Below are 57671 nucleotides of genomic sequence, written 5' to 3'. Positions count from 1 at the left end.
CCTCCGCCGACAACGATCGCCACCTGGACTCCCCGTGTCACGGCATCCGTTATCTCCCGCGCGATCCGTCGAATAATGGTGGTGTCCAACCCGACCGAGCCTCCACCGAAGGCCTCTCCCGATAGTTTGAGCAGAACTCGCCGCGGGGCGTTCCCCTTGTCATCCGTCATTACCGTTCTCCATCCTCCACCGGATCAGTGTTCCGGCGCACCGGCATTGCATAAATCATGTCAAGCGTATACAGCAACAACGACACTTCGGAGAGGATGGTGGCCTCCGCCTATGGCACGCCATGGATACCGAAGCACTGGGATGGCCGGTACCACGGCGGTGGCACAGACATAAAAACGCCGGTGGCGGTGGGTCTGGTCTCAGATCCCACCGCCACCGGCGCGCCGACACACGTCGGCGCAAACCACTACTCCTCCGATGACTTGCCTACCTCGACACGGGCGAAGGCTACGACCTTGCCTCCCGCCTCGGCGAACAAATCACCAACGCTTTTGGAGGGATCCTTGACATAGGCCTGGTCGAGAAGCACGTTCTCCTTGTAGAAGGCGTTGAGACGGCCCTCGACGATCTTCGGGGCGATTTTCTCGATGACCGCTTCGGGCTTGCCCTTGGCCGTGAGCTCCTCGGTCGTCTTATCCATAGCGACGCGACGCTCGGACTCAAGCACATCGGAGTCCACATCCTCGCGGGCGAGCCAGCGGGGCGACATGGCGGAGATCTGCAACGCCGCGTCATGGGCGACGGAAGCGCCACCCTCATCCGTGGCGATTATCGCGACGATGCTCGGGGGCATCTCAGCCGACTTACGATGCGCGTAGATCTCGACATGGGGTCCCTCGACCTTGACGACGTTACCGATCTTCACATGCTCGCCGAACAGCGACGCGGCCTCTTCGACCTCCTCGCGCACGGTGGAGCCGTTCATGGGCGCGTCAAGCACGGAGTCAACGTCATTTGCGGACGCCGCGACGGCCGCGTTCAACACGGAGTCCGCGAATTCGACGAACTTCGGCGTCTTGGCGACGAAATCGGTTTCGGAATTCAGCTCGACCGCATATCCGGTCTGACCATCCGCCGAGTCGATGACGACGGAGGCGATGGTCCCCTCCTGGGCTTTGCGGCCCTCACGCTTTCCCGCAGCCTGAATGCCTTTGGCACGGATGATCTCCTTGGCGCGGGCGACATCACCCTCAGCCTCGGTCAATGCGTTCTTGACATCAAGCATCCCGGCTCCGGTGTCCTCACGGACCTGCTTGATCAACGCCGCTGTGATTGCTGCCATTGGTTTCCTCCAATTAAGATAACGGTGCCCCACGCCCAGAGGGCGTGGGGAACGACTGTGTGGACTCAGGCTTCGGCCGTCGCTGGGGCAGCTTCGGAAGCCTTCGCCTCGTCGGCTTTCTCTGCGGGCTTCTCGGCCTCGGCGGATGCGGAGTCTCCGGCGAGGAGATCCTTCTCCCATGCGGCCATGGGCTGCTCGTTGGCGTCGGCGGCCTTCTCGGCTTTGCCCGAACGCTCCAGCAGACCATCTGCGACCGCGTCGGCCATCAGCGTGGTGAGAAGATCAATGCCGCGAATGGCATCGTCGTTGGCGGGAATCGGGTAATCCACGAGATCGGGATCGGTGTTGGTGTCGACCACTGCGACGACCGGAATGCCGAGCTTCTTGGCATCCTGAACGGCAAGGGCTTCCTTGTTGATGTCCACGATGAACAGGGCTGACGGCGTGCGGGTCATGTTGCGGATTCCGCCGAGCTGCTTCTCAAGCTTGTCCTTCTCGCGCTCAAGGAGGAGAAGCTCCTTCTTGGTGTATCCCGATCCGTGCACGTCGGAGAAGTCCATCTCCTCAAGCTCCTTCAGGCGCGAGACGCGCTTGGAGACGGTCTGGAAATTCGTGAGCATCCCGCCGAGCCAGCGCTCCGAGACGTAGGGCATGTTCACACGAGTGGCCTGGGTCTTGATGGAGTCCTGCGCCTGCTTCTTGGTTCCAACGAAGAGCACGGTGCCATTATGGGCGACGGTGGTCTTGATGAAGTCGTAGGCCTTGTCGATCATGTCGAGCGACTTGAACAGGTTGATGATGTGGATGCCGTTGCGTTGGGTGAGGATGTACTGCTTCATCTTCGGGTTCCAACGACGAGTTTGATGTCCGAAATGCAATCCGGACTTTAGCATGTCGCTCATGGTGATCTGAGCCATAATTGTGCCTTCCTTTGTCGGTTATTGCCTGGCCATGCGGATCTGAGTGCAACTCCTGCGAGCCGACCGACACAGTCCATCGTGTGCATGACGCGAATTGGTGCGTCAGGTTGACATATGGAATCTTCCGGTGGACATCCATCACGACACGACGGCCACCTAACGACGCACAAGGCGGAATTCTAGCATATTTTCCCGTTTCGGGAAACGGGGAACAGGATGTCTTGGCGGGTTTCTACGCGCTCCGGGAGAAGGAGCGCATCTGTCTCAGAGCGGCTTTGCGCTCATCCCTCTCCAAACGGTCGATATAAACATGTCCATCAAGATGGTCACACTCATGCTGGATCATCCGGCCCATCACACCGCGCCCTTCGAGAACAACGGTTTTGCCGTCCAGATCGGTCCCTCGGCACCGCGCGTAATCGGCGCGACGCGTGGCGTACCACAGTCCCGGCAGTGACAGGCATCCCTCGTCGCCGTACTGCTCCCCGCTTGTCTCCTCGATGACGGGATTAAGGATGTAGCCGACGGTTCCATCTATGTTGTAGGAGAACGCCCGGAGTCCGACGCCTATCTGATTCGCAGATAGCCCCGCCCTTCCCGGATCGTCGACGGTGTCGAGAAGATCGCGGACGAGGCGCCTGACCGCCGGGGTGACTGCGCCGATAGGATCGCATGGCGTTCGCAGCACGGGATCGGGCACCGTCCGGATATCGCGTATCGCCATTACCGAGCCGCCTCCTGGTCATCGGGAAGTCCGGGGTCCGTTCCCCCATCGGATTCGGTCTCATCCTGTTCGGAGACATCGTCGACACTCTTGCCGTCATGGGATGACTTCCACCGGTCGTTGACGCTCGCCTTCGCCTGATCGAGCGCCTGCATAACCTTCGGTGTCACCGTCTCCGAGGCCTGACGCACCGTCTCCGAGGCCTGACGCACCGTCTCGGTCGTTCTGTCGAGAATCTTGACGGTCGCGGGAAGTGGACGTGAGCCGCCTTTGGGGGTGTAGATCTCATTGTCTATCACCGACGCGAATCGCGATATGACCTTCGCGCGGACCACTTTCATACTGGGCGTCAACGTTCCGGAATCCTGTGTGAAATCCTCGTCCAGAATGGCGAACTTCCTCACCGATTCCGCGCGGGACACCCCATCATTGGCTTGATCGACGAACTCCTGCACATAGGACCGCACGGCATCGTTCCTTGCGATCGAAGACATGGGAGCTGTCGAGTCCAGTCCCTGCCCGGCCAGCCACGACCGGACCATATCCGGCTCCAACGCCACCAAAGCCGAGACGAAGGGTTTGCCGTCGCCGATCACCACCGAATGGGAAACGATGGGGCACGAATCGATGATCCCTTCCAATGGAGCGGGACTGACGTTCTTTCCGCCCGCGGTGATGATGATGTCCTTCTTGCGGCCCGTTATATAGATGAAGCCATCATCGTCGATCGACGCAAGATCGCCGCTGTGCAGCCATCCGTCCGCATCCAACGTCTGCTTCGTCATCTCAGGCTGGTTGTAGTACCCCAGGAAGATGTTGGGGCCCTTGATGAGCAGTTCGTCATCATCGGCGAGCTTCACCGCGATGCCGGGCCCCGGACGGCCCACGGAACCAACCCTGTTTGCCTTCTCGAAATTGACCACGCACGGGGCTGCGGTCTCCGTCATCCCATATCCCTGAATGAAGGTTATCCCGTCGAGGCCATTGAAGAAATGAGCCAGATCGGGGTTGATCGGAGCCCCTCCACATGCGAGGTACCGAAGATTGGGACCGAGCGCCGACCTCATGGACGTCCCCACCGTTTTCTCATAGAACACATGCGCGGCCTTCGCGGCCAACGAATGGTTCCCCTCGTCCTTGGACCATGCCACGAAATGGTCGAAGGCTCGCGCGAATATCCTCCCACGGATTCCAGCGCCCGCCTTCTGCGACGCGGCGTTGTACACCTTCTCGAACACTCGTGGAACGCCGAGAAGGTAGGTCGGTTTGAAGCTTCTCAGGTCGGAAAGCAGGCGCTTGGCGCTGGGAAGATAGCCGACCACGCCATGCGCTCCGATGGCCACATACTCGATGTATCTGGCGAAGCAGTGCGCAAGAGGCAGGAACAGGAGAAGACGTGTCGGCTGATACAGCATCTCGCCAAGAACGTCATAACCAGCGTAGACGATATGCGTGAAGTTCCTGTTGGAAAGGACCGCGCCTTTGGGCTTCCCTGTGGAGCCGGACGTGTACACGATGGTGGAGGGATCATCCGCCTTGACCTTCGAGATGGCCTCATCAAGGACGTCCTCACTCACCGATTCACCGAAGTCGACGACCGCATCCAACCCCTCGGCCTCGAAATTGAACACGGCGGTGAGGGATGGTGACTTCCTGCGGATGCGCTCCAGCGCCTGAGCGTGGTCGTAGTCGCCCGCGAAGGCGATGACGGGAGTCACGTCCTCGACAATCGTCGCCGCCTGCTGTTCGGAATCTGTTTCGTAGATCGGCACGGATATGGCGCCCACCGCCGCGCACGCGAAATCGACGACCCCCCAGTCGTAGCAGGTCGGCGAGTAGACCACGACTCGGCTGCCCTTGCCCGCGCCCAAGGCCAGAAGCCCACGGGCGACGGCCCTCACTCGGTTAAGCATGTCCGCGGCCGTGACCGTGACCCAGCGGCGAGAGGGAGCCAACTGTCTCTCGGCGATGATGTCGGACGGGTCGCGCGCGGCGCGATTGTCCAGCAGAGAGAAGATCGTATCCCTCTCGGTGGTCGGATGAATGACGTCAACGGCAAATTCGCGAAGCATAGTGACCACTATAGTGCGGGGTGCGCCTCACGCCTCGTCGGTCCTCACCCGAAATCGGCCAAGACGCACAACCATCGGCTTCCCGTAAGGCGAAACACCAGAGAAGACCAGTACGTGACACGGCCTATGCCCAATCTCACGCACATCTCGAATCGTTCGGGACTGACAAGCATCCCATTGACCATGAACGGCACCACCGGATATCTCCTCATATCAGCTTGCTCCTCATGGTCCTCACCCCCATGCTCATCCCTATGGATCTCCAACAGCATGGCCATCGTCTGAAGCCTGGACACGCACGAATGCGACGCGACGCGGAAAACGGAGGACGGCACACTCCTCCCACGCACGATGTCGGCGGCCATGCACGCCAGCTGGCACGATCTCACCGCGGCGGCGTGAAAGGCATCAGCACCCAGCTCGCTTCTGAAACACGTGGTTATGTGGTAGGGAACGAAGAGACCATCAATGGCCAAACGCACCCTCCCATCGATAATCTGCGGAGGTCTAAGCCCGCGTTGCGGAAAAACAATTCGATTGGATGCGTCAGAACCGATGTCCATGGAATCCCCTTCCTCACTGAAGTGCGTTATGCGTGCGAATCGTTCCCGAAAGGCAAACGCCCACGGGACGACATCAGCAACCACACCACATCCAGGAAAGGGGTGTCAACACGCATCCATAAGAGTGTGGATAAGTGGACCCCTGATGGGAAGACTCCGGAAGAAATCTCAGACACGACCCGGATACGGGGTGACAACCACACCGCACCGTTGGAATCCCTTGACGTCGACATAACCCGTCGAGGCCATGGCACGACGCAGAGCCCCCACGAAGTTCGTGGTGCCGTCTGCCCTATGACTGGGACCGAAAAGGATCTGCTTCAATGAACCGACGGTTCCCACATCCGAACGACCACCACGCGGCAGAGTGGGATGATGCGCCTCGGCCCCCCAATGCTGTCCGCGGCCGGGAGCCTCGTTGGCTCGGGCGAGAGGAGATCCCAGCATGACGGCGTCGGCGCCCAGAGCTAGCGCCTTGACGAAGCTTCCGGAGGTCCCCATACCTCCATCCGCGATGACCTGCACATAACGTCCACCGGACTCGTCCATGTAATCCCGCCGCGCCTCGGCGACATCGGCTATCGCCGTCGCCAGAGGAGCCTCAAGACCAATCGTCGCCCGCGTCGCCGACACTGCACCGCCACCGAAGCCGACAAGAACGCCAGCGGCCCCGGTACGCATGAGGTGCAACGCGGCGGTGTAGCTCGCGGCCCCACCGACGATGACGGGAACATCCAAATCGTAGATGAACCTCTTCAGGTTCAGCGGCTCGTGTCCTTGGGAGACATGCTCGGCCGAAACAGCGGTGCCCCGTATGACGAACAGATCCACGCCGGCCCCGACAACAGTGGCGTAGAACTCCTGAACCCTCTGGGGAGACAAGGCTCCCGCCACCGTCACACCCGCATCGCGTATCTCGCGCAGACGCCGTGTTATCAGCTCGGGCTTGATGGGCTCGGCATACAGCTCCTGCATGCGGCCCACCGCCTTGGATGCCTCGATTCCGGAAATCTCATCCAGCAAGGGCTGCGGGTCCTCATAACGCGTCCACAGACCTTCAAGATCGAGAACGCCCAAAGCCCCCAGACGTCCCATCTCAATCGCGGTCTGCGGACTTGTCACCGAATCCATGGGAGCGCCGATAATCGGCACATCGAACTCATACGCATCCACCTGCCACGATGTGGACACATCCTCCGGATCGCGCGTGCGCCGGGACGGGACGATGGCCACATCGTCCAACGAGTAGGCCAAACGGCCCTTCTTGCCCAAACCGATCTCGATCTCCTGAGTCATGAGACCTACGCTAGTTCCGGGGTGTGACCGCGGCGCGCCAGACCGGATCGTTGCCCCCTGTCCACGTCCGACCATACGCGGCTCCCATCTCTCATGCCCATGCGCTAGAACTGAAGACGGACAATCCACCCCATGTGCGACAGGAGATCACTATGGCCAAGACCAAGGTCACCGGAACGATCGTTGAGCTCGACGGCGACGAGATGACGCGCGTCATCTGGAAGGACATCAAGGATCGTTTGATACTCCCCTATCTGGATGTGAATCTCGACTACTACGATTTGGGAATCGAAAACAGGGACGCCACGGACGACCAGGTGACGATAGACGCGGCCCACGCCATCCAGCGTGAGCATGTGGGAGTGAAATGCGCCACCATCACCCCCGACGAGGCGCGTGTGCGCGAGTTCGGCCTCAAGAAGATGTGGAAATCGCCCAATGGGACGATTCGCAACATATTGGGCGGAACCATCTTCCGCGAGCCCATCGTCATCTCGAATGTTCCAAGGTTGGTCCCAGGATGGACCAAGCCCATCATCGTGGCCAGGCACGCTTTCGGCGACCAATACAAGGCCACCGACTTCACCATCGACCGCCCCGGACGCCTCACTGTGACGTTCACGCCGGCGGACGGAACACAGCCGCAGGAGCATGTCGTCTATGACTATCCCGGCGCCGGCGTCGCTCAGGTCCAATACAACCTCGACGAATCCATCACGGGCTTCGCCAGAGCCTGCTTCAACTATGCGCTGCTACGCCACTATCCGGTGTATCTGTCGACGAAGACCACCATCCTCCAGGCCTCCGACGGACGATTCAAGGACATATTCGCCGAGGTGTTCGAAACGGAATACAAATCCCGCTTCGCCCAGGAGGGGCTGACCTACGAGCACCGCCTCATCGACGACATGGTCGCCAGCTCGCTTAAGTGGCACGGCGGCTACATCTGGGCATGCAAGAACTATGACGGCGATGTCCAATCCGACAGCGTTGCTCAGGGGTTCGGCTCGCTGGGTCTCATGACTTCCGTACTCATGACGCCCGATGGGCAGACGGTGGAGGCCGAGGCGGCCCACGGAACGGTCACACGACACTATCGTCGCTGGCAGAAGGGCGAGAAGACATCAACCAATCCCATCGCCTCGATCTTCGCCTGGACCGGGGGCCTGCGCCACCGAGCGGAGCTCGACAACACCCCCGACGTGCGCGCCTTCGCCGACACCCTGGAGAAGGTGATCGTGTCGACCGTCGAATCGGGCCGCATGACGAAAGACCTCGCCACTCTTGTGGGCCCCGACCAAGCCTGGCTCGACACCGATGGATTCATGGACGCCCTCGCCGAGAATCTGGACCGCGCCATCACGCAATGACCATCCTCGCGCCGGGTCGGGCGCGCACGCCGTCCGCCGAACCGCTTCGCTCCCGCGTGCGCGTCTGACTCGCCTTGAGGTCTGGGGACACCTACAATCAGGACCGTGGCATGACCATGAGTACATCAGGAAAGGGTGGTCGTATTGCTGGGTTCCACGAGGAGATCTCCGCGGTCACCGCGAATCCGCTCTTTTCCGGGCTCGACGGTGGGTTCGCTCTGGGAGCGGAGCCACCGTGCGATGAGAAGGCTTATGACGTTCGTGTGCGTGGTGCTTTTCTCCTTGACCGCGGCCGGATGCGCGGATGTGGGCTCGAATGAATCCTCCTCCACCTCCGGAACGGGGATCACCGGACAAGCGGCGATTTTCACACCATCAGACCAGCTTGAGCTGAGCCAGAACGTTCCCTTGGGGACCTGGGCGAAATTCGTTCCCGAGATGAAAACCTCCCTCATCAACGCAGGCTTCTCGAAGACATCCATCAGCACGACGACGTCCGGCACTCTCGAAGATCAAAGTTCTGCGGTTCAGGATGCGGTCGTGTCGTCCGTCTCCTCATCGTCGAAGACGTCCGATGTCACGACCTTGGTGGTGGCTCCGGTTCCCGCAAGCGGGGAGAACGACGCGAAATTCGGTGACTTCGTCAGCCGCTCATATTCGCGGGAAGCCAATTCGACAAGCGCTTCGAGCACCTCATCGTCTAAGACAAACACTGCCCTCGCCAGATTGGCGGATGCTCTCGAGCTGGCACAGCAGTCCGGAATACGGGTGATCATCGTGGCCAACAAGATTCCCGGATTCACTCCGGATCTTTTTCTTCAGATGTCCTCGGCCGCAATGATCGGCGAGATACAGGCGAAGAACCTCGTCACCAAGCTTCAATTGGATTCGGCGTCCTCGGCGCGCCCCCGCGTTATCGAGGTTCTTCTGCCGGAGTCGAAATCCAACGGCTTCAACCGCCAGTTCTTCTCAGGGATATGGTCGGTTCTCAAGCCATACTTCGTGAACGGCAAGGCGGTGAGCGCATCAGGAACATTGACTTCATCGACGACCGTCGCTGACTGGAAGAGTGTCACTTTCGACGCTACGACCCCAACCGCCGCAGGAGACGAGATATATCAACGGCTCACCAAGAAACTGAGTGCGTCCACTTCCAGCAAGGTGACAACCCCGGAAATTGATGGGATCATCGCGTCGAATGACTTTGTGGTCTCCGGCGTGGTGAAGAAGCTGACGAAAATGGGTTACACGGGATCATCGGCGCAGATCAATCCATCTATCAGCGTCTCAGGAATAGTGGAGGGGATCATCGGCAAGCGGGATATCCAGCGGTCCGCCGTTCCTGACCCGTCCGCATCGTCCTCGAAGAAATCCACAACGACGAACGACTCCCAATGGCCGATCATCACCGGATACGGCGCCAACATCGCGACGCTTCCCGACATCGTGAACGGCCATCTGTGGATGACCACGATTGAGGACCGCGGCAATGCCGCGACCCTTCTCTCACGCGTGTGCGCGGCGTGGGCCAAGGGGAAAAAGGTCACAAGTGTGGCCGGTGTGAAAACCTCGACGTATTACACGACATCGGTCCCCACCATTGACGCCGGCCTTGTCGCGATTAGCGCGGACAATCTCAAAACGACGCTTATTGACAAGGGATACGCTTCTCTGTCCGATGCGGGACTCTAGAGGTCAATCGGGGCAGCCCAGAGAATGATTCCCTCCTTCCGAAGATTCCCCGATATGGCGGAGGTCGTTAGAAGTCATACGCACGGTCAGAGTCGTCACCGGAATCGGATGGTGCCCACAGCTCCCGGTTGCCTCACTAAACGGTCCGCGTTTCCTTGTGAAGTGGCAACATACCGCGAACTTGTGACCGTGAAGTGGTCGTCAGAGCGGCGGCGGTGACATGCCATGACGCCGCAGTGTCCTTCGGCCACCCCCACCCAAGGGAACGGCCGAAGGACACGGTCGACGAACTCAGTATTTCTTCCGGGGCACGTAGATGATCTTGTCGATGATGTCGCGGTAATGCTCCGTGATCACCTGACGCTTGGCCTTGAGACTGGGCGTGAGCATCCCGTTGTCCTGTGTGAAGCGTTCGGGTATGATCTCGAACTTCCTTATCGACTCCGCGCGGGACACGAGTTCATTGGCCTTCGACACGGCTCTCTCGACCTCTGTGCGGATAATGGGATTCTTCGAGGCCTCCTCAAGCGTCTTCACCTTGGGAACGCCGTGCACCGTCAACCACTGGTTGGTGTCGTTCAAATCCAAGGTAATCAAGGCCGCGATGAACGGGCGGCGGTCGCCGATGACCACACACTGATCGACCACCGGTGACGTCATCACGGAAGCCTCCATCTGCCCTGGCGAGACGTTCTTGCCCCCCGCGGTGATGATCAGATCTTTCTTTCGTCCCGTTATGCGTACGAAGCCGTCGTCGTCAATGGAGCCCAGATCGCCCGTATGAAGCCATCCGTCGACGATCTGCGTCGCTGTGGTCTCAGGATGGTTGTGGTATCCGACGCACACTGCGCGGCTCTTGATGCACAACTCCGAGTCGTCGTCCACACCTATCGTCACGCCCTCCAAAGGAAGACCGATGGTTCCGATGCGGTATCCCGTTGTCGGATTGACGCTGGACGGCGCGCATGTCTCGGTCATGCCATAGCCCTCCAGAAGAGGAAGCCCGACGCCGTTGAAGAAATGCGCTATCGAGGCATCCATGGGAGCCCCTCCGGATACCGCATATTCCACGGATCCCCCGAAAACGTCCATAATCGAGGAGTACACGATCTTCTTGTAGAATCCACGCCGCAGGCGCAAGGCGAGGGGAATGGGATGTCCTGACTGTTGCGCCTTCGACCATTCCCTGGCAACCTGCGCCGAATTGGCAAAGATTCTACCCGTGACTCCCGATCCCGCCTTCTGCGAGGCGGCATTGTATATCTTCTCGAATATCCGGGGAACAGCAAGGATGAACGTGGGCTTGAACTCGTGAAAATCCGACAGGATCGTCGACAGATTGCAGGACAGCCCCAGCGTGATATTGCCCGCGAAACTGAAGAACTGCATGTATCTGGCGAATACATGCGCCAACGGGAGGAAGAGAAGAAGACGACGGTCAGGCTTCATCGCGATGTCGGGCATCGACTCGATGCCCGAGTAGACGATGAAGACGAAATTCGAGTGCGAGAGCTCGATCCCCTTGGGAGTCCCCGTGGATCCCGACGTGTACACGATGGTCGCCAAATCATCACCGCGGACGGCTTCCTCACGGTCCCAGAAGACCTTGTCATCAAGACCGCGTCCAAACTCGATGATGGTCTCTATCGCATCATTGTCAAAGACGAAGACCTCGCCCAGCGTGGGGCAGTCGGCCGCCACCTGCTCGATTTTGGATCTCTGGGATTCATCCTCCGCAAATGCCATCACCACGCGTGAGTCGTTCACGATCATACGGACCTGAGCGGGGGAATTGGTCTCGTATATGGGAATCGTCAGTGCGCCGATGGACATAATCGCCATATCGACCGCGGTCCATTGCCAGGAGGTGTGTGCGATAATCGCGACCGAATCGCCAGCCGAAATGCCCTTGACGATAAGGCCCTTGGCCAACGCCACGACCTTGTCCCGGAACTCCCTGGCGGTGAATGAGCTCCATCGTCCATCGACGGAATACTCCACCAGAGTTCCATCCGGATCGCGATCTACCCTTTCCTCAAGGATGGAGAACACGTTCCTATCGCTGTCGATAGGTGTCTCCAACGGACGGGTGTATTCCTTGCGCATCTGCTCTCCCTACTTCGGCACAGGCCCGACGGCATACAGGGCACTTCCCCAAGTCTACCCATCCTCGGGTTTTCACATCACCGGTTTCAGAACGATGCCCCCCGAAGCTGTCCATAGCAGCGGATCGACATAGTCGTCGCCATCCTTCGTGCGCAGCCCCCAGTGCAGACATCTGTCGTCGCAATGGTCCGACCCGCGCGAAACCGTGCCAATGGCCTGCCCATGAGTGACTCGTTCGCCCGCGCGCAGATCCGAACGAGCAGGCTCGAACGAGGACACCAGGTTCACATGCGCAGCGGTGTTCCCATGCACAACGGTCACGACATCCTTTCCTGCGACTCGACCAGAAAAACCGATGATTCCGTCGTCCGGAGAAACAATCGTCTGTCCTGCCACCGCAGCCATGTCTATGCCCCGGTGCCCCGACATCCACGGCGATGATGGCGCATCGAATGTGGAGATCACCGCCGCGGAGGGAATCGGCATGAGCATCGACCCCTCGCACACTTGCGAGCCCTCAGCCTCATCCATTGCTACCAGCATGGCCACGGTGACGAATCCGCACCCCATCGTGCCCTCATCACCGCTGGATCCGATGACCAACGATTGGGACGAATCCGGCATCGACAGGGGAACACCCACTCCGAGCGCCCCTATGAGGGCAACAAGCACCAGACAAGTGACGATCGAGGGGAAGAGCTCACGTTGCCTGCCTGCCCGAGGAAGACATGCGCGCGAACGATAACCGATATGGCACCGCCACGACTTCCGGGAACCACGATTCTTACCTGACAAGAGATCCATTGTTGACAACGCCCCTCCACGACTGGAGCCATGATGCCCATGAATTCCTCAATTCGGAATTCCTCAATTCGCGATTGCCCGCAACATGGATGACCCGGAATCCGCCGAGCCGCATGTCACACCGAATGGAGATGCATGCCATGGCCGTCCACGTATCTTGCCCGACGATGGGACTCCACGGTCGCGCGGCCCCGGACATGTGGTCGAAGCCTTTCCATCTTCCGGCGGTTATTGCCTTTCTCAGCCGGTTATGGACGGCATCGCGACACGTATGGTCGGCGCGGGGCGCTCAGTGCGCGAGTATTTTGCCCAGAAACTCCTTGGCCCTGTCGGACTGCGTGTGGTCGAAGAACTCGGACGGGGTCCCCTGCTCCACAATCTGGCCATCAGACATGAAAACTACCCGATCCGCGGCCTGACGTGCAAAGCCCATCTCATGGGTCACAACGATCATGGTCATTCCCTGATGCGCAAGATCGACCATAACGTCAAGGACCTCGCTGATCATCTCGGGGTCAAGAGCACTTGTCGGCTCGTCGAACAGCATCACCTTGGGATGCATCGCAAGGGAACGGGCGATGGCGACACGCTGCTGCTGGCCTCCCGACAGCTGTGCGGGCATCTTGCTGGCCTGATCCCCCACTCCTACGCTGTCAAGAAGACGCATGGCCTCGTTGTTGGCATCTTCGCGCGACATGTGTCGGACTTTCCGCGGCGCCAAAGCCACATTGTCAAGTATCGACTTGTGTGCGAAAAGATTGAAGGATTGGAAGACCATACCAACCTCCGCACGAAGTCGCGTGAGTTCTTTGCCCTCCTCGGGAAGTGGCTCCCCGTCGATGAGGATCTCGCCGGAATCTATCGGCTCCAGACGATTGATGGTCCGGCACAGCGTCGATTTCCCCGATCCGGAAGGACCCAGAAGCACCAGCACCTCACCTTTATGGACGGAGAGGTTGATGTCCTGGAGGACGTGAAGATTCCCGAAGAACTTGTCGACGTGACGCAGCTCAACCAGAGGCTTGTCCGAGGTCTGACCGGAATCCGAGCCGAGCCTGCCCTTCCCGACGGTCGCTCCGGCGACGGTTGGAAGATCCGATGAGACCATAAGTTCCCACTTTCCTCCCGAAAGACCATCGCATGCATAATGGCATCCATGGTTCCGAGACGCATCATAGTTGCTGAGGCAAGGATGCCGACCAACATTAATGATTGTAAAGCATGTGATTGTAGAGCATGACTTCCCTAGAAGCGAAGCGGTATGCCAATCCCACGCAGACTCTCCTCGTCACACACAATCAATCGCCCGCGTCATGCGTCGGCATATCACCGGCACGTGTCAAAAAACGCCATTGGTATAGATTGGTATAGTCTGATGTCGTGTGAGCGACGGAAGGGACCGACACGCACGTGGACGGGGGGACGGGGGATGCGCATGCCGACGGATGATGGCAACTGATGAATGACGGCAATCAATTAGCGCAAGCCCACACGAAACGGCCTCAGACCATCCGGCATCGCGCGGGCGTTGCGCGGGCGGCTCAGGAAAGCACGCCTGCGGTGCCTCGTTTCGTGCACAGTACGGGATTCCTGATCGTCTTCGCCCTCCTGACACTGCTTATGGGGGGACTCTGGATGGCCCACACCCAGATGAGCAGGATTCCCGATCTCTGGGAGCATGTCTATCGAGTGTCCGCGATAACAAACGGCGACATCATCCCCCGCCATGTGGATTCCACATCGCACTACCACTCGTCGGCATCGGACAACGTCGGAGGCAAGGTCGACTGGAAGTGGATCCGACTTTCCGACGCCCATCGCGACCCCTTCGACTCCGGAGTCGTCGACCTGAACAGCATCACCCAAAAGGATTCGACCGGAGCCGATGTGCCCTTCAATAACACGGGAATCTATTCTCCCGTGTCCTATCTGCCACAGATCGCAGGCTTCGCACTCGGGAAGGCTTTCGGGTTGAGCGCAGCCACGACCTTCTATCTCGCGGAAACCATGATGCTCCTCGCTTACACCATTCTCACCACTTGGGGCATGTCACTGCTTCCGAAGCATCGACTGACCATGGCCATACTCCTTCTATCCCCTCCCGTGATATATCATTTCTCGTTTGCCATATCGGCCGACAGCCTCACGCAGGCGCTCATGATCCTGTTCTCGTGCATGGTGATGGCGCTGTATAGAAACGGACCGCGTGATGGGCATCTGGTCGTGGCCGGTGTGGTCGCGGTGCTTCTCTCCCTGACCAAATACGCTTTCATACCCATGATTCTGCTGCTTCCGGTCGTTCTTGCCGTTCACCGGCCCCGCCCCCGACGACAGTGGATCATCGTCACGTCATCCATAATCCTCGGTTTCTGCATGGTCGCGGCATGGATGCGGATAACCAGCGGATTCGTCTCGAATCCGGCGTCGGTAAGCCCCGAGGAAGTGCATGGCCGAGTCCTATCTCTGTTCACACAACCACAAAGGGCGCTTTCAGCCATCGTCTATAGCGTCGTCCATCTGCAGGGAGCCTTCAGAAGTCCGGTCATCCTTCTTCTGGTCTGGGCCGCCTTCGCTTTTGTCGCCGTGTGCGTCGTCGTCGACGCCTGCGCTCCCCCGCGGAACCCACGGTCAGCCATTTTTCTCGGATCCATCATTGTGGTCGCCGCCGGATGTGTCTTCGCCACATACCTCGCTATGTGGCTTCAGGGCACGCCCGCCGGTCAGAAGGGCGTGTACATCATGCAATTGCGGTATCTGGTTCCTCTGATGCCCTGCATGCTCCTATGCACGGCGGAGGCGCTCTCGGAGATCCGTACGAAACATGCCATCCGTCTCGCCGGAGCCGATCCTACAGCGCCTCCTACGCGCGCTCCCGCCGATTGCTGACGACGGACCTGCATTGGATGTTGTCGATCCGCTACTTCCCCGCGATTGCCAGATAATCGGGAATGGTCTTGGGATACTCAGGCCACGCGCCGACGCTCGTGCACACGAACGCCGCGACATTCACCGCGCTCCGATGTGCCTGATCCAATGATTCGCCCGCGAGTATCTTCGCCGTGAACGTTCCGGAGAAGGAATCCCCCGCCCCTACCGTGTCTGCTACCTCGACATGAGGCGTGGCCAAGGTCGACGTCTCGCCATTGCGCGCGATGATTGTGCTGAAATCGGCCCCGGCGGTAAGAATCACGTAATCGAGGTCGAATTCCGTCAGGAACCAACGGCACGATTCGTCATTGGAATTCGCCGTGATGCCGAACATGTCGCGAAGCAGCAGCAGCTCCGCGTCGTTGAGCTTGAGAACGGTGGCATACCCCAGAAGCTCGGTTATCAGCTCCTTCGAGTAGTGGTCCCCACGAAGGTTGATGTCAAAGAACCTCATGGCATCCTCGCGTGAATGCTTGAGCAGCTCGATGATGGTGTCGTGCGTTTCAGGCGAACGCAGGGCGAGCGAACCGAAGCACAAGGCATCGGCCTTCTCCACGGCGTCGATGAGCTCACGGGTCAGGAGCAGATGGTCCCACGCCACACCCTTGCGAATCACGTATTCGGGAATGCCCTGACGCAACGTGACCTCAACCGTTCCCGTTGGCCATGCGTTGCGCTGGATGATGGTGGTGATCCCGGCTTTCCGCGTTTCGGCGATGAGCTCATCGCCAAGGGGATCCTCTCCGACGGCGCTGATGGCGTACCCGTCGGCGCCGTTCATGGTGGCATGATAGGCGAAATTGGCCGGCGCGCCGCCCGCTCTTTTCCCAGAGGGCAGCATATCCCAGAGAAGCTCCCCCAAGGCGATAACTGTTGGATGTGACATGATGGTTGGTCCTTTCCCTGTGAATTGAATAACCCGTGTTGGTTGATACGATGTGGTGACTGTGATGACTGTGGTGACTGATATTCCCGAAGCTTTGTCTACGGGACCCTCAGGGGGTCAGCTCCACGCGTGCCCAATCAAGGTACAGTCGAGCTTGGCTCGTCCGGTTCCCGGGATTCATCTGATTCCCCACGCGAAGTCAGCAACGTCGGATGACTGAGTAGCTGTTCGATCGCCACCGCCGCGGCTCCTGTGACGGTGGCGTCCGGGGACATGTCGGAGAGGACAATCGTGGTCTCGTCCTTGACCTCGGGGATGACTCTTCTTTCGACGACATCGCACGCCGCGTCGAGCAGAATACGCCCTCCATGAGAGACGATGTCCCCGATGACGATTCGTCGCGAATTGAAGGCGTTGATGATGGTCACGCATCCATAGCCGACATATCGGCCGATTCGCTGAACCAGCTCCTGGGCGTTGGCGTCCCCGTTCTCGGCGGCTGCGAACAAGGCCTGACATGCCTGTTGATGGCTCATGGACTCCGCCCCGTGAACCAGACCACGCTCGACTATCTCCTGATGGATCGCCACGGCCGAGCAGTATTGTTCAAGGCATCCGACGTTTCCGCATTCGCATGGTCTGCCGTTGATGTCGATGCTCACATGCCCCACCTCGGTGGCGGTTCCCTGCTCCCCACCGGTCACGGCACCAGTGTTCAACAGCCCACAGCAACCACCCCAGAAGCCCAAGAAACCGTTCTACAAGCGCGTGTGGTTCTGGATTCTCGTGGTCATCGTGGTCATTGCCGTTGCGTCCCAGCTTGGCGGTAACAAGGGCAGCGACCGGGCGTCATCCTCGCCCGCAGCTTCGCAGTCATCCAGCGCCAGCCAGTCATCTTCGGCAGCGGACGAGTCAACGGCCAAGGTGGAGATGCAGGCCACCTCTACAGGCAAGGGAACCGCCACATGGGGCGAGGCCGGTTCAACGAACCAGGAGGAATTCACCAGCACCTGGACCAAGACCATAACCGGTGAGGATGCCAAGAAGGGGTACACGCTCACCGTCATGGGCGATGTCATGGGCGGCAACGATCAGAAGGTGTCCTGCACTGTATTGGTGAATGGCAAGCAGAAGTCGCACAAGGAGGGCAGCGGTGCCGCTGGCTCTGCGATCTGCGACACGTACGGAATCTTCAACTGATATTCAGATTCTTGAATAGACCCCGCTTCGGCGGGGCTTTTTAGTACCCAGTGAAGTTTGTTGCACAATGTTGCACAATAAACGAAAAAGACCCTGAAGCTGTTATGCTCCGGGGTCCCGTGACCGCTACTGTCTACTGCTGTTCTGTATGGCTCCTGCGACTGGGCTTGAACCAGTGACCGTCCGATTAACAGTCGGATGCTCTGCCAACTGAGCTACGCAGGAATGCGTCATGCGGAGCAATTAATGCCGCGCACAAGAAATAGAGTTTATACGACTCCATGATCTTCGCAAGATGCACAGCCGTTGAGCGTGTCGCACCGATTTCGCCGCTTCGCCGACGCTTTGGCAACGCTTTGGCGGCCTCGGACAAACACGGCTTCCCACCAGCACCCAGTCTCAGACGCTTATGGTGGTCAACGGCATGGCCGAATCAATCGGAAAATCGGGCGCCGACGGGCGAATCCCCGCTTCGACAAGATTGACCCCCAGCATCGCCACCATCGCGCCATTGTCCGTGCATAGCGCGATTCGCGGAATACGCACCTCGACACCGTTGTGGCTCCCAACCTCGACCAGTTTCTCGCGCAGCTGCGAGTTGGCCGAGAAACCGCCACCCACGATGAGGGTGTCCGCTCCCAAGGCCAGACAGCCCCGAATGGCCTTGGTGGCCAGAACAGTCGACACCGATTCCGCCAGCGACGCGCACACGTCGTCGACCGGCACATCTTCCCCCACGGCACGACGGCCCTCCACCCATCGGGCGACCGCGGTTTTCACCCCTGAGAAGCTGAAGTCGTAAGGGTGATCGTGTCCAGCCCTTCCCTGGGTCAATCCTTGGGGGACCTTCACCGCATGGGGGTCTCCAAGACGGGCATGCCTGTCGATATGCGGCCCGCCCGGATAGGGAAAGCCCAGCAGCCGGGCCACTTTGTCGAAGCACTCGCCGGCGGCGTCGTCAAGAGTCGTGCCCACGACGTCGACATGTCTGGCCACATCGGTGACATGCAGCAGCGACGTATGCCCACCGGAGACGATCAGAGCCAGCGTGTCCTCCGGGAAATCGCCGAACTGAAGCTGAGTGACGGCAATGTGCCCGATGACGTGGTTGATGCCGTAGATGGGTTTGCGCGCCGCCGCCGCAAGCGCTTTGGCTCCGGACACCCCGACCGCGAGGCATCCGGCCAGACCAGGTCCCGCGGACACAGCGATGGCGTCGACATCGCCGATGGTCATGTGGGCATCCGCCAGAGCCTTGGAGACAACGGGAATGAAGGCCTCGGCATGGGCGCGTGAGGCGATCTCCGGTATCACTCCCCCATACCGCGCGTGCTCATCCATGGACGACGCGACCACGTTAGACACGAGGTCCCGTCCGGATATCACGGCGGCCGCAGTCTCGTCACATGTGGATTCGATGCCCAGAACGGTGGGACCTGTCATCTCTTGCCTCCTTGATCGTGCGCGTCGACTCCATTCAGCTCGGACCGCGTCCGTTGGAGATCGCAGGACATGGTGTAGGCGTCCACGCCGTCGGGTTGGTAGTATCCCCGTCTACGCCCCAGCATGGTGAAACCAAAACGTCGATACAACGCGATGGCGGGGCCATTGTCGACCCTCACCTCCAACAGCATTCGCCGGGCGCCCTGACTGCGCGCCTCCGCGATAAGCCACTCAAGCAGTCTGGCCGCGACTCCCTGACGGCGATAGGGGCGCGCGACGCCGATGGTCATGAGCTCGGCGTCATCGCCGTCATACCAAAAACCCGCATACCCCCGGACTTCGCCGTCCACGCCACCGACCTCGCTCGCATCGGCGACATCAAGCGCATAGGTCCGGGCCGGGGCCTCAAGCTCCTGCTTGACCATGGATGGAGTCCAGGCATCGGATCCGAATATTCTCGCCTCAAGGTCGGCGATGGCGGAGCATGCCCTGTCATGGCCGTACCGCTCCTGCGTGACGATCATCGGGCAACGTCCTTCGCAGGACCCGACCCAAGAACCTGCTTGAGCGGTCGGGGAACGGAGACATCGGGCCGGCGCAGATACAGGGGTTCGACGGGGATCACATCATGACGGCCGCGATTCACTGCGGCCTCCTCCATAAGCTCCAGGCCAACCCCCCCGGCGTCAAGAAGCATCGCGTCGGTGACCAGTCCCGGCGAGCGCAGGCCATCCCACACACCGTCATAACGCGCCACGCCACGACCAGCCACATCCACCGCATAATCAAGTCCCGTGCCCGCACGCAGCGTCTCGACCTCACGGTTGATTCGTTCGACGATCGCATCCGGGTAGTCGATCCCCATGGCCTCCGATGACCGCACGCGTGGCAGCGCGCGTCCATCCGACAAGGGATTCCCGTTCTCATCCATCAACAGGAAATACAGCTGACGCCGCCGCGCGTCGTTCAAAGCCAAGGTGAGATGGGCGCACCCACGGGAATCCGTCTCCCGCCCAGCGCCAGTCCCCGCAACGACACCGACACCGACACGAACCCTCACATTGATGGACGGCAACCGCGGATCCCCGCGCAGCAGACACCGGGTCAGCAGGGATTGAGGTGTCAAATCGTCAATGGCAGCAATCTCCGCCCCCGTCGCATAGGCCAGCGCTTTGGCCGTCACAATGCCCACACGCAGACCCGTGTACGGGGCAGGACCAACGCCCACCACGATGCGGGATACATCGTCGACATCCAGGCCAGCCGCCGCGAGCGCGGCGATGATGTCCGGCATAAGTCTCTCCACATGACCGCGGGAATCGCTTTCCACCACCGGATCGCAGCCCACCACTCCGACCGTGGATCCAAAAGCGGTGTCCACCACCAACGTCTTATGAATGGCCGTCATCCCTGCGGCCGTCGCCGTATCCGTCGTCATGCCGTCTTTCCTGCCGTCTTTCTCACTGTTTTTTCCGCAGCTGTCTTTTCCGCTCTTCCGGACTCCTCGTCCACTCCGGATCCGTCACGCGCCGCGACATCCGCGCAGACACCGGCTGGATCCGCACCATCCGACACGGCCCCATGCCCATCCTCCACATGCATGCGGGACACCCGCCGCGCCCATGAATCCCCGACCGCGATGATGGACACCGTCCGTGGGCCGTCCGCGCTGGCCTCGGCATCCACGCACGGACTTTGCGAGGCCGCAGACCTGTCGATATGCACCTCCAGACGCACGGGAGCCAAAGCCACCGCCATCTGCTCCCCCCATTCCATCAGAACCACGGTGTCTCCCGAAGGCGATTCAATCTCCTCATCCAAGCCCAACGACTCCAACTCGTCAAGAAGAGCGCCGGAAGCGTCCTGCCCCGGAGCAAAGCCGTCGCCGCCCATGCGATACGCGTCAACATGAACCAGATGCGCGGGACTTCCGTCATGGAATCGTCCCGACATCTCGCGCGCGATGGTGAATGTGGGGGACACAACATGCCCGGTGACGCCCAATCCTCTGGCGAATCCCTGCGCGAACGTCGTTTTCCCGGACCCCAATGGACCCGATAGAAGAACGACATCGCCCCCTTTGCAGATGGATGCCACACGCCAACCGATGTCGCGCATCGCATCAGACGTCTCGGCCGTCACCGCCGCGACGTCGGATCCAACGGATCCGTTCAGGGCCGGGTTCCCCCCGACGCCACACTCAGATGCGGACATGGTCACTGACATCCTTCCTGCCACGGGCCGCGATCGCTATGACCGACCGTTCCAGAGCATACATCGGGTCCCCGGCACCCGACTTCGCGGCCTCATCGGCCTGAGCCAAAAGGCACACGCATCGGCACATTCCCTCGGACGTCCACCCCCGTAGCTGTCTGGTCGCCTTGTTCACGGCCCAGGGCCTCAATCCCGCCTCGGCGGCGGATAATGTTCCCTCTCGGATAGCCGAGACCTTCGCCATTGTTCTCAGCGTCATGGCCAATGCGCCGATAAGTGCCAGCGGCTGGACACCCTGCGCCACCGCATCGCGCACCGCGGACACAGCCACACCGGCGTTCCCGGACATGGCCTTGTCCGCGACCACGAAACCCGTCACACGGGGGTTCGCCGTAAGATACTCGGACACCGTCTCCACGCCAAGTGGGTCGCAGGGGAAGTCATCGCACAGTTGTCCGCACATGGCCGCGAGCTCGCCAATGGAGTCCCCCAGAACGGCGACAAGCTGCTGGGCCGCTTCCGGAGTCACCCGTTTCCCACGCCGCTCGAAGCAGCGTAGAACGAAGTTCAGCTGGGCGTCGGGCTTGGTCAGATCAGGAACCTCCACTTTGACGGCTCCGGCTTTGAGAAGCGCATTGACGACACCACGGCCTTTGGCCCCACCGTCGTGTCTGGCGATGACCACCGATTCCGCGTCGTGCGAATCGCCGGATCCACGAGCACGACCACAGAACTCCACCATCGAGTCACGCAAACCCTCGTCGGCATAGGCGAGATTCGCCACCGTCACAATCGACGCTGAGCTGAACAACGAGGGGCCCACAGCCTCCTCGAACGCATACCTGTCATCACTGGCCGCATCGATATCCACCAACTCTGCGTCCGGATGCGACCGCAGAGCCACCGTGCGACACTCTCCGATCGACTGTGAAGCGAGATAATCATCCTTCCCGATGACGATGGTCATCGGTGCCGCCGCCTGTCGTGCCATAACCTTCAATGTCCCGTCATCGGTGGACAAAACGGCCGAAGCAACGATAACCGATCATTCCCCCGCAGATTCCCACCATGCGGCGCCACATCACCACCACCCCCGCACTACGTCAACCGTCTCCCTAACCCACCATGCAACACGCGAGGCTGGAGTCCTGTGAAAACCGCGGCCATAGCCGCGCCTTTCCCTCCGGCGCCGACGAAGTACCCGGTATGATCGCAGAGCCACTCCGGCGACGACATAGACGCCGACAATCACCAAAGCTCCCCACGGCGCCGCTATCCATGGGATCGTCGAATAAGGCACCTCCGTCATCAGCATGGCCGTTCTTTCCATCACCGCAGTCCCCCATGATGCGATGACGGCCAGCCACCCGGCAAGACCTGGAAGGATGGAGGCGCAGGCAAAAGCGGAAAGGCCCGCAACCGTCGCAACCCCCACGACGGGCGCCACAAGCAGGTTCGACACCGGGGATACGAGGGGAATGACCGGCTCCATCATCACCTGTATGGGCAACGTGGCGATCTGGGCGGCCATCGTCATCGACAGCGCGGAGGACACGACGCCTCCGAGAAATGGCTCCATCCTTTCCTTCCAGCCATCGGCAAGAAGAACAATTCCCAGAACCGCGGCACAGGACAGCGAGAATCCGTAGCTTCGTGACAAGGATGGATCAACGACCACCACCACGATCGCCGTCCACGACAATGCGACCAGGCTCCGGGAAGGTCTGCCAAGAACCATCCATCCGCTCGACCACACACCCATGATCAGAGCGCGCGCAACGGAATCCGAGGGTGCCATCACTGCCGCCAACCCCGCGCAGGATAAAGCCGTCAGAAGACCGCGGCACCATTGTGGAACGCGGAACATCCGACACAGACGGCGAACGGCAGCGGCGACGAGCATGAAATGTCCACCCGACACCGCCATGAGATGCATGATCCCCACCTGGGAGAATCCCTCGCCCAGATAATCGGCGTACTGCGAATCGACTGCGAAATCATCGTCCGAGGAATACCGCTCGCTTCCAAGCAGTCCCAGTGTGAGGCCCGGAACCAGAACCTTGCCCTGATCGGAAAGATTCCGGCAAACACCGAAGAAGTCATCATGAAGAGAGTCCCTCCAACGGACAAGCCATGAGGGCCCTCTCACAAAAGTCATCACGGCACCCTCGGAAATCGTCAGCCACGGCTTCTCCCCTCCGACTGGGGATTCGACCGCCGTAACATCCACTTCCACCGTCGAACCTCCAACGATCCGCGAGCATATGGGATCCGACGCGAAGGCCACGGCTGGAAGACTGGCTCCATTCCCCCCGTTCTCGGATGCGATGGCGCGCACGACGACATCGACGCGGCAGTCGGCGTCCCGTACGGAGGAGGTCTTGACAATCCCCGAGAAGGTCATCGTGACCGTTGTCAGACGCGACGCTCCCGTGGAGAGCAGCAGATCAGACGAACGCCACCGGTCGAGAGCCTGCGTGGCCGTGGACACAACCGACACCAACGCGACGCACAGCACGAGCATGACGGTGGAAGCCGCCCGAGGCCGCCCGTACGTCATGGCCATCACGCACAATCCAGTCACGACGCAGAACAGGATCACCGTGGCTGGCGCAATCATCGACCATTCATCGGTATCCACCATCGAAGTGGAACGAATAAGCGACATAAGGCCATGCGCCATCCACGAAAAGCCCCAGACCACGGCTGCGAGGGCGACCATCCGCATATCCCACCGCACCATGGGAATCCGGGACGCGGGACGAGTCATGATACGCTCACCAAGGGGCGTAGCCTCTCCATCGTCTTACTTCCGATGCCGGAGACGTCGAGAAGCTGATCGATGGATGTGAAACGCCCGATGGACTGCCTGTACTCCACTATCCGGGATGCGAGAACCGGCCCCACGCCGGGAAGCTCATCCAACTCGCTCTCGTCCGCGCTGTTGATGTCGATCGTTGTGTTTTCCGATGCGGACGCGGATGCCGTGGACGTCGATGCCGCCGGGGTGCTGGATTCCGTGGCGGTTCCGGATGACTGCGGTATGGAATCCTCGGCAGCCCCGCCACTCGATATCCCCGTCGCCTCCGTGCCTGCCACAGTTCTCGACACCGTGGCAGAAGCCGCGGCCGAATAGTTCATCGCTTGGGTGATGAGCATGGTCACGCTGGCGGACAACGCGCACAGCAGCACCATCATGACCGCCACCGCCTGAACGGGACCGAACGCCTTGGATGTACGTCCGCGCGCCGGATTCGGTAAGGATGCTGGCGCGTTCCCCTGTGAAAGACCGGGAGGATCGAACCGTTCGGGTGCGACCGCGTCTATGGGACGCAGAAGATCGGAGGATTCCCCACGATCGCCATCCACAGGGGCACAAGAGGGAATGACACGGAGCCGCCGACGAATCCGCGGACCATGGCGTGACGTCACACGGGCATCACGCCGTCCTCCTCCACGCATTCCCGGCATGCGAACACGGCGCATGCCCACTGGTCGGACATCAAACATGCCCCCATGATGACCGACCCCGACCACACCGACATCCCCGGGGAGAAGCTGTGGTCGAACGTGCCGTCAGCGGGCTGGAACGATGGAGACGATCTTGGGCGCCTTGACGATGACCTTGGCCGGCTCCCTGCCTCCCAGCCGGGATGCGACGGCATCCAACGCCAGCGAACGCAGTTCGTCGGGGTCGATGTCCGGGCTGACGTCAAGCTTCGCGCGCACCTTGCCCGCAACCTGAACAACGGCGGTGACGGTGTCCTGCCCCACGTAGCGCCGATCGGCCTTCGGCCACGCGGCATGAGCCAAAGAGTCGTCATGCCCCAGACGGCTCCACAGCTCCTCGCAGATATGGGGCGCGATGGGAGAGAGCATAAGCACCAGCGGCTCCACCGCGGCCTGAGGGGCCTTCGGCAATGATGTGAGGTGGTTGTTGAGCACAATCAGCTTGGCGATGGCCGTGTTCGGCCTCATTCCCTCCATCTCCGCGGTGACGTCCACGATCGTGTTGTTGAGCAGCTTGAGCGTGGGCACATCCGGCGCATCCTCAGACACCACCAACTCGCCAGTGCGCTCGTCGACGACGTTGCGCCACAAACGCTGAAGGAAACGCATCCCTCCGATCACGTTGCGTGTGTTCCACGGACGGGATTCATCCAACGGCCCCATGCTCATCTCGTAGAGCCGGAACGTGTCCGCGCCATAATCCCTGTACATGTCGTCGGGGGTGATGATATTCTTCAGGCTTTTGCCCATCTTCCCGAACTCACGGTTCACGGGCCGACCATGCCATGTGAATGTGGGCTCCCCGGTGGAAGCGTCGGGCCCCTGCTCCACCTCGGCGGCCGGGACGTACTGGCCGCGCTCGTCCGTGTAGGCGAAGGCCTGGATCATTCCCTGGTTGAAGAGCTTGTGGAACGGCTCACATGAATCGACGTAGCCCAGATCGTACAGAACCTTATGCCAGAAACGCGAGTAGAGCAGATGGAGCACGGCATGTTCGACGCCGCCGACATAGAGGTCCACGCCGCCGGAGGCACCGGCGGACTCGTTATGGTGCGGACCCATCCAGTAGTCGTACTCGTCACGTTCCACCATGTGCCGATCGTTATGGGGGTCAAGATAGCGCATGTAATACCAGCATGATCCCGCCCAGTTGGGCATGGTGTTGGTGTCACGGTAATACGTGCGTGGGCCATCGCCCAGATCCATCGTCACCTTGACCCAATCCTCGTTGCGGCTCAACGGCGCCTCGGGATTGGACGCGGAGTCGTTGGGGTCGAAGGTTTTGGGACTGTAGTCGGGCACCTCGGGCAGATTGATCGGCAGCTGGTCGTCGGGAACGAGATGCGGGACACCATCCTCACCGTAGACGATCGGGAAAGGCTCTCCCCAATACCGCTGGCGTGAGAACAGCCAGTCTCGCAGACGATAGCTCACCGTCCCCCGTCCCACGCCGGCCTCCTCCAGCCACTGGGAGACCTTGGCGATGGCCTGATCGACCCGAAGCCCGTCAAGGGACAGCGGACGCCCCGTCGCCGCGGTGGAGTCCACGCTGGAGTTGACCACCACGCCGTCGTGCGAGACGAAAGGCGCCTTGCCGACATAGTCGTCGAGGCTGTCGCCTGATTCGGGAAGCGGCGACACCGTGTACACCACGGGAAGCCCGAACTTGACCGCGAAATCATAATCGCGTTGGTCTCCACCAGGAACGGCCATGATGGCGCCGGTCCCATAGTCCATCAGCACGTAATCCGCGGTGAAAAGGGGAAGTTTGGCCCCGGTGATGGGATTGACGGCGTACAGCCCGGTGAAGAGTCCGGTCTTTTCGCCACCCTCGTCGACGCGGTCCTTCGCCGTCTTGGATTCGGCGCTCCGCCTATATTCGGCCACCGCCTCGCGCGGACTCGAATATCCACCTGTCCATGATTGAGGGACGTCCTGCGGCCACTGCTCGGGAACGAATCCCAGAAGATCGTGCTCCGGAGACACCACCGCGAACGTCGTGCCGAACAGAGTGTCGGGACGGGTGGTATACACCTCCATGTCCTTGGTCTCATCGGCCGTCTCCACGGAGAAATGCACGGAAGCCCCGTGCGATTCGCCAATCCAGTTGCGCTGCATGAGCTTGACCTTCTCAGGCCAGTCGATGGTGTCCAGATCCTCGATCAGACGATGGCCGTAGGCTGTGATGCGCATGGACCATTGCCGCAACTCGCGTTGGAACACCGGGAAATTGCCGCGTTCGGAGCGCCCCTCGGCCGTGACCTCCTCGTTCGCGAGAACGGTCCCCAGACCCGGGCACCAATTGACCGGCGACTTGGAGATGTAGGCAAGGCGGTAGTCGTTGAGCACGTCGGACTTCTGCGCCGAAGTCAGCTCGTCCCAGGCGCTTGATTCATGACCAGGGACCGTCCTGCCGCCGGATCTGAACTCGTCGACAAGTGTCGATATGGGCCTTGCCGACCCGCGACCGCCATCCAGACGAACGAAATCGGGGTCGTACCATGCGTCATAGATCCGGGAGAAAATCCATTGAGTCCATCGCATGTATCCGGGGTCGATGGTCGCGAAGCTGCGCCGGTCGTCGAAGCTCAATCCCATGCGGTGCAGCTGGCGGCGCATATTGGCGATGTTGGCCTCAGTGGTGACACGGGGATGCTGTCCAGTCTGGACCGCGTACTGCTCAGCCGGAAGTCCGAAGGCGTCGTATCCCATCGCGTGCAGGACGTTCTCGCCCTTCATGCGGTGATACCGGCTCACGACATCGGTGGCGAGATACCCGAGAGGATGTCCGACATGAAGGCCTTTGCCCGACGGATAGGGGAACATGTCCATCGCGAAATACGAGGGACGACCATCGGCGTTGAGCCCTCGACCGTCCTTAAGATCGCCGGAGACGTTGGCCGCCCAGAAGGTTCCCTTGTCATCCCAGTATTTCTGCCACTTGTTTTCGATTCCCTGGGCGAGGTCCGCATTGTAGCGGAACGGCGTCCTGGCCGCATCATCCGATTCCCTGTCCACGCTCTTCTCGTTGTCGCTCATAAATGAGGATTATCGTGCCTCAGCTGGACACGGACGACCGATGTATCTCTATGTGGTCTTTGTCAAGCGATGATCCGGTCCGGTAGCCGGTGTCCTTGCGCAGCGTCGCATAGGCCTTCGCCCACGATCCGTCCCTGATCATCCTCACCAGCGCGGTGCGGATCGTCCTGGCAAGCTCCGTGCTACTCCCGCGGATCACCACGGCATGAGGCGACGATCCGTACGTCCACGACGACATCGTCACGAGGCCCGCCCCCTCCGACCGCACAAGCCCGGAAAGCACTGCGCCATCACCTGCCACGGCGTCGGCCTGTCCGACCATCAACGCAGTAAGGCACTTCTTATAGCTGGACCGGGTGGAGATCACGGCTCCGGGACTTTTCTGACGAATGACATCCGCCGCTCCCGACCCCTCGACCACACATACTTGCCTGCCACCCAAGGACGACGAGTCGGTGATTGTCTTCTTGTCGCGGACGCGAACCATCAGTCCCTGACTGGCGGATAAATATGGGCCGACATATTCCCATCCTGACCGCGTCTCCGAATCGGCCGGAAGCGCGGAGAAGACCATGTCGACAGTTCCCGATTCAAGCTCGCGGGAGGCGTTTCCCACCGTGACGGGAACGAACACGATCTGGGACTGGCCATACCCCAATACGCCGGCCACATAGCGCGCGACCGTCACGTCGAAGCCCGAGTACACGCCGTCGTGCTCAAGTGAAACACCCGGTTCGTCGACGGTGATGCCGACGGGAATCGCCGGCCCCTGGGGAAGCGTCTGGGAGTCCGTGGTCGCGGAACAGGAGGAGACGGATATGGTGACGGCCACAGAGAGCGCCACCGCGAGCGCACGGACGACGGCTCCTCGTATGGCTCGCGAAAGGCCACGGCCCACGTTCGGCAATCGTCTCATAGGGCACCAGCATAATGGTCGACCCTCCGGACGCCGTGAGGCCGCGCGGGCCGATCTGCGGGTATGGGTCGCGTCGATGGCTGTGGTGTCACCGGAACAACCGTGACCGAGTGAGGAACCACGTGACGACGGCGGACAGGATCATCGACACGGCGATCACGATGATGAATCCCCATCTGTTGCCCGTCAGTGGCATTCCGAGCATTCCACCACTCTGGAAGTTCATGCCATACATGGAGAAGATCAGGGTCGGAATGGACAAGGTTATGGAGATGATGGTGAAGATGCGCAGGACGTTGTTCAGGTTGTTCGACACAATCGAGGCGAAAGCGTCGGTCATGTTGGCCAGAACCCCGCTGTAGATGTTGGCCATCTCGATGGCCTGCTTGTTCTCGGTGATGACGTCCTCGAGAAGGTCCTCGTCCTCAGGGTACTGCTTGATGCGGGACAGCGTCGTGAGCTTCTCCATCACGATCTCGTTCGATTTGAGGCTGGTCGTGAAATAGACCAAGGTCTTGCTCAGCTCCAGCAGCATGAGGATCTCCCTGTTCTGCATGGAATGCCTCAGCTTGAGCTCGAGCCTGTCACTTTCCCTGTCGATGATGCGCAAGTAGCGTAGGTACATCGTCGCGTTCCTGTAGAGGATCTGGAGAATGAAACGTGATTTCATGAAGGTGTTGAAGCCTCGAATCGTCCCCTCCATGAAGGGATGCAGGACGGGCGTGTCCTGCATGCACACGGTGATGATGAGGTTCTCCGTGACGATGATCGAGAGAGGAATCGTCTCATACCAGTCGCGCCCGTTGCGCTCCTCCACTGTGGGGATGTCCACGATGATCATCGTGTAGTCGTCCTCGGCGTCGACACGTGAGCGCTCCTCATCATCCAAAGGAGCCCTCAGGTCGGCCAGATCGATCCTGGTCTCCTGAGACACCGACGCCAGCTCGACGTCGGTCGGTTCGGTGAGATGGAGCCACGCGCCGTCAACGGGTCTGTCGATTCGCTCAATCTGACCATTCACGGTGTTGAACATCCTTAGCATGGCTCACCTGCCTTCCACCGTTCGACCAACCACGCGGAGCCTCCACAAGCCGCGCCGGTTCCGTCTGCGTTCCCATTGAGTCCGCAAGGCATAACCGGCGACGATTCACAAGCGCCCCCTATACGATAGTTCAACACCCGGATGGATGGTTCCCACACCACGCAGGAACCCCGTTCCGCACATGCTCACGCCCTGCCCGCCGTGGCATCCAGAGGACGCCACAAAGGTGCTCCCGGCACACGGAGGTAGGAGGGGCCATTATCCCAATCCTCGTCGGTTGATGGACCACGGTTATATTCCTCAAGCGTCCACCGCAGGCCCCCTCCGTTCGTCGGCGTCGGAGTCATAACCGACCAGTGCCCGTTGCGCATGGCACCCATCGCGCTTATCGCCTCACCGGACAGGCCAAGAAGCGTGGCGATGGTCGCGACGATCCACGATCCATGTCCGATGAGAACCATCGTGGTCGGAACGTCATCGGCATGTTCCCGCACCAACGAGGACACAGCCTCGGCGCCACGGCGTCCGACGTCACGTCTGTCCTCCACGCCATAGGCGCGCTCTCCTCCGGAGTGGGCCTTCCAAGATCGGTAGGCTTCCGCGTCAAGCTCACGAACCTCCTCACGGGTGAGTCCCTCCCACCTGCCGAAACTGCGTTCCCTCAGACGCGCGTCGCACCGCACACCGACGTGAATGGCGTCGGCGAGCGCCTCGGCGGTCTGCCTCGCGCGGACAAGATCGGATGACACCACGCGCAGCGACCTGCCAACCGGCGGAAGCGATCCGTAGGCAGAACGATCCGCGGACGCACCACCGGCATCATCGGCGTTGTCCACACGACCAGCCCTGTCCACGGACGAGGCCACCTTGGCCCAGTAATAGCGGCCTGCCAAGGCGTACGCGGTCATATCCGCCTGCCATCGGCCCACCGCGTCGAGCGGAATGTCGATCTGCCCCTGAAGTCGGCGCGACAGATTGTACGATGTGCGTCCATGCCGGACGAACACCACCTCATCAATCATGCGACACCCTCCTCCTCTTCTTTCCCTCACCGGCTTTTTTGTATCAACTTTTCCTGTATCAGCTTTTCCTGTATCGACGCCGAAATCGACACTCCGGCATCATGCCATCATCGATGCGACCCCGGCGAGAACCGACCAAGCGACCCACACAATGGCGATGATGATGTAAGGCCACATGTGGGAGCGGCTGATGGCCACAAACTCGCGGATGAACGCGCTCGGCCAGTAATAGCCCTTCGTGTGGCTGCCCACACCGTCGGCCCTCATTCCGAGCACATGCGCGTATTCGCTCGCCCTGAACACGTGATAGTCACTTGTCACCAGCGCGGCGCGATAGGCGTCCTCCCCGCTGAGATCATCCATGATCCTCTTCGACAGACGCAGGTTCTCGAGGGTCGTGGTCGACTGATCCTCCATCAGTATGGCCGTTTCGGGAACCTTGCGCTCATCGACGAGATAGCGTCTCATGGCCTCGGCCTCGCTGATGGTCTCGTCATCACCCCGACCCCCGGAGACGATGATCTTGGCACGTCTGTTCTGACGCTCCCACAAGGTGACGGCTCGGTCGATCCTGCCGCGAAGCAGCGGCGTGGGCTTGTCACCCTGAAGTCCGGCACCGTGGATGATAATGTAGTCGTAGACCCGCCGCCTCGGGAACAGCCGGTAGAGCCACGAGTACATGAGAAGCGCCACGAAGGACAGGAAAAACCACAGTCCCTCCACCATGACGAGCATGGCGATGTCCATAACCCATTCCGGAGCCTTGAGAACCGTTAGAACCGGGAGCAGCGCGATGTATCCCACAACGGCCAGAGCGAGGATCCCGGGCAGCAGCGTGGCAAGGGACACCCCCTCGTTTCTGGTGACCACCACGGTGTTGGCCACCAGAAACACCACAACCGCCACGGGGGCGAGAACGACGATGGCAAGAATGGGAAGAAGCATCCAGACCGTGCCGAACTGAAGGAAAAGACACGCGCTGAGTGTGATGATGAACAGCAGCAGCCAGATGGCGTTACGGAACTGCCGCGGCTCACGAATCAGGGACACGACGAGGAAAAGTCCGAAGACGATTGTCGGAGAATATACGAGAAGCACGCCCCAAGGCCCCTGCATGACGCTCCCTTCAGCCGCGGAGTTCCACGGACGCTCCCATTGTGGCACAAGAGGCGAGCCGCGGCCGGCGACGACTCGCTGTCAAAAGCTGCGCCCGCACGACCCCCCTATGACATGTTTCCGTCGTGTTCCCCCTGTGGACAATCTCTGGCAGCCAACGACACCGCTGTCTACAATGATAGCGTTCCGGAACACAACTCCGGATGGAAAGGTTCGACATGAGCAAACCACAAGTTGCGTTCACGTTGGATGACGACATCGACGACATCGTCGATACCGCGATTGAACGGATTCTCGCCGAAAGTAGGGGACGTTGCGCCTACTGCGGAGCCCCCACACCCACCGACGACTCGGCTTCGGACCTCCTGCCCATCTGCGACAGATGCGCGATGGAGCATGAGGGAAAGGCCATCCGCGAACTCGCGATGGCGTAAGGGTGCGCCTGGCCGCCCCGATCGATCGGGGCGGCCCTTCCATTCCTCGGCACCGAACGTTTCCGAAAATAGATAAATGGACGTTCGCGGGAGGAAAACCATGGGATGAAAACCAGGGATACGAACAGGCAGGAACACTCGGCGGACATCCTTCCGGCCTCCGACCGCGACCCATCTGCCACCATCAGCCGTTCTCGTCGCGTTATTCGCGCGCGAATCTCCAATACCCGGAAAATGGAGGGTGTGTGTTTCCGTTTGCGCGCATCACATCACCACTGCTGTAATAGTCCTGCTGCTTGCTCGGGGATGGGGATCAAGGCAACGACAACGCGGTCGACGAACTATTCGAACTGTGGAAGATTACGAGGACGATCAGCTCCACCGACGATCGTCAAGATCACCCGGAGCCAGACCCAGCGCACGCTCGACATCCGCGGGAGACGCGTCATAATCGAGACCCACATCGTGCAGGTACCAAACCATTTTGGCCGTCACAGCCTCCAGATGGTCGTACGCGGTTTTTGGCGATATGTTCAGACGCCGTGACAGGGACCTCCAGGACTCCCCGCGGGCCCGTGCATTAAGAACCTGCACCTGCCGTTCCGTCAATTCGGGAAGGCGGTCGCGGCGCGACAGCAACTCCGCGAGCCCGACCATCGAACGGGGAACCACGGGAGAACCCGTGGCGGCCTTGAGAAACCCCTGCGCGTTGTCCTCCAGTGAATCGGATTTGCGGACCAATCCAATCGCCCCTGCGGCGAAGCATCTGGCGATCACCAACGGTCGCCTCTCGTCCGTATAAAGACAGACAAGGCCTTTCTGAGACAATCGATGAACGGCGGCGGTTCCCTGCAGCAATCCATCCGAGGACGCCCCCGTGTCAAGCATCAGATCGAGAACCACGAGATCCACAGCCGGCGAGTGCGACAGCTCCTCCTCCACAGACGAATACGATCCCACGACATCCAGTTGCGGATACGCCACGGCGAACGTGCGTCTGGTCTGCGTCTCATCGTCGATAACCGCGACACGCGGCCGGTTCTCGGTCGACATCGGTCGAATACCCCCACATCTCTTCCCACCCGCCGAAGACGGGCATCCCTGCAAGACCATACCGCCGAAGGATGAATTTCCCACAATGAGATGCGGATATCCGCTTTAAGCGATTAAACGATCCCCATCGGAGGAATTATCCACACCCGCCTACTGTCGCGGGAACGAGCGGATTGTTACAGCGGTCCCCTCCCCTGGCGCCGATTCTATGCTGACGGACAGTCCCTCCGCCTTCAGAGGCTCCAGCACCTGATGCTGCAGACCGAACCCATAGCTTATGGAGGCCGGATCGAAGCCCACGCCATCGTCCACGACGGACACCTCCCACCAACCACCATGGTCGTCCGCATGGATGGTCACCTCATGCGCCTTGGCGTGAAACTGAACGTTGTACAGCACTGTGATCAGAGCCATCTGAACCGCCATCGCCTGATGGACGGGAAGCGCGACGTGCCTTCCGAGAAGATCGTTGATCTCAAGGGGAAGATGGCCGAATCCGCTGATCGCGTTCGATATAACGCGCCCCAACGACCACCACTGCGAGGTGTCATCCACGCTGGATGTCATGGCCACGCGCAGACGGGAGGCCTCACGCGCCGCCTGCATGCGCAAAGCGGGGAGTATGGCGTCGGGGATGTCGTCCCTAGACAACCGGGCGAGAAGCCCGCTGGCATTGTGCATATGAAAAAGATAACGGTCCATTTTCAATTCGCCGGCGAGTCTGACCGACTCCGAATGCGATTCCTCGACCTGTCTGGCCAAACGCCGGGCGACCTGAAGAAGCATGGCCGCCGCCACGACAAAGACCAGATACCCGACGACGTTCATCGATACCGACAGGAACAACGTCTCATTGCCGGGAAGAACGACCACAACGTACAGCGCCGCCACGGCGGCGCCCACCGCGATGGCAAGAGAAGTCGACGGAATCCACGCGGGAAGGGTTGCGAGGGTAAGACCCGCATAGGCGGGTGCCCAGACATTCCAATTCCCCAGTTGAACGTCACGCGGCAGGAAAAGGCCCTGCACGACCATGGCCACCACAGTCGCCGACAGATGAATGACGCCCATCCACCACGGGATCCTGTATGACTTGTGCCACAGAACCCACGCCGCTATCACCGCCGAGCACACGATGGCCAGAACGGTCACGGCCCACACCTGCCAGATGACAACCCCATGGAGGATGAGCGACACCACGCACAACGAGAGCTGTATAACCGCACCTCCGTGGAAGACCCCCAGCATCGCCGCTAGGGGAAGATCAACGACCTGCCCGGCCTTCGACGCCGCCACTCCCCGCCAACGCATATTCGATTCGTCCACGCATCCCCTGCTTGCCATGCGTCCAATTATCCGCCATCCGACGAACATCTGCCCACACATGGCCGGTCTAAACGTCCTCTCCGGCGTCCCCTTCACCATCCTGATTATCCACATTCAGCGACTGGCGTCTGCGAGACAACTCCTCCTGAAGCCTGCGATGGTCGCGAAGTGCCCGCTCAACCGCCTTGCGCCGCCTCTCCCTTACGGTGTCGGTGATTACGCCCATATCACCGTGCAGGGATCGATGGATCTCATCGCGGATGTCAGAATGCTGTGCCTCCAGACGATCAAGCGTGCGCATCAATTCGAACAGATCCCAGTGTTCCGCGAGAATGGCCCGGGCCTCACGCGGGGAATGGGCTATCTCGCGAACGGCGCCGACAGGATGTGCGTCCGCCACGCGGGATGTCATCAAGGCGAGCAGCGGCATGACCAAAACGGTCACGGCACCGGCGGCGACAAGAGTCGAGGCCGTCGCCCTTCTCATAGCTCCGGACGACACCGCGACCGACGTCACCGCGACGATCAATGGCAGCGCGGTGGCGCAGTAGAGCGCGACCGTCGCCCGGTTGTGGGAGGACATGGGATTGCGACGATCCGCAGCCATCGCAAGGAAGACGGGAAGGGAGCGAACCAGAAGAAGCATGAGGATGAACACGACGAACAGAGTGGGATCCGACGCCACCGCATGCACGTCGATCACGGCGCCGGATGCGACGAAGAACACGGGAATCAGAAATCCGTAAGCGACCCCGTCCAATTTCACGTCCAGGGAATCGGACCCATCGGGAAGAATCATTCGAAGCACGAAACCGGAGGCGAAGGCTCCAAGCACCAAATCCAACCCGAAGATCGCGGAGCATGTGACCAGGGCAAGCAGCAGAAGCACGGTTATTCTCATCAGCGTCTGAGAGGACGTGTCGGACGTGTCGACGACGAAACGGTACAGCCATCCCCCTGTTCTGCGGGCCGCCACCGGAACTACCGCCACCACCGCGCAGATGAGACAGAACGCCGCGAGAACGAGAAACGTCTGCCATTGAGTCCTCGCCGAGAGCAGCGCCGCCATGGCCACGATCGGGCACAGCTCCCCCCAGGTCCCATACGCGACCACGGCGTCTCCTACGGGCGTTCCCTCAAGACTGCGTTCCTTGAGTATGGGCATGAGGGTGCCCAAGGCCGTCGTGGTCAGACAGATCGCGGCGGCCGCGCCGTTCATGTCATGCGTGGTGAAGAACGGAAGAAGAATCACCAGCCCCCAGGCCAGCCCGAAGGTGACCAGCCAGGTGGCCAAACCCATCCTGCCCTGATGCCCTCCAAGGCGGGAAGGTTCTATCTCGTAGCCAGCGATGAGGAACAGGAAGCCCAGACCCAGCTCCGATATGAGATCCACGGCCTTCGTCAGATGGATGACGCCGAGACCATAGGGCCCCAGCGCGGCTCCGGCGACAAGCAGAAGAACCGTCTGCGGCACGGCCTGCCGCGGTATGAGACGGGAGACGATCGGGCACACCACGGACACCGCCATGATGACCGTCAACGATATGAGATCCTGTGTCATGCGATCATTATCCCGCCATCCCCATCCACCGGGCCTTTCCCATCAGGAACACGACGTGGACGGCAAACGCGCCGCCACGATAAGGGAAGCCGCGAAAAGCGCCATCGCAACCGCCGCGACCACCGACAGAACAACCAGGGACGCGCCCGCCCCCACGTTTGTGGAGACGGCGATAGGCAATACCCCACGCTGCGCGGATGCCACGATGGATGTGGTCACTGCGGTTCCAGACGCGCCCGCCAACTGCTGCATGGTGTTCATCACCGCGTTGGCGTCGGATTGCCTGTCCTCAGGAACGTGGGCGTAGGCATGGGTCATTCCCGTGGGAACACACATTCCCTGCCCTGCCGCGAAAAGAACATAGGCCATCATGTACATCGCGACCGTGCCGTCCGTTCTTTGGGTGAGCAGCATGAGGACAAGCGACACGACGATTCCCCCCGAACCGATCACAACCGGCTTGGACGCGCCGAACCTGTCGAGGATCCCACCGCTCAACGGTGCCAGAACGACCCCGAGAACGCAGCCGGGAAGAAGGATGCATCCAGCCTGGAACGCGCTAGCCCCGAGAACCTCCTGCCCCACATTAGGCAGAAGATATCCCAAAGCCAGAATCGTGAACTGGGTGAGCATGATTGCCACCAAAGCGAGAATGAAAACAGGATGGCGGAACACGCTGACACGTATGAGGGGATTGCGAGCGTTCGACGATCTGACGACGAAACCGGCCATGCACACGGCGAACACCAGCAGGGACGCCGCAAAACGCCATGACAGCCATCCGGACGAGGATGTCGATGACAACCCCATAAGCAGAGCGGTGAAGCCAATCGCCAACATCACCCATCCGGCGATGTCAAGGGCTCCACGCTCGGGAGTGGAGCCCTGACGTATCGCCCACGATCCGACGGCCAGAGAGACAAGAAGAATCGGAACGAGAAGGACGAAGATCATCCTCCATCCCCAGTGCTCTATGACCAGACCGCCGACGGACGGCCCCACAGCAGGAGCCAGCGCCGTTATGGCCGAGGCCGCTCCCATCATCATTCCCATGCGGTTGAAGGGCGACTGCTCAAGAACTATGCCGAACATCAGCGGCAACGCCATGCCCGTCCCCAGCCCCTGCAGCATGCGGCCTGCAAGAAGCCCGGCGAACACGGGGGTTGCGGCGCATAGCACGGTACCGACGATGAACAGCACGGTTGACGCGACGAACAGATGCCTGGTCGCGAAACTTCTTTTGAGATACGACGACACGGGAAGCACGATGGCCAGAACAAGAAGGTAGCCTGTGGTCGCCCACTGCACCGTGGACGTTCCAATTCCGAACTGTCGCATCAACGAGGGGAAGGCGACGTTCAAAGCCGTCTCGACCAAAACCCCCGCGAACGAAAGGATTCCGGTGCACAGCACGGACAACAAAAATCTTGCGTCAATAACTCGTTGATAGGTCACCTGACGCAGTTCTAGCCGACGAACAGGACAGATGTCGTGGGGTGAAGGTCAGATGAGATCGTACGGCATACGCCGGGTCACCATCCAGAACACCCACAGAACAACGGCGATGATGAGCGGCATCGCCGAGACCCACGCCAGCCAACTGAAGGTCATGGCGTACAGCGTCGCGGTTCTCACGGCATGGAAAACCGCCCGACGGACAGGGGTCCTGGGCCGGGTCTCGACCGTCATCCGGGTGAAGGCGCCGCCAACCGTCCGCCCATCACGGAACCACGGAACAACCGCCTCGAACAGCACGAAGAAGAAGACCTCCACAGCAACGCTGTATCGGGCGTTGAGGGGGTTCCCTCCAACCTGTCCGCTCGCCATCCAGATAAGGAACACCGTCGGTATGGATGCCGAAAGAACAAGCGTCATGTCGATGGAGAACGCGACGAAGCGGCGCACAAGACCCGGGTTGGAGTCAATCGTCTCGGCATCCACAAGCTCCGGCGGAAAGGCGCGGGAGAAAGCTTGCGCGATGGCGAAGCCAATGACGGCCCCAAGCGTGTTGGTCAGAAGGTCGTCGACATCGAAAAGCCTGTACGCGCAGGGATACAGATGGAACAGGCCTGTCAGTTGCGCCGTTTCAATGCATAGGGACGCAAGGAAACCCACGGGAAGGGCCACGCGGAAAGGCCAACGGAAGGTCCGCCCCATGAAAAAGCCCAATGGCACGAAGAAGACCACATTCAACGCGAGCTGAAGCACTCCCCTGACGCCATCCGTGCGGATGTCGGAGATGAATTGGAGGGGATTGAGCTGAGGCTCCAGATGGTGAGTCGAGCAGAAGGCCACGGGATCCGAGGGAAGCGGGTACATGGTGAAGCACACCAGTGCCAGAAGATACAGAACCACCAGATAGGCCTCAAAGGCCGGCCGGAATCGCAAACCGTTGTCGCGATGGTACAGGAACGCGAGAACGGGAAGCGTCAGAAGAAGCGATGCGAAAGGCCAGAGAACAACAGACAGAATGAATGGCCCCGTGAAACTTGCGATAAAAGACACATCCGACCTTTCCCTGACCTCCGTAGCCATGCATGGCCCGGCATACGCCGCGGCAATCCCAGATCCACACCAGCATACGAGCCGTATGGCTCAGTCACAATCCGTCAGAAGGGAATCCAGACAAGATGCCGAACAGCAGCCAACACCAGAAGCCAACGCAAAGACGTTTAATCATCGAATAACGCATGCGCGACGCTCCACACCAGGGTGGCCGCGGCAAGCAGAAGCGAGACCGGAGCCATCCAGAACAGGCGGGCGACCACGAGGCTCACGATGAGGACGATGGTCCAGAAGACCAGAAGTCCAATCACCACGCGTGTCATCGCAGCCCACCAACCTTTCACGAGTGCGGCCCCGGGAAGGAAAGGGAGAGAGAGAAACCGGGGCCTTGAACGACAGTATGGCGAACCGTTCTGGCCGTTGCATTGTCATGCCATCAGGAAGATGTCGAAAATCTCTGGAAGGTTCATGAATAGAGGATCCATGAACAGAAAAAGCCCCCGGACTTCGCCCGACACTTGGCGGATTCCAAGGATTCCCCTATTGCGCTTACAGGCTGTGGGAAGACTTCGGGAAGAATGCACGTCCATGATGTCACATGTCCCAACACGCGATCGCGTGTGGACCCCCGTCCACGGACAAGGGCATCCAGATCTCCGGGATGAGGACAGGGGGACCTGGCACCGCCATACTCGTGTCAGGCCCTCCATCCACCCATTTTCAGCATTTCCTCAAGTTTTGGCACCCCTTTGCCATTCCCGATCAGAACGCGACGAGCCTGTCTCAGCCGCGCAGCGATCGGCCGCGCAGCGAGTTGGGCAAACGGATGCCGCGGGATCCCCGACGGGGGTAGCATGATTCCCGAGGTTCGAGGGAAGGATGAGCATATGGCGCAACAGTTGTTCACCGACGAGCAATGGGCGGATTATGCCACATTATTCGGCCGTAATCTTCAACGCCTGCGCAATCAGAAGGGCATAAGCCAAGAGAGGATTGCCCACGACGCGGGAATGAGCCGCTCGCAATATCAAAGATTGGAATCAGGCGCCAACCGTGACGGCCAGCCTTCGAATCCCGGACTTCGCAATCTGATCAGTCTGGCCGAGGTTCTGGACGTCACGCTGGACGATCTCGCGCCGCGGACCTGGCCGGATACACGAGCCATCTAGTTCTGGACGAAAACCGACAGTCCTGCGATAGCCCACGATAACCTGCCAGAGAAACCAGACATGGTCCCTTGACCGAGATAGCAGAATTCTAGTAACGCGAATTCAATGAAAACGGCGATGCTCCTGACATTCCGGTGATATTCCGATTGCCGCTATTCCAAAATCCCGCTGTCCCAACGAAAAAGGCCACTTCCGAAGAAGTGGCCTCAACCTGTCTGTGGAGCTGCCGGGGTTTGTCATTTTTGTTGGTATAACAGCGGTCATAGCATCTGATCTGGAATAATAATACAGATAATAATACATTGCGATTTGTGGAATCTACTGGCTGAGTTGATTGAGTTGAGTGGTGGCTCGATGCTGGACCATGCCTTAGACGCAATCTAACGCACCATAGACGCTCGACCATGATTGGTATGTATTTACCCCCCCCTACGTGTGGCATGAGTATTTGTTAGAGGGCAATCTCGTGTGTTGGTCGTTTGAACTGGTTGAGTTGAGTGGGTTAGCGCTGCGGCTTGTCCGCGTGTAATGGCCAGGTTTTTCCTCTCTTAGAAGGGGAACTGAAACAGTTGAGCTGGGCGGATTGCAAGTGATTACAAGCTTGATTACGATACGCGATCTTGGTGGTCATTGGAATGAAGATCGTGAGTGGGTCGATGCATCTGGATTTGTTGATGGGTCGAGAAGCCCTAGAAGGTTTGGGGTGTGTTGATGAGTGATTGCGCGTGGCATGTGGGCGTGATGTGTGCACGGCCAGCAGTCGAGCGATGGGCGAGATCTGCTGGCCGTTGTGCGCAGTGCGAGCATGTGATGCGTGGTGATCACGCGACGCGAAGCGCGGGTCCCCAGTACTACAAGTGGGGACCGCGAATAACCGAATAATTTTAAGTAGCAGTAATGCTGAGGTGTTGTTCAGAACCGAATAATGCCGAATAACCGCGAATAAAACCGAATAAAAATCGGTGAGGAGCACGTAGAAAGGTGAGACCTGAAGAATTAGACGAAATACCAGAGGATTGGAAGCCGAAGCGGTGGGATAGTCTAGGGTCGCGGAGCATCAGCGTAGCGACGTGGTTCCGCCAGGAACCACTGTCTTCCCTAGACTATCCCTTGGTAACAGTCACAAGAGTGACGAGAACGTTGAGATCCCAACGATGAGAGCTGTGAGTTGAGCATTCGACTTCAGTCACACGTTTCGTTGGATTCGTCGATTAAGCCAAAAATAATAATACAAGTAATAATACATTTTCAGCATTATTCTTAACCCGCGACCGTTGGAAAATCAACGATCCTAGGGTCTTGGTGGAGCTAAGGGGATTCGAACCCCTGACCCTCTCCATGCCATGGAGATGCGCTACCAGCTGCGCCATAGCCCCAAAACTCGACCCGTTTGGGCCTTAGACAGGCTACAACAGTTCGACAACCTCGACAAGTCGGCGTGTCGATTACGCCCGCATATTGACCCATGAGCAGGCAATCGACACAAACGCCAAGCTAATCGCCAAGCTAGTTCGAACTCTGGGTTTTCTGCTGGCTGGACGATGTCGCCGTCGAGTTCTCGGTTGAGACGGTGTCATCACCGTCATCCGCATTCGAACCACCGGATGACGTCGGCGCGGCAGAGGATGTGGTCGGGGACGACGTGGGAGTCGGAGACGACGTGGATGTCGGCGACGACGTCGAGGGGGACGACGTCGAGGTGGACGACGTCGAGGAATCCGAGGACGGCGATGCGGAGTCGGTCGAAGGCGAGTTCGAGCGCGTGGACGAACGGCCACCGGAATCAGGCGTCTGGCTTTGCCCGTCACGGCGTTCCGTTCGGGAATTGTTGACCATCGTCCGCACAACATCATCCGTGCCGTGGCCGTTGGTGACGAGAAGAACGACACCGGCGGATATGAGCGTCGCCACCAGGCCACTGACAACCGCCACTATTATGGCGCTCCTGCGCTGTCTATGCCGGCGCTGGGCGATGATGTCGGCCCCCGTGACGGCGCTCCCACGCCTCCCCGAACTCCCGGAGACATCCTGGGAGGAGACCACGCGTGGGTGTGGCTGCGATTGAGAATCCGCGACACGCTCCTCCGATTTCGACGGGACGGGCTCAAGAATTGCCGTGGAACCCGCGGAGGAGCCGGAAGTCGGCATCCGCTTATCGGAGTCCACCGCATCCACGGAACCCACGACCACCGTCGAATCCGCGTCCGCTTCGGAATTGGCCTGCGACGAGTTCCCCTTCTCCGCCGTGGATCCGACTTCAGCAGCGGAGCCGGCGGCGTCTCCCGATTCGCCAATATCGCCATCATCATCATGATCGCGGGAGCTCACCACTTGGATTTTCTTCGATGATTCCTTGAACACATTCTGATATATCTGCGAGGCGATGGCCGACACGATGGAGCCTATGGCCACGCCGATCACCGATCCCGCGATGCCGATCTTCGCGGCGAGCAGGAACGAGGTCACCGCCGCCAGCGCGCCGGCGAGTATCTGCGAAAAGGATATCCCCTGAAAAAACTTCTTCACGGGCACCACAGTAAACGACAAGACGCCAGTGAGGCTTTACAGCAGCTGGACATCCTCGGAATCTCCGTGGATCGACGTCATGTCGTGCCGACGATGGTATCCGACCGGCGTCCTTCCCCCCATCGACGACAAAACCATCGCAGCGAATATCAACGCGAACCCCACCAAGGACGTCCATCCGACACGCTCGCCCCAGAAGATGGCCGAGAAGGACACCGAGAAGACGCTTTCGCTGCACATGATGATCGACGCGCTGGATGTGGGCACGTGCGCAAGACCGATGTTCTGCATGATCTGGGCGAGCGTCGTCGCCGCGAGAAGAAGGTAGAGAATGCTCCACACCACTTCAGAGTCCATCCATGCCGCATTGGGCCCGGGCTCGAACGCAAGCGCAGATGCCAGAAAGAGCACAGCCGCGACCACGAATTGAACGAACGTCATAGCTAGAGGGTTGAAACGTTTGATATAGATTCCTAGATAAACGATGTTGAACGCCACGAAGACGGCGTTGATCAGAGTCAGCACATCCCCGTACGACAGCTGCAGCGTCGCGGTGCTGGGCTTCAGCGCCACGAATCCCACACCCGTCATGCAGATGATCGCGGAGACGACATGTATCGCCTTGGGAGCCATCCGCGTCACCAGCCATACGGCGAATGGCGTGAGAACCGCATAGGCGGCGGTCAGAAACGAGCTGCGGCCAGGGTCGATCGTCTGCAATCCTGTGGTCTGAAGCGCCATGGAACCAAAATATGTGCCGCCGACCACAAGCGCGGGCACGACAATCGACCGCCTCAGGCTCGGAAGGATGGATCGATGGAAAAGCGCCAGCATGACGAGGCACGCTCCGCCAAGCCTGATGAACATGAGCCACATGGGAGGAATCGTCTCCATGGCTATTTTGGCGACCAGATAGCTTCCGCCCCACAGAGCCGCGCATGCAAGAAGCATCAACCGCGCGAGGTTGGGAGGGAACGAACGGGACATGCGGCTGCGGAAATCGCGCACATGCCGGCGTAGCGCGGTGTCGGTCGACCACCCCATCTCTCTCCTCCACACTCCCTGGCCGGGACGCACCCGGACTCATTCCGACCATGCCCATATGGGCCCCACACACGATACTCTGCGCTTATCGCGAACACGCACGCACCCGATTATTGCGCCAACGGGCGAACTTCCATGCCGGACGACCGCCATCCCCACGATCCCCCCGTGACTTACGTCACATCGCGCCTCCATCGACCCTCAGGGGAGATAACCTAGAGAAGGAACTGGAGCTCACAAAAGGAAAGGACAGAGGTCATGCCAACTCTCACACCGGAGATGAAGGAGTTCATCGCCAACAACCTCGCATGGATCACCACGGTTAGCAAGGACGGCGAACTGAACATCGGTCCGAAGATGTCCATGTTCGTCCTCGACGATAACCACCTCGCGTACCACGAGCGCACCGCGGGCCAGCACTACCGCAATCTTGAGGCCGGAAGCCCGCTCGTCGTGGCCTATGCGAACCTCGCCGAGAAGAAGGGCTACCGTTTCCGCGGAAACGTCGTCCTGCACAAGGATGACGCCGTCTACGACGCCCAGGTGAAGGCCGCCGAGGAGAAGGGCACCAAGAAGCCCGCTGTAGTCCCCGTTCTGGAGATCACGGAGATCGACGACCTCTCCGCCGGAGCCAAGGCCGGAACAACCATCTCCAAGGCCTGATCGGACCACGGCCGCTTCGGAACGACGACGGCCGGCTCTCCACGACAAGGACGGGGCGGTATCCATTGAGCTGGATCGCCCCGTCCTTTATTGCCTCAACGTCATTGCCGTTGCCACAACGTCACAAGCGCAACGGTGTCCCCGCATCCCAGAAAGGGCACATCATCATGTCCCACAACCACATAGCCTCGACCCCGACCACGCGCCTCCGTCTTGACGGCGGCTCCGCCGTGGACATCCTCCCACTCGTCCTTGGCGGAAACACCTTCGGATGGACCAGCGATGAGACGAGCAGCCGTCGGGTCCTCGACTCCTTCATCGACAACGGAGGATCCCTCATCGACACGGCCGACGTGTATTCCGCTTGGGCGCCCGGGCACTCCGGAGGCGAGTCGGAGATCATACTCGGCCGATGGCTGGAGACATCGGGACACCGTCGCGACGCGCTGATCGCGACCAAGGTGAGCGAGCATCCCCAATACCACGGGCTCGGCGCATCCACGATCGCCGCGGCCGCCCGTGAATCTCTTCTGCGTCTGGGAACAGACCACATCGATCTCTATTACGCGCATTTCGACGACCAGTCCACACCCCTGGCGGAGACCGCGGCGGCCTTCGATAAGCTCGTGCGTGAGGGTCTTGTCCGTGCGGTGGGATTGTCCAACTACACCCCTGACCGCATCAGGGAGTGGTTTGACATCGCGCGACGCGAGGGATTCGTCCTACCTGTCGCCTTGGAGCCACACTACAATCTCGTCCACCGCGCGGCCTTCGAAGCCGGCCTCGACTCCGTCGCCCAGAGTGAGGACCTCGCGGTCTTTCCATACTTCGCGCTCGCATCCGGCTTCCTCACTGGGAAATATCACAGGGCCGAGGACGCGCAGGGCTCCGCCCGATCGGGAATGCTCGGCGACGTCCTTAACGATGATGGTTTCGCCGTCGTGGAGCGGCTCTCGTCCATCGCAGCCAAGCATGACGTGCAACCCGCCACCGTCGCTCTCGCATGGCTGCGACATCGTCCTGCGGTGAGCGCCCCGATAGCCTCGGCGCGAACCGTCGACCAACTTCCTGCGCTGATCGAATCCGCCTCACAGGTCTTGGACGATGAGGACATGTCGTCACTCACCAAGGTCTCCCAGCCCTTCGCCTAATCGGCATCCACCGTCAACAGGGTGCGATCGCCCTCAAGGATGGTGGCGTGCGGAACCGGATCAAGCTCGACGATGACGCGCAGGCTCCCATCCCGGTCCCTCGCGGCTTCCCGACCGTCGGCTGGAGCGACGTCGTACACATACCGCCTGTTGTCCACCTCTACAGGCGCCGTGTGGGCGGAGGCCAGCCACGGACGGTCTTTCCGCATACGGATGATGTCGCGATAGACGTCGCGCATCCCTCTGGATTCCGGGGTGAGGACCATGTCGTTGAAGGAATCGGGAAACTCCGGTCTCACCGCGTCATCGCCTCCCGCACGGTCCTCCTTCACTCCGCTCAAGGCCAGCTCGTCACCGTAGTAGACGCTCGGGGTCCCACCGACCGTGAACAGCAGAAGCGCGGCGATTCTCGCCATCGGAGTTCCGACCTTGCTGGCGATGCGCGTGACATCATGGTTTCCGATGAACGTCTGCGGGATGAAATGATCCAGAAAGGCGTCGTGGCGTTTCAGCGACCAGTCCAGTTCATAGAAGTTCCCGGACTCCAGCGAGCTCCATATGGCCTTCCACAATTCGTACTGGGTGAGCGAATCCATGCCTGACTCACCGATGATGGCCGGATAATCCCCATGGATCACCTCGCCTAGGAACCATGCGTCGGGATGGTTGGAGCGCACGCGCGGAAGAACTTGCGTCCAAAATCTCGGAGGAACGGCGTAGGCCGCGTCAAGCCTCCATGCGTCGGCCCCGCGATCCATCCAATAATCCATGACGTCAACGACCAAATCGGCAGTCGAAGCGCTCTCGTGATCCATAACCGGCAGATCGCCATGCCCTTCGAATACCGGATAGTCCAACGTTCCATCATCCCTTGCCGTTATGTGGAACAACCGATTATGCGAGTCTGACCGCCCACGGTCCGTTCCCGCGGACATCGAAGCGGCGGCATCCGCCAACTCCTTACGAAAAAGCGGATTCTCGATTCCCACATGGTTGAAGACACCATCAAGCATCAAGGAGATCCCGCGCGAATGGCAGGCTCGCGCCAGTGCGCGAAAATCATCCTCGTCTCCCAGACGCGGATCGATGGAGCGGAAATCGAGCGTGTCATACCCATGCGTCGATGAGGTGAATATGGGACCAAGGAGCAGACCGTCACAGCCGAGGTCAGCCACATAGTCAAGCCAGTGGATGATTCGAGCAAGCCGATGAACGGGCCGATGGGTTATGGTGCTGGGTCTGATTGGAGCCCCGGTGAATCCCAGCGGATAGACCTGCCACCATATCGTTTGGGCCGTGGCCGGCACACTCATGCGATCATCGTGGTCCACCAAGGAATCCGCCATATCCCTCACCCCGCCTTTCACCACCATGACGGGACATCCGCCGTGGACGACGGGCTCCCATTGGCATTCAGACTAACACCACGCATAGGAAACGGGGCGGCGACCTCTAAGGATCGCCACCCCGCTCACATATGCGTCGGGTCCTACGCTGGGACGCGACCGGCGTCCAGCCGCGGTTCCGCGTCAGTCCGCGTTGCGCATGGCTTTTTTGGCGTCGTTCTTCGCTTTTGTGCTGTCTCGTTCCGCCTCGGCCTGAGCCACCTTCGCGTCGGCCTTGGCGCCATCCAACGCGTCCGATGCCTGTTCTTTCAGATCCTTGGCCTTCTCGCCGATATGGCGTCCGGCGCTGTTGGCGAGATCCGCAGCATTCTCAAGAATTCCCATAATAACCCTCCCTTGGGTGGTGGTGTGGTGATTGAAACCCACGAAGGGCGGCCGCCCCCCGCGTTTCCTTGTTTCCTTACGTGCATGGATGGAATCCCATCGATCGACGATGCACGCGCCGATCGATTCCGTTCCCTGTCGCGATGCCCCGCGACCAATAGACATCATATTAACGAATGTCATTCGCCTTTTATGCGTCGGGCTTAACGCTGCATCCCTGACTGTTCATCCACTCGGCGCCCATCCTGGCCACGCCCACGCGGGCGTGGCCCATCATCGTCGCACCGCGCAAAACACATATCAGTGAAGCTTGGGATTGTCCCATATTCCCGAATCGGCCTCGGCGGGACCATGGTTGTAATCGACCAGACGCCAACGGAGGGGCTCGTCCGGAATAGCAAGAGGGGCAAGACGCGCCCAATGGGCGTTGCGCATGGACGGAAGCGTGCCGAAGCCGGGATCCACGCGGTCGATGCCCAGAAGCGTCTGCACTGTCTGGGCGATCCACGCACCATGCGAGAATACGATCAGATCCTGATCCGCGAACATGGAACCGGACGCGTCAGACAACGCCTCGACGCCACGGCGACCCACATGCGCCTTCGACTCGGCACCATGCCTCATCTCTCCGCCACGGAATTCGACCCACAACCTGTAGTCGTCGGGGAAATCACGTTTCAGGACATCCACGGGAATCCCCTCCCAGGAGCCGAAATCACGCTCCCTGACTCGGGCATCGGGATGGACGGGAACACCCACCATGTCGGCGAAGGCGTGGGCTGTGCTCAGGGCCCGGCCAAGATCGGACGAGACGACCACCGGAGGAGGACCGGATCGTCCGTCGACGTACAGACCGGCAAGAGCCTCGGCGGTTCTGTCGGCCTGCCAGCGACCCACCTCATCAAGGGGTATGTCGATCTGCCCCTGCAACCGGTTCTGGGCGTTGTACGAGGTGCGGCCATGCCGCACAAGAATCATCAAGCGGGGATGCGACCGCACGGCATGTGATTCGCGCTTACCTCCCACGCCATCCCCCAAATCAGACATCGACGCGCCCAGACGCCATCAGGCCGCCATCGGCCCGCCCATCATGCGGCGAATCCTCGGATCCGGAACGAACGTCCTCACCATCCGTCGGGGAATCATCCGTGGAGACCGCCCGGGGAAGATCGAGATCGACCCGGGGACAATCCCCCCACAGCCGCTCCAAACCATAGAAGTCGTGCGCTTCGCGATGCATCACATGAACGACGATATCCCCGAAGTCAAGAACCACCCACCGCCCCTCCTCACGACCATCGATCGTAAGCGGCTGTCTCCCACCATCCTCAAGGTACAGGTCCTTCTGCACCTCGTCGGCGATGGCGAGGACCTGGCGTTCGCTCTTCCCCGTTGCGACAAGCATGATATCCGTGATGGGCAGCGGCTGGGACACGTCGAACGCTCCGATGTCCTCCGCCTTGATCCTGTCCGCAGCGCGGGCGGCGATGCGCGCGGACTCGATGGAATTGCTCTGTGCTGCCATATATCTCAACGCTCCCACGCGGGCTTCCAGCCCTCGACGATATGTTGTGTGTTCTCGGAATAGGCCATCGACCCATCCGGAACATCATGGCGGACAACCGAGCCGGCTCCCGTGGTCACATCATCGCCGACCTCGACAGGGCCGACGAAAAGGTTCCCCGCGCCGACATGCACGTCGGACCCGATGGTGGTGTGATTCTTATGCACACCGTCATAGTTCGCGGTTATCGTGCCGCCGCCCACATTGGTGCGCTCCCCAAGATCGGCGTCCCCGATGTAACTCAGATGCGGCACCTTGCTGCCACGGCCGACATGCGCCTTCTTCATCTCGACGAAAGCGCCCGCTTTGGACCCCTCGCCCAGCTGGTTTCCGGAACGCAGATAGGTCCACGGTCCGATGGTGGCCGACGCCCCGATATGGGTGCCTTCGACGCGGGAACGCTCCACCACGGCGTTCTCGTCGACCACCGCGTCGATAAGCGTTGTGTACGGTCCGACGACCGCTCCGGACGCTACGACCGTCCCTCCTTGGAGGAAGCTTCCGGGAAGGATGGTGCAGTCGCGGTTGAGTCTGACATCGTCCTCGATCCAGGTGGTCGCGGGATCAAGGATGGTCACGCCCTCACGCATCCACCGTTCACAAACCCGTGCGTTGTGCTCTCTGAAAAGGACGGACAACTGCACGCGGTCGTTGACGCCCTCCACGGCCAGCGGATCCGGGGCCACGACGGCCCCCACGCTTCCATAGGCCGACGCGGCCTCCACGGCATCCGTCAGATAGAACTCGCCTTGGGCGTTGCTCGAGTCCAGACCCGCGACCGCCTTGCGGAGTACAGTGGCGTCAAACACATATACGGAAGTGTTGACTTCATGAACGGCCAATTCGTTGCTGTTGGCGTCCTTCTGCTCCACGATGCGCAGGACGTCTCCGTCGGCACCGCGGATGATGCGGCCGTATCCCGTGGGATCATCAAGATTGGCGGTGAGGAGGGTGGCGGAATCGTGGCTGGACTCATGGTAGTCCATGAGCGTGCGGAGCGTCGCCGTGTCAAGAAGAGGCATGTCGGACGCGGCGATGAGCACTGAGCCCTCGATTCCGCCATCACGCGCCAACTCGGTCAACGCGCACTGCACCGCCCTGCCGGTTCCGGGAATCTCGTCCTGCCGAACGATGATCGCATCGGAATCATAGGACAGAGCGGCCTGCGACACGGTATCGGCCTGATACCTCACGACGATGGCGGTTCTGTCCGGGTGAAGCCCCGCGACGGACCTCATAACCCGCCGCAGAAACGTCGAACCAGCGAAAGTGTGTAGGACCTTGGGGATCGAGGACCTCATACGGGTTCCCTCACCCGCCGCGAGGATAATTGCTGCGGACAATGCCATAGATGCCATGCTCCCATCGATCAGCGGGGACGTGCCGCCACGAGATTGCGACGAGACCGCCCGACGGCGGTTCCCCCACCTGGATTCGAACCAAGACAAAAGGTTCCAAAGACCCGTGTGCTGCCATTACACCATGGGGGATCGGCGGGACGAATCCCGCCAAATCTTCATTATGCCATACGACCCGCCATCGCAGGACGGCGCGAGTCACAGGCCTCAGGCGAACAGGAAACCCTGTCCGTGATGCTCGGGATATGTGTCGAACAGCTTCGCCACGGAGCCATCCTCGAAAACCGCTTTGATGGCGCTGGCGAGAAGCGGGGCGATCGACAGAACGGTCAGACCGTCCCACCGCTTGTCATCACCAATGGGAACGGTGTCCGTAAGAACGACCTCGCGGGCTCCGCTGTTGCGCAGACGCTCCACCGCCGGTCCGGACAGAACGCCGTGGGTCGCGACAACCGTCACTGATTTGGCTCCGGCGTCGCGAAGCACCGAACACGCCCCCGCGATGGTACCTGCGGTGTCGATGAGATCGTCCACGAGCACGCAGTCACGACCCGCAACGTCTCCGACGACCCGGTTCGCGACGGCAACATTCGGCTTGGTGATGTCGCGCGTCTTATGGATGAACGCGAGCGGACCTCCTCCAAGCCGTTGAGCCCACTGCTCCGCCACACGAATGCGTCCGGCGTCCGGCGATACCACACTGATGTTGTCCAGCTGGTTGGCAAACCTATCGCGGATGTAATCGACCAGAACCGGCATGGCGATGAGATGGTCGACGGGACCATCGAAGAAGCCCTGCGACTGCGCCGCATGGAGGTCGACGCTCATGATGCGGTCGGCGCCGGCGGTTTTCAGCAGGTCGAAGACGAGACGGCACGAGATGGGCTCACGGCCGCGGTGCTTCTTGTCCTGACGCGAATAACCCAGCAAGGGGCACACCGCCGTGATGGACCGCGCGGACGCCCTTTTGAGCGCGTCGATCATGATCAGCTGCTCCATAATCGATTTGTTGACCGGAGCGCAATGGCTTTGCAGAACGAAGACGTCCGCCCCCCTGACGGATTCCGTGTATCGGACGTACATCTCACCGTTGGCGAAGTCATAGGCTGTGGTCTCGAGTATGTCGATACCCATCTGCTCCGCGACGTCCCTCGCCAACCGGGGATGGGCCCGGCCCGTGACGAGTATGAGATTCTTATCAGGCTTTCCCTCGAGGATTGCGCTCACCGTTTCTCCATACACTGGTCTTGACGCTGACCCGAACCATCCTAGTCAGCCAAGCCGACCGACACGACCGCGCCGGTTCATCCCGGCGGAACCGCCACCCATCAACATGCCGGGGACGATGGTGGCAGAACGCCATCGGCTATTGGTACAGACCATGCTTCGCGATGTACTGAACCACTCCGTCCGGAACGAGATACCACACGGGCTCATCGTGCTCCGCGCGGCGGCGGACGTCAGTCGAGGATATGGCCAACGCGGGAATCTCCAGCACATCCACACGTCCAGCGGGAAGAACCGCTCCCTGCGGGCTGGAGTACCCCGGTCTGGTGACCGCCACGAAATGCGCGAGATCCCACATGGAGTCCGCGTCCTTCCACCTCATGATCTCGGCGACGGCGTCGGCCCCCGTGATGAAGAACAGATCCGCGTCCGGATACATGGCGTGTATGTCCCGAAGAGTGTCGACGGTGTATGTGACGCCAGGACGGTCGATGTCGACGCGCGACACGGTGAACTTGGGATTGGACGCGGTGGCGATCACGGTCATGAGATAACGGTCCTCGGCATTCGTCACCTTTTTGTCGAGTTTGAACACCGGCCGCCCCGTCGGCACGAATATGACCTCGTCGAGGTCGTAGACCCACGCCACCTCGGAGGCGGCGACAAGATGGCCGTTATGGATGGGATCGAACGTCCCGCCCATGATTCCTATCCGCGGACGGTCATGCCAATGCCCACGCGTCGAACGACGCCTTCTGCCATGGTCGTCCACCGATTCGATGGACAGCTCGGACATCCTTCGTCCTCCCTGCGGAACAACGGCTTCCGTTCGCGCTCGTGCGGAGGACATGGGCGGATCACCCGGGTCGGCCATGCTCACGCGCGATCAGCCCCGGTGGAGTCCGCGGAGTCCTTGCCCGATATGCTGCCGCGAACATCGCGTTCCAGCTTCCTGTCAACGGACTCCGCCTGATCCAAGGTCTCGATGCGTCCCATATCGTCATCCCACTCTTTCTGAACGACGCGCTGGATCTCCTCAAAGGTCGGAAGTTCGAAACCGGGCTGATAGAGACTCCGTATGCCGGCGACCTGCTCAGTGACCGACACGAGGCATCTCGTCATACCAGGGACGTCGCCATCGCGCTCCAGATCCCTGAATCGCGAGACATGCCCCTCCATCAGAGACGCAAGGCCGTGCGCATGCCCCTCGGCATCCTCATCAAGCTCGACAACCGATCCGGATTCACCCTGAGGCCATCCCATAAGCACGGCGTCCGCGTATTCCAAGGCCGCACGTTGGTCGGCGGACGCAATCCCCTCCTCAATCTGCACGAGGAAGACATAGCGGATGATGCTCAGACGTTCGGCGGCCAGCCTCATCAGCAGCAGCGGGCTGGACAGGTCGACGCCCCTGCTCCGGGCCAGGTCGCGCGTCGCACGATCCGATAACGCGCTCATGGACGCACCTGCCCATCGCCATACCCGATCCACTTCGTCGTGGTCATCTCCTGCAGTCCCATCGGCCCCCGGGCATGCAGCTTCTGGGTGGAGATCCCCAGCTCCGCGCCGAACCCGAAAACCCCTCCGTCGGTGAATCGCGTGGACGCGTTGACCATCACCACGGCCGAGTCGATTCCGGAGGTGAACTTCTCTATCGTCCGGTAGTCCTGGGCGACGATCGACTCCGTATGCCCCGTGGAATGCGCGTTGATATGTTCGATCGCCTCGTCCACCCCCGACACCACATGAACTCCCATGCGCATCGCAAGGTATTCGGTGTCCCAGTCCGTCCGATCCGCATGCCGGAGCAGCCCGCCCGGCACGCCGCATCCATCTATCAGCCCGAAGGCCTCGGAATCGGCCCGCACCTCGACTCCGGCACCGCACAACGCCCGCGCGGCATCCGGAAGGAAACGGGACGCGATATCCCTGTCGACTATCAGCTTCTCGGCAGCGTTGCACACCCCGACACGTTGGGTCTTCGCATTGAGGATGATGGGAATCGCCTGCGCGAGATCAGCACTGCGGTCCACGTAGATATGGACGTTCCCGGCGCCCGTCTCGATCACGGGAACGATGGAGTTCCTCACCACCGACTGGATAAGCCCGGCCCCTCCACGGGGGATTAGAACGTCGATGTGGCCGTAGGCGCGCATCATGCCATCAGCGCCCGCCCTGCCGAGATCGTCGACGCTGGCGGCCAGCGCGGCTCCCCACCCACGCCCGTCGAGCACACGGCCCATGACCTGAAGAGTGGCCTGATTGGTGCGTCGCGCGGCATGGCCTCCCCTAAGAAGAACGGCGTTGCCGGATTTAAGGCACAGGGAGACGACATCCACGGTAACGTTCGGACGAGCCTCATAGATCATGCCTATGACACCCAGAGGCACACGCACCTGCTCAAGGCGCAATCCGTTGGCAAGACGATATCCCCTCACCACCTGTCCCAAGGGATCGGGCAACGATGCCACATGACGCACACCCGACGCCGCCGCGCGCACGCGCCCGGCATCGAAAAGAAGACGATCGAGCTTTCCTGGAGCCATTCCCTCGGCCTGCGCGGACTCCATATCCGCATGATTGGCATCCGCTATGGTCTCGGCGCCCTCATCAAGGGCGTCGGCAAGCTCCTCAAGCAGACCATCCCTGTCGGCGGTGGTGGTGTTGGCCAACAACCGTTGCGCCGCCCTCGCCGCGTCGGCCCTCGTCCCGACCTCGGCCACAATGGACGCCCCGACGTCGGACCCGACATCCCGCGCATTCCCCGATGCCATGCCATCCGCCTTTCTTCAGCGCAGGAGACCAAACGGCCCCTGTCCTCGACACCACACCATGCAACCACACCACACGAACACATCACCATGCGATCACATCACCCGAAGAGGCAACCACCACAATAACTCACTCGGACCGCCGGCCGCTCATCTCACGTTCGATTTGCTCAAGCGATTTTCCGCGCGTCTCGGGGACGACATGGATGACGAACGGGATGGACAGAAAAGAGAACACCGCGAAAATCGCGAATGGACCACCAACGTTATTGTGGAAGCCCTCCAGCAGAACGAGGAAAAACTGCGTCACCACGAAGTTCGCGATCCAGTTGGCCGCCGATCCCACGGATGTTCCCACCCCTCTGACATTAAGCGGGAAGAGCTCTCCGATAAGAACCCACGCTATGGGTCCCCAGGACACTGCGAAGCCAACGATATACAGCGCTATCAGAACCATCGTCATGGATGCCGCCCCAATGCCGAGAAGATTGGTGGTGGCCATGATTCCCAGCGTGATCGTCATAACCACTGAACCGGCCACCAACAGACGCTTGCGCGGGAATCTATCCATAATCAAGGTCGCGACCACGGTCGCGAGAAAATTCACCACGCCTATTCCCACGGACACCCATGTGGCGCTCTTGGCGGGGAAGCCGAATCCCTTGATGAAGACCTGGGGAAGAAAATAGATCACCGAATTGATGCCGACAAGCTGCTGGAAAAGCATGATTCCCACGGACGCGATAAGCGCGGGCCGCGCCGTGCGCAGCAGTTGCCTCAAGCCGCCAGCCGAATTGTGTGAGACGACATCGTATATCTCATCGAGCTCCCCCGCGACAGTGACCTCATCCATATCACCCCTGATGAGCGTCAGGACCTTGAAGGCGTTGCGCCTGTCTCCCTTGGCCGCGAGATACCGTGGAGACTCCGGAAGGAGGATGCCTCCCACAAGGAGGAGGGCAGCGGGGAACATGGCGGATCCAAGCATCCAGCGCCAGTCCCTGATCCCTCCGATGTCATGTCCGAGGAAGCCCAGATTCACGGCGTAGGCGAGGAGGATTCCGAAGGTGATCATGAGCTGGAACAACGTGGACAGCGACCCGCGCCTCTCCTTGGGCGCAAGCTCGGCTAGATAGGCGGGAGTCAGGGCGGAAGCGGCCCCAACCGCCAGACCCAGAACGATCCGGGCCGCCACCATGCTGGAAAAACCGGTGGCCACGGCGGAGAACAGGGATCCCACCAGAAAAAGAACCGCTGAGACGATGAGAAGCCTTTTGCGTCCGTACCTGTCCGAAAGCGATCCAATGGACAACGCCCCCACGCATGAGCCGATAAGCACGGAGGACGTGATGAAACCGGTCTGCGTCGCGTTAAGCGAGAAATCCGTCTCGATAAGAGGCGAAGCTCCTGAAATGATTCCCGTGTCAAAGCCGAAAAGCATGCCGCCCAAAGCCCCGAACGCAAAAATGAAAAAACCATTGAGAGGAAACCTCATAGACGACTCCTTCGTCTCAACGCCCGCATGGCGGGGCACAAACGGTCCACGCCAACCACGCCATCGGACACACAATGACTCCACGACTCCACGGAAAACAGCAAGACCCGGCGGAACGATATTGTTCCGCCGGGTCTTGCCTGACAATAATGACCGCAGTCACAATCCCAGATGCATGATAGCGTGGCCGACGGACCAAAGACCGTCGCGCCGCCACCGCCACCGCAACGTCATTCGCTCGGAACGCGGGTCGATTGGTTCTTGATGGAGTCATCAGCGGCATCGTCCCCGGTTGCCCAGACCGAACGATACAGTTGATCTGGCGTCCGTCGACGGCAACGCGCGGCGCCACAAGCTCATGACAGTCTCACTCATTGACAGTCTCATAGGGGGATCGCGACATAGTGAACACCTTCCATAGCACACGGGGCACCACGGATTCATTGACGTCCAAGCAGGCCATTCGGCAGGGACTGGCGGGCGATGGCGGACTCTTCGTCGACGATGGTCTCGGATCGAGACGTGTGGACATAGACGATCTGGGTAGTCTGTCCTATCAGAAGATCGCCCATCGGGTGCTGTCGACGCTGCTCCCCGACTTCACACCCGACGAGCTGGAGGACTGCATCGCGCAGGCCTATGGACATCAATGGACGGATGAGGAGATCACTCCCCTTCGGCCCCTCGGCGAGGATTACGTCCTTGAGCTCTTCCACGGCCCGACATCGGCCTTCAAGGATGTCGCGCTGCAGATCCTTCCCCGGTTCATGGCCCGCACGTCATCCACGTCCGATGACCCCGACGAACGAATCATGATTCTCACGGCCACCTCGGGCGACACCGGCAAAGCCGCTCTCGCCGGATTCGCCGACGCGCCCGGAACGGCCATCACCGTCTTCTACCCCGAAGGCAAGGTCAGTCAGGTCCAACAGCTGCAGATGACGACCCAGAAGGGCTCCAACGTGCGGGTCTGCGCGGTGAGAGGGAACTTCGACGACGCTCAGAGCGCGGTGAAGTCGATATTCGGCGACGCGGGTCTTCGCAAAAGACTCGCGCAGAATTCACACGTCATTCTCTCCTCCGCGAACTCCATCAACGTCGGCCGTCTCGTTCCGCAGGTCGTCTACTATTTCTCCGCCTACGCACAGCTTCTCAGACGCGGGGAGCTGAGCGTCGGCGACGGCGTCGAGTTCGTGGTCCCCACAGGGAACTTCGGCGACGTTCTCGCGGGATACTATGCCAAGCGCCTCGGGCTGCCCATCGAGCACCTCGTCGTCGCAAGCGACAGGAACAATGTCCTCTTCGACTTCCTGACCAGCGGGACGTACAACCGCAAAAGACCCTTCTTCGAGACGACGTCTCCGTCCATGGACATCCTCATCTCCTCGAACCTCGAACGCATGCTGTACTACCTGTCCGAGGGGGACACGCGCCTGATCCGCACACTGATGACCGACCTGTCCGATTGGGGTGCCTTTGAGGTCCCCGACGAGATGATGCGTCGCATCCGCTCTGTGTTCGGGTGTGGGTGGGCGGATGAGTCCCAGGTGAGCCAGTCCATCCATGACTGTTGGGAAAGAAACCACTACCTCATCGATCCACACACCGCATGCGGCTATTACGTGATGAGTCAGATGCCCCGTCTCGCGAACACCCCGCGGATATTGCTGAGCACGGCGAGTCCATACAAATTCCCACGCGTCGTGGGCGATGCGCTCGGCATCTCGACGCAGGGAACCGACTTCGCCTGCATGGATGGACTGTCGCAGGCCACCGGAACGGTGATTCCTCCGGCGCTGAGATCCCTTGAGACGGAGCAGGTGAGATTCACGGATGTCGTGGGAATCGATGGAATGGGCGAGTTCGTCACGTCGGCCGCGGCTGCGGTGAGCTGACCGGCGCGCCCCAGCTCCTCCCTGTTTTCTCCCGTTTCTCCG

General features: G+C 60.4%; 50 protein-coding genes, 3 tRNA genes and 1 pseudogene (1 of these 54 running past the window's edge). 9 read left to right on the top strand and 45 right to left on the bottom strand.

Annotated features, from left to right (window positions below; all coding sequences use genetic code 11):
- The 7 genes from pyrH to Q1X90_RS04165 form a co-directional block, all read right to left on the bottom strand.
- Positions 1-170, bottom strand: the 5' end (the start) of a protein-coding gene (gene pyrH / locus Q1X90_RS04195) for a UMP kinase (protein WP_300766839.1). Its footprint begins 577 nt before the window's first position; the window shows 170 of its 747 coding nt (coding positions 1-170); it begins with the start codon at positions 168-170; its stop codon lies beyond the left edge, outside the window.
- A gap of 248 nt (positions 171-418) precedes the next feature.
- Positions 419-1294: a translation elongation factor Ts gene (gene tsf, locus Q1X90_RS04190; protein WP_300766837.1), complete on the bottom strand. Its 876-nt coding sequence runs from the start codon at positions 1292-1294 to the stop codon at positions 419-421.
- 65 nt (positions 1295-1359) lie between these two features.
- Positions 1360-2211 carry a 30S ribosomal protein S2 gene (gene rpsB / locus Q1X90_RS04185; RefSeq protein WP_300766835.1) on the bottom strand — a complete coding sequence of 284 codons (852 nt, stop codon included), beginning with the start codon at positions 2209-2211 and terminating at the stop codon, positions 1360-1362.
- Between the two features lie 235 nt (positions 2212-2446).
- Positions 2447-2938: a peptide deformylase gene (locus Q1X90_RS04180; protein WP_300766833.1), complete on the bottom strand. Its 492-nt coding sequence runs from the start codon at positions 2936-2938 to the stop codon at positions 2447-2449.
- Positions 2938-5010, bottom strand: coding sequence for a long-chain fatty acid--CoA ligase (locus tag Q1X90_RS04175; RefSeq protein ID WP_300766831.1), 2073 nt, complete (start codon positions 5008-5010; stop codon positions 2938-2940). The genes Q1X90_RS04180 and Q1X90_RS04175 overlap by 1 nt, the downstream gene beginning before the upstream one ends.
- A 44-nt stretch (positions 5011-5054) precedes the next feature.
- The gene (locus tag Q1X90_RS04170) at positions 5055-5573 is read right to left on the bottom strand and encodes a hypothetical protein (RefSeq protein ID WP_300766829.1); all 519 of its coding nucleotides are present in this window, start codon (positions 5571-5573) and stop codon (positions 5055-5057) included.
- A gap of 168 nt (positions 5574-5741) precedes the next feature.
- Complete coding sequence (locus Q1X90_RS04165; protein WP_300766827.1) at positions 5742-6869, bottom strand: GuaB3 family IMP dehydrogenase-related protein; 1128 nt, start codon at positions 6867-6869, stop codon at positions 5742-5744.
- Between the two features lie 152 nt (positions 6870-7021).
- Between Q1X90_RS04165 and Q1X90_RS04160 the strand changes: the two genes are divergently transcribed.
- The gene (locus Q1X90_RS04160; RefSeq protein ID WP_300766825.1) at positions 7022-8239 is read left to right on the top strand and encodes an NADP-dependent isocitrate dehydrogenase; all 1218 of its coding nucleotides are present in this window, start codon (positions 7022-7024) and stop codon (positions 8237-8239) included.
- A 240-nt stretch (positions 8240-8479) separates the two neighbouring features.
- Positions 8480-9931, top strand: coding sequence for a hypothetical protein (locus tag Q1X90_RS04155; protein ID WP_300766823.1), 1452 nt, complete (start codon positions 8480-8482; stop codon positions 9929-9931).
- A gap of 291 nt (positions 9932-10222) precedes the next feature.
- Here the strand turns inward: Q1X90_RS04155 and Q1X90_RS04150 are convergent, their stop codons facing one another.
- The 3 genes from Q1X90_RS04150 to Q1X90_RS04140 form a co-directional block, all read right to left on the bottom strand.
- Positions 10223-12037: a long-chain fatty acid--CoA ligase gene (locus tag Q1X90_RS04150; RefSeq protein WP_300766821.1), complete on the bottom strand. Its 1815-nt coding sequence runs from the start codon at positions 12035-12037 to the stop codon at positions 10223-10225.
- Between the two features lie 72 nt (positions 12038-12109).
- On the bottom strand, positions 12110-12832 hold the full coding sequence (locus Q1X90_RS04145) for a M23 family metallopeptidase (protein ID WP_300766819.1): 723 nt from the start codon (positions 12830-12832) through the stop codon (positions 12110-12112).
- 298 nt (positions 12833-13130) lie between these two features.
- Positions 13131-13949, bottom strand: coding sequence for an amino acid ABC transporter ATP-binding protein (locus tag Q1X90_RS04140; protein ID WP_300766817.1), 819 nt, complete (start codon positions 13947-13949; stop codon positions 13131-13133).
- 350 nt (positions 13950-14299) lie between these two features.
- Here Q1X90_RS04140 and Q1X90_RS04135 point away from each other — a divergent pair, with 350 nt between their 5' ends.
- The gene (locus tag Q1X90_RS04135) at positions 14300-15727 is read left to right on the top strand and encodes a DUF2142 domain-containing protein (RefSeq protein WP_300766816.1); all 1428 of its coding nucleotides are present in this window, start codon (positions 14300-14302) and stop codon (positions 15725-15727) included.
- A gap of 31 nt (positions 15728-15758) precedes the next feature.
- On the opposite strand, the gene Q1X90_RS04130 is transcribed toward Q1X90_RS04135, so the two are convergent.
- Entirely contained in the window at positions 15759-16655 is an 897-nt protein-coding gene (locus Q1X90_RS04130) for a carbohydrate kinase (protein ID WP_300766814.1), read from the bottom strand.
- Positions 16656-16792: 137 nt separating this feature from the next.
- On the bottom strand, positions 16793-17374 hold the full coding sequence (locus tag Q1X90_RS04125; RefSeq protein ID WP_300766812.1) for an ROK family protein: 582 nt from the start codon (positions 17372-17374) through the stop codon (positions 16793-16795).
- On the opposite strand from Q1X90_RS04125, the gene Q1X90_RS04120 reads away from it, so the two are divergent.
- Positions 17367-17855, top strand: coding sequence for a hypothetical protein (locus Q1X90_RS04120; RefSeq protein ID WP_300766810.1), 489 nt, complete (start codon positions 17367-17369; stop codon positions 17853-17855). The genes Q1X90_RS04125 and Q1X90_RS04120 overlap by 8 nt on opposite strands.
- A 149-nt stretch (positions 17856-18004) precedes the next feature.
- Here Q1X90_RS04120 and Q1X90_RS04115 read toward each other — a convergent pair.
- The 13 genes and pseudogenes from Q1X90_RS04115 to Q1X90_RS04055 form a co-directional block, all read right to left on the bottom strand.
- A tRNA-Asn gene (locus Q1X90_RS04115) sits at positions 18005-18080 on the bottom strand.
- Between the two features lie 174 nt (positions 18081-18254).
- The gene (gene tsaD / locus Q1X90_RS04110) at positions 18255-19298 is read right to left on the bottom strand and encodes a tRNA (adenosine(37)-N6)-threonylcarbamoyltransferase complex transferase subunit TsaD (protein WP_300766808.1); all 1044 of its coding nucleotides are present in this window, start codon (positions 19296-19298) and stop codon (positions 18255-18257) included.
- Positions 19295-19822, bottom strand: a complete 528-nt coding sequence (gene rimI, locus Q1X90_RS04105; RefSeq protein WP_300766806.1) for a ribosomal protein S18-alanine N-acetyltransferase — start codon at positions 19820-19822, stop codon at positions 19295-19297. Before rimI ends, tsaD begins: the two co-directional genes overlap by 4 nt.
- The gene (gene tsaB, locus Q1X90_RS04100) at positions 19819-20736 is read right to left on the bottom strand and encodes a tRNA (adenosine(37)-N6)-threonylcarbamoyltransferase complex dimerization subunit type 1 TsaB (RefSeq protein WP_300766804.1); all 918 of its coding nucleotides are present in this window, start codon (positions 20734-20736) and stop codon (positions 19819-19821) included. Before tsaB ends, rimI begins: the two co-directional genes overlap by 4 nt.
- A gap of 179 nt (positions 20737-20915) precedes the next feature.
- Positions 20916-21416 (bottom strand): annotated as a pseudogene (gene tsaE / locus Q1X90_RS04095) (tRNA (adenosine(37)-N6)-threonylcarbamoyltransferase complex ATPase subunit type 1 TsaE); the annotation flags it as partial.
- Between the two features lie 82 nt (positions 21417-21498).
- Positions 21499-22503 (bottom strand): DNA polymerase III subunit delta, encoded by a 1005-nt coding sequence (gene holA, locus Q1X90_RS04090; protein ID WP_300766802.1) that lies wholly within the window; start codon positions 22501-22503, stop codon positions 21499-21501.
- Between the two features lie 90 nt (positions 22504-22593).
- Positions 22594-24282, bottom strand: coding sequence for a ComEC/Rec2 family competence protein (locus Q1X90_RS04085; protein ID WP_300766800.1), 1689 nt, complete (start codon positions 24280-24282; stop codon positions 22594-22596).
- Positions 24279-24881 (bottom strand): helix-hairpin-helix domain-containing protein, encoded by a 603-nt coding sequence (locus Q1X90_RS04080; protein ID WP_300766798.1) that lies wholly within the window; start codon positions 24879-24881, stop codon positions 24279-24281. The genes Q1X90_RS04085 and Q1X90_RS04080 overlap by 4 nt, the downstream gene beginning before the upstream one ends.
- Before the next feature lie 207 nt (positions 24882-25088).
- A complete protein-coding gene (gene leuS, locus Q1X90_RS04075) occupies positions 25089-28061 on the bottom strand; it encodes a leucine--tRNA ligase (RefSeq protein WP_300766796.1) in 2973 nt (990 codons plus the stop codon).
- A gap of 19 nt (positions 28062-28080) precedes the next feature.
- On the bottom strand, positions 28081-28977 hold the full coding sequence (locus Q1X90_RS04070; protein WP_300766794.1) for a transporter substrate-binding domain-containing protein: 897 nt from the start codon (positions 28975-28977) through the stop codon (positions 28081-28083).
- Positions 28978-29065: 88 nt separating this feature from the next.
- Positions 29066-30019 (bottom strand): magnesium transporter CorA family protein, encoded by a 954-nt coding sequence (locus Q1X90_RS04065; protein WP_300766792.1) that lies wholly within the window; start codon positions 30017-30019, stop codon positions 29066-29068.
- A gap of 185 nt (positions 30020-30204) precedes the next feature.
- The gene (locus tag Q1X90_RS04060; RefSeq protein ID WP_300766790.1) at positions 30205-31041 is read right to left on the bottom strand and encodes a histidine phosphatase family protein; all 837 of its coding nucleotides are present in this window, start codon (positions 31039-31041) and stop codon (positions 30205-30207) included.
- A gap of 99 nt (positions 31042-31140) precedes the next feature.
- Positions 31141-32157, bottom strand: coding sequence for a YdcF family protein (locus Q1X90_RS04055; protein ID WP_300766788.1), 1017 nt, complete (start codon positions 32155-32157; stop codon positions 31141-31143).
- A gap of 218 nt (positions 32158-32375) precedes the next feature.
- On the opposite strand from Q1X90_RS04055, the gene Q1X90_RS04050 reads away from it, so the two are divergent.
- Positions 32376-32591, top strand: coding sequence for a hypothetical protein (locus Q1X90_RS04050; RefSeq protein ID WP_300766787.1), 216 nt, complete (start codon positions 32376-32378; stop codon positions 32589-32591).
- Between the two features lie 372 nt (positions 32592-32963).
- On the opposite strand, the gene Q1X90_RS04045 is transcribed toward Q1X90_RS04050, so the two are convergent.
- From Q1X90_RS04045 to Q1X90_RS04020, 6 genes are all read right to left on the bottom strand, one after another.
- On the bottom strand, positions 32964-33644 hold the full coding sequence (locus Q1X90_RS04045) for a LuxR C-terminal-related transcriptional regulator (protein WP_300766785.1): 681 nt from the start codon (positions 33642-33644) through the stop codon (positions 32964-32966).
- 150 nt (positions 33645-33794) lie between these two features.
- Positions 33795-34988 carry a hypothetical protein gene (locus Q1X90_RS04040; protein ID WP_300766783.1) on the bottom strand — a complete coding sequence of 398 codons (1194 nt, stop codon included), beginning with the start codon at positions 34986-34988 and terminating at the stop codon, positions 33795-33797.
- 49 nt (positions 34989-35037) lie between these two features.
- Entirely contained in the window at positions 35038-36531 is a 1494-nt protein-coding gene (locus tag Q1X90_RS04035) for a cation:proton antiporter (RefSeq protein WP_300766781.1), read from the bottom strand.
- A gap of 42 nt (positions 36532-36573) precedes the next feature.
- The gene (locus Q1X90_RS04030; RefSeq protein WP_300766779.1) at positions 36574-37986 is read right to left on the bottom strand and encodes a DHA2 family efflux MFS transporter permease subunit; all 1413 of its coding nucleotides are present in this window, start codon (positions 37984-37986) and stop codon (positions 36574-36576) included.
- Positions 37987-38034: 48 nt separating this feature from the next.
- On the bottom strand, positions 38035-39036 hold the full coding sequence (locus tag Q1X90_RS04025; protein WP_300766777.1) for a VanZ family protein: 1002 nt from the start codon (positions 39034-39036) through the stop codon (positions 38035-38037).
- Positions 39037-39203: 167 nt separating this feature from the next.
- A complete protein-coding gene (locus tag Q1X90_RS04020) occupies positions 39204-39359 on the bottom strand; it encodes a hypothetical protein (protein WP_300766775.1) in 156 nt (51 codons plus the stop codon).
- 564 nt (positions 39360-39923) lie between these two features.
- Between Q1X90_RS04020 and Q1X90_RS04015 the strand changes: the two genes are divergently transcribed.
- Positions 39924-40205 carry a helix-turn-helix transcriptional regulator gene (locus tag Q1X90_RS04015; protein ID WP_300766773.1) on the top strand — a complete coding sequence of 94 codons (282 nt, stop codon included), beginning with the start codon at positions 39924-39926 and terminating at the stop codon, positions 40203-40205.
- Positions 40206-41505: 1300 nt separating this feature from the next.
- On the opposite strand, the gene Q1X90_RS04010 is transcribed toward Q1X90_RS04015, so the two are convergent.
- From Q1X90_RS04010 to Q1X90_RS04000, 3 genes are all read right to left on the bottom strand, one after another.
- A tRNA-Ala gene (locus tag Q1X90_RS04010) sits at positions 41506-41581 on the bottom strand.
- A 130-nt stretch (positions 41582-41711) separates the two neighbouring features.
- Positions 41712-42731: a hypothetical protein gene (locus tag Q1X90_RS04005; RefSeq protein WP_300766771.1), complete on the bottom strand. Its 1020-nt coding sequence runs from the start codon at positions 42729-42731 to the stop codon at positions 41712-41714.
- A 36-nt stretch (positions 42732-42767) separates the two neighbouring features.
- Positions 42768-43775 carry a DMT family transporter gene (locus Q1X90_RS04000; RefSeq protein ID WP_300766769.1) on the bottom strand — a complete coding sequence of 336 codons (1008 nt, stop codon included), beginning with the start codon at positions 43773-43775 and terminating at the stop codon, positions 42768-42770.
- Positions 43776-44033: 258 nt separating this feature from the next.
- On the opposite strand from Q1X90_RS04000, the gene Q1X90_RS03995 reads away from it, so the two are divergent.
- The gene (locus Q1X90_RS03995) at positions 44034-44438 is read left to right on the top strand and encodes a pyridoxamine 5'-phosphate oxidase family protein (protein ID WP_300766767.1); all 405 of its coding nucleotides are present in this window, start codon (positions 44034-44036) and stop codon (positions 44436-44438) included.
- A 167-nt stretch (positions 44439-44605) separates the two neighbouring features.
- Positions 44606-45589 carry an aldo/keto reductase gene (locus Q1X90_RS03990; RefSeq protein ID WP_300766765.1) on the top strand — a complete coding sequence of 328 codons (984 nt, stop codon included), beginning with the start codon at positions 44606-44608 and terminating at the stop codon, positions 45587-45589.
- On the opposite strand, the gene Q1X90_RS03985 is transcribed toward Q1X90_RS03990, so the two are convergent.
- The 11 genes from Q1X90_RS03985 to Q1X90_RS03935 all read right to left on the bottom strand — a co-directional run bounded on the left by Q1X90_RS03985 (position 45586) and on the right by Q1X90_RS03935 (position 55734).
- On the bottom strand, positions 45586-46962 hold the full coding sequence (locus Q1X90_RS03985; RefSeq protein ID WP_300766764.1) for an alpha-amylase family protein: 1377 nt from the start codon (positions 46960-46962) through the stop codon (positions 45586-45588). The two genes, Q1X90_RS03990 and Q1X90_RS03985, sit on opposite strands and share 4 nt — an antisense overlap.
- 156 nt (positions 46963-47118) lie before the next feature.
- The gene (locus Q1X90_RS03980; protein ID WP_300766762.1) at positions 47119-47319 is read right to left on the bottom strand and encodes a hypothetical protein; all 201 of its coding nucleotides are present in this window, start codon (positions 47317-47319) and stop codon (positions 47119-47121) included.
- A gap of 300 nt (positions 47320-47619) precedes the next feature.
- Positions 47620-48297: a histidine phosphatase family protein gene (locus Q1X90_RS03975; protein WP_300766887.1), complete on the bottom strand. Its 678-nt coding sequence runs from the start codon at positions 48295-48297 to the stop codon at positions 47620-47622.
- 61 nt (positions 48298-48358) lie between these two features.
- On the bottom strand, positions 48359-48844 hold the full coding sequence (gene rsfS, locus Q1X90_RS03970; protein WP_300766760.1) for a ribosome silencing factor: 486 nt from the start codon (positions 48842-48844) through the stop codon (positions 48359-48361).
- 5 nt (positions 48845-48849) lie between these two features.
- Entirely contained in the window at positions 48850-50232 is a 1383-nt protein-coding gene (gene glmU, locus Q1X90_RS03965; protein WP_300766885.1) for a bifunctional UDP-N-acetylglucosamine diphosphorylase/glucosamine-1-phosphate N-acetyltransferase GlmU, read from the bottom strand.
- Between the two features lie 70 nt (positions 50233-50302).
- A tRNA-Gln gene (locus tag Q1X90_RS03960) sits at positions 50303-50373 on the bottom strand.
- A gap of 75 nt (positions 50374-50448) precedes the next feature.
- Complete coding sequence (locus tag Q1X90_RS03955) at positions 50449-51468, bottom strand: ribose-phosphate diphosphokinase (protein WP_300766758.1); 1020 nt, start codon at positions 51466-51468, stop codon at positions 50449-50451.
- Positions 51469-51607: 139 nt separating this feature from the next.
- A complete protein-coding gene (gene nadD, locus Q1X90_RS03950) occupies positions 51608-52318 on the bottom strand; it encodes a nicotinate-nucleotide adenylyltransferase (RefSeq protein WP_300766756.1) in 711 nt (236 codons plus the stop codon).
- A 26-nt stretch (positions 52319-52344) separates the two neighbouring features.
- A complete protein-coding gene (locus Q1X90_RS03945) occupies positions 52345-52926 on the bottom strand; it encodes a phosphoribosylglycinamide synthetase (RefSeq protein ID WP_300766754.1) in 582 nt (193 codons plus the stop codon).
- Entirely contained in the window at positions 52923-54242 is a 1320-nt protein-coding gene (locus Q1X90_RS03940; RefSeq protein WP_300766752.1) for a glutamate-5-semialdehyde dehydrogenase, read from the bottom strand. The genes Q1X90_RS03945 and Q1X90_RS03940 overlap by 4 nt, the downstream gene beginning before the upstream one ends.
- A 127-nt stretch (positions 54243-54369) precedes the next feature.
- Complete coding sequence (locus Q1X90_RS03935; protein WP_300766750.1) at positions 54370-55734, bottom strand: sugar porter family MFS transporter; 1365 nt, start codon at positions 55732-55734, stop codon at positions 54370-54372.
- Between the two features lie 401 nt (positions 55735-56135).
- Between Q1X90_RS03935 and thrC the strand changes: the two genes are divergently transcribed.
- Positions 56136-57629 (top strand): threonine synthase, encoded by a 1494-nt coding sequence (gene thrC, locus Q1X90_RS03930; protein WP_300766883.1) that lies wholly within the window; start codon positions 56136-56138, stop codon positions 57627-57629.
- The last annotated feature ends 42 nt before the right edge of the window (positions 57630-57671 follow it).

It is taken from the genome of uncultured Bifidobacterium sp. (assembly GCF_949292005.1).
In the GTDB taxonomy this organism is placed as follows: Bacteria; Actinomycetota; Actinomycetes; order Actinomycetales; family Bifidobacteriaceae; genus Bifidobacterium.
This window is presented reverse-complemented; position numbering and strand designations above follow the sequence as displayed.

Bases quoted from the DNA above. Each gene is read 5' to 3' on its own strand.
- tsf (WP_300766837.1), bottom strand. From the start codon at position 1,294: ATGGCAGCAATCACAGCGGCGTTGATCAAGCAGGTCCGTGAGGACACC.
- rpsB (WP_300766835.1), bottom strand. From the start codon at position 2,211: ATGGCTCAGATCACCATGAGCGACATGCTAAAGTCCGGATTGCATTTC.
- Q1X90_RS04180 (WP_300766833.1), bottom strand. From the start codon at position 2,938: ATGGCGATACGCGATATCCGGACGGTGCCCGATCCCGTGCTGCGAACG.
- Q1X90_RS04175 (WP_300766831.1), bottom strand. From the start codon at position 5,010: ATGCTTCGCGAATTTGCCGTTGACGTCATTCATCCGACCACCGAGAGG.
- Q1X90_RS04170 (WP_300766829.1), bottom strand. From the start codon at position 5,573: ATGGACATCGGTTCTGACGCATCCAATCGAATTGTTTTTCCGCAACGC.
- Q1X90_RS04165 (WP_300766827.1), bottom strand. From the start codon at position 6,869: ATGACTCAGGAGATCGAGATCGGTTTGGGCAAGAAGGGCCGTTTGGCC.
- Q1X90_RS04160 (WP_300766825.1), top strand. From the start codon at position 7,022: ATGGCCAAGACCAAGGTCACCGGAACGATCGTTGAGCTCGACGGCGAC.
- Q1X90_RS04155 (WP_300766823.1), top strand. From the start codon at position 8,480: ATGAGAAGGCTTATGACGTTCGTGTGCGTGGTGCTTTTCTCCTTGACC.
- Q1X90_RS04150 (WP_300766821.1), bottom strand. From the start codon at position 12,037: ATGCGCAAGGAATACACCCGTCCGTTGGAGACACCTATCGACAGCGAT.
- Q1X90_RS04140 (WP_300766817.1), bottom strand. From the start codon at position 13,949: ATGGTCTCATCGGATCTTCCAACCGTCGCCGGAGCGACCGTCGGGAAG.
- Q1X90_RS04135 (WP_300766816.1), top strand. From the start codon at position 14,300: ATGAATGACGGCAATCAATTAGCGCAAGCCCACACGAAACGGCCTCAG.
- Q1X90_RS04130 (WP_300766814.1), bottom strand. From the start codon at position 16,655: ATGTCACATCCAACAGTTATCGCCTTGGGGGAGCTTCTCTGGGATATG.
- tsaD (WP_300766808.1), bottom strand. From the start codon at position 19,298: ATGACAGGTCCCACCGTTCTGGGCATCGAATCCACATGTGACGAGACT.
- rimI (WP_300766806.1), bottom strand. From the start codon at position 19,822: ATGATCGTCACGCAGGAGCGGTACGGCCATGACAGGGCATGCTCCGCC.
- tsaB (WP_300766804.1), bottom strand. From the start codon at position 20,736: ATGACGACGGATACGGCGACGGCCGCAGGGATGACGGCCATTCATAAG.
- holA (WP_300766802.1), bottom strand. From the start codon at position 22,503: ATGGCACGACAGGCGGCGGCACCGATGACCATCGTCATCGGGAAGGAT.
- Q1X90_RS04085 (WP_300766800.1), bottom strand. From the start codon at position 24,282: ATGACTCGTCCCGCGTCCCGGATTCCCATGGTGCGGTGGGATATGCGG.
- leuS (WP_300766796.1), bottom strand. From the start codon at position 28,061: ATGAGCGACAACGAGAAGAGCGTGGACAGGGAATCGGATGATGCGGCC.
- Q1X90_RS04070 (WP_300766794.1), bottom strand. From the start codon at position 28,977: ATGAGACGATTGCCGAACGTGGGCCGTGGCCTTTCGCGAGCCATACGA.
- Q1X90_RS04065 (WP_300766792.1), bottom strand. From the start codon at position 30,019: ATGCTAAGGATGTTCAACACCGTGAATGGTCAGATTGAGCGAATCGAC.
- Q1X90_RS04060 (WP_300766790.1), bottom strand. From the start codon at position 31,041: ATGATTGATGAGGTGGTGTTCGTCCGGCATGGACGCACATCGTACAAT.
- Q1X90_RS04055 (WP_300766788.1), bottom strand. From the start codon at position 32,157: ATGCAGGGGCCTTGGGGCGTGCTTCTCGTATATTCTCCGACAATCGTC.
- Q1X90_RS04050 (WP_300766787.1), top strand. From the start codon at position 32,376: ATGAGCAAACCACAAGTTGCGTTCACGTTGGATGACGACATCGACGAC.
- Q1X90_RS04045 (WP_300766785.1), bottom strand. From the start codon at position 33,644: ATGTCGACCGAGAACCGGCCGCGTGTCGCGGTTATCGACGATGAGACG.
- Q1X90_RS04040 (WP_300766783.1), bottom strand. From the start codon at position 34,988: ATGGCAAGCAGGGGATGCGTGGACGAATCGAATATGCGTTGGCGGGGA.
- Q1X90_RS04035 (WP_300766781.1), bottom strand. From the start codon at position 36,531: ATGACACAGGATCTCATATCGTTGACGGTCATCATGGCGGTGTCCGTG.
- Q1X90_RS04020 (WP_300766775.1), bottom strand. From the start codon at position 39,359: ATGACACGCGTGGTGATTGGACTTCTGGTCTTCTGGACCATCGTCCTC.
- Q1X90_RS04015 (WP_300766773.1), top strand. From the start codon at position 39,924: ATGGCGCAACAGTTGTTCACCGACGAGCAATGGGCGGATTATGCCACA.
- Q1X90_RS04000 (WP_300766769.1), bottom strand. From the start codon at position 43,775: ATGGGGTGGTCGACCGACACCGCGCTACGCCGGCATGTGCGCGATTTC.
- Q1X90_RS03995 (WP_300766767.1), top strand. From the start codon at position 44,034: ATGCCAACTCTCACACCGGAGATGAAGGAGTTCATCGCCAACAACCTC.
- Q1X90_RS03990 (WP_300766765.1), top strand. From the start codon at position 44,606: ATGTCCCACAACCACATAGCCTCGACCCCGACCACGCGCCTCCGTCTT.
- Q1X90_RS03985 (WP_300766764.1), bottom strand. From the start codon at position 46,962: ATGGTGGTGAAAGGCGGGGTGAGGGATATGGCGGATTCCTTGGTGGAC.
- Q1X90_RS03980 (WP_300766762.1), bottom strand. From the start codon at position 47,319: ATGGGAATTCTTGAGAATGCTGCGGATCTCGCCAACAGCGCCGGACGC.
- Q1X90_RS03975 (WP_300766887.1), bottom strand. From the start codon at position 48,297: ATGATTCTTGTGCGGCATGGCCGCACCTCGTACAACGCCCAGAACCGG.
- rsfS (WP_300766760.1), bottom strand. From the start codon at position 48,844: ATGGCAGCACAGAGCAATTCCATCGAGTCCGCGCGCATCGCCGCCCGC.
- glmU (WP_300766885.1), bottom strand. From the start codon at position 50,232: ATGGCATTGTCCGCAGCAATTATCCTCGCGGCGGGTGAGGGAACCCGT.
- nadD (WP_300766756.1), bottom strand. From the start codon at position 52,318: ATGTCCTCCGCACGAGCGCGAACGGAAGCCGTTGTTCCGCAGGGAGGA.
- Q1X90_RS03945 (WP_300766754.1), bottom strand. From the start codon at position 52,926: ATGAGCGCGTTATCGGATCGTGCGACGCGCGACCTGGCCCGGAGCAGG.
- Q1X90_RS03940 (WP_300766752.1), bottom strand. From the start codon at position 54,242: ATGGCATCGGGGAATGCGCGGGATGTCGGGTCCGACGTCGGGGCGTCC.
- Q1X90_RS03935 (WP_300766750.1), bottom strand. From the start codon at position 55,734: ATGAGGTTTCCTCTCAATGGTTTTTTCATTTTTGCGTTCGGGGCTTTG.